This is a genomic window from Mesorhizobium sp. M1182 (genome assembly GCF_040318335.1).
In the GTDB taxonomy this organism is placed as follows: Bacteria; Pseudomonadota; Alphaproteobacteria; order Rhizobiales; family Rhizobiaceae; genus Mesorhizobium.
Window position 1 is genome coordinate 1 of record NZ_JAMYMD010000043.1, and the last position, 46,426, is coordinate 46,426.

Annotated in this window: 44 protein-coding genes and 4 pseudogenes; 37 read left to right on the forward strand and 11 right to left on the reverse strand. The window is 61.1% G+C overall.

Features of this window, described 5'->3' with window-relative positions:
• Positions 1-533 precede the first annotated feature (533 nt).
• Complete coding sequence (locus NKH33_RS29655) at positions 534-662, reverse strand: hypothetical protein (protein WP_352516155.1); 129 nt, start codon at positions 660-662, stop codon at positions 534-536.
• 33 nt (positions 663-695) lie between these two features.
• Positions 696-1,085, reverse strand: a complete 390-nt coding sequence (locus tag NKH33_RS29660) for a hypothetical protein (protein ID WP_352516156.1) — start codon at positions 1,083-1,085, stop codon at positions 696-698.
• A 612-nt stretch (positions 1,086-1,697) separates the two neighbouring features.
• Here NKH33_RS29660 and queC point away from each other — a divergent pair.
• From queC to queE, 3 genes are read left to right on the forward strand one after another with little or no spacing between them, the layout of a single operon-like run.
• Positions 1,698-2,396 (forward strand): 7-cyano-7-deazaguanine synthase QueC, encoded by a 699-nt coding sequence (gene queC, locus NKH33_RS29665; RefSeq protein ID WP_031194962.1) that lies wholly within the window; start codon positions 1,698-1,700, stop codon positions 2,394-2,396.
• Positions 2,396-2,752 (forward strand): 6-carboxytetrahydropterin synthase QueD, encoded by a 357-nt coding sequence (queD, locus tag NKH33_RS29670; protein ID WP_023722053.1) that lies wholly within the window; start codon positions 2,396-2,398, stop codon positions 2,750-2,752. Before queC ends, queD begins: the two co-directional genes overlap by 1 nt.
• Complete coding sequence (gene queE / locus NKH33_RS29675) at positions 2,749-3,483, forward strand: 7-carboxy-7-deazaguanine synthase QueE (RefSeq protein ID WP_352813731.1); 735 nt, start codon at positions 2,749-2,751, stop codon at positions 3,481-3,483. The genes queD and queE overlap by 4 nt, the downstream gene beginning before the upstream one ends.
• Positions 3,484-4,032: 549 nt before the next feature.
• Here the strand turns inward: queE and hemN are convergent.
• On the reverse strand, positions 4,033-5,382 hold the full coding sequence (gene hemN, locus NKH33_RS29680; RefSeq protein ID WP_352922867.1) for an oxygen-independent coproporphyrinogen III oxidase: 1,350 nt from the start codon (positions 5,380-5,382) through the stop codon (positions 4,033-4,035).
• Between the two features lie 154 nt (positions 5,383-5,536).
• On the opposite strand from hemN, the gene NKH33_RS29685 reads away from it, so the two are divergent.
• From NKH33_RS29685 to NKH33_RS29740, 12 genes are all read left to right on the forward strand, one after another.
• Positions 5,537-6,283 (forward strand): Crp/Fnr family transcriptional regulator, encoded by a 747-nt coding sequence (locus NKH33_RS29685; protein ID WP_352922869.1) that lies wholly within the window; start codon positions 5,537-5,539, stop codon positions 6,281-6,283.
• Positions 6,284-6,539: 256 nt separating this feature from the next.
• On the forward strand, positions 6,540-6,842 hold the full coding sequence (locus tag NKH33_RS29690) for a hypothetical protein (protein ID WP_352618969.1): 303 nt from the start codon (positions 6,540-6,542) through the stop codon (positions 6,840-6,842).
• 46 nt (positions 6,843-6,888) lie between these two features.
• Positions 6,889-8,520 carry a cytochrome-c oxidase, cbb3-type subunit I gene (gene ccoN / locus NKH33_RS29695; protein WP_352922872.1) on the forward strand — a complete coding sequence of 544 codons (1,632 nt, stop codon included), beginning with the start codon at positions 6,889-6,891 and terminating at the stop codon, positions 8,518-8,520.
• Positions 8,511-9,242, forward strand: coding sequence for a cytochrome-c oxidase, cbb3-type subunit II (gene ccoO / locus NKH33_RS29700; protein ID WP_352493086.1), 732 nt, complete (start codon positions 8,511-8,513; stop codon positions 9,240-9,242). The genes ccoN and ccoO overlap by 10 nt, the downstream gene beginning before the upstream one ends.
• Positions 9,243-9,253: 11 nt before the next feature.
• A complete protein-coding gene (locus NKH33_RS29705) occupies positions 9,254-9,403 on the forward strand; it encodes a cbb3-type cytochrome c oxidase subunit 3 (protein ID WP_023679629.1) in 150 nt (49 codons plus the stop codon).
• A gap of 2 nt (positions 9,404-9,405) precedes the next feature.
• Entirely contained in the window at positions 9,406-10,269 is an 864-nt protein-coding gene (ccoP, locus tag NKH33_RS29710; protein WP_352516163.1) for a cytochrome-c oxidase, cbb3-type subunit III, read from the forward strand.
• Positions 10,270-10,379: 110 nt separating this feature from the next.
• The gene (gene ccoG / locus NKH33_RS29715; RefSeq protein WP_352922875.1) at positions 10,380-11,939 is read left to right on the forward strand and encodes a cytochrome c oxidase accessory protein CcoG; all 1,560 of its coding nucleotides are present in this window, start codon (positions 10,380-10,382) and stop codon (positions 11,937-11,939) included.
• The gene (locus NKH33_RS29720; RefSeq protein WP_352922877.1) at positions 11,936-12,433 is read left to right on the forward strand and encodes a FixH family protein; all 498 of its coding nucleotides are present in this window, start codon (positions 11,936-11,938) and stop codon (positions 12,431-12,433) included. The genes ccoG and NKH33_RS29720 overlap by 4 nt, the downstream gene beginning before the upstream one ends.
• Complete coding sequence (locus tag NKH33_RS29725) at positions 12,430-14,718, forward strand: cation-translocating P-type ATPase (protein ID WP_352864727.1); 2,289 nt, start codon at positions 12,430-12,432, stop codon at positions 14,716-14,718. The genes NKH33_RS29720 and NKH33_RS29725 overlap by 4 nt, the downstream gene beginning before the upstream one ends.
• Entirely contained in the window at positions 14,715-14,867 is a 153-nt protein-coding gene (ccoS, locus tag NKH33_RS29730; RefSeq protein WP_023679633.1) for a cbb3-type cytochrome oxidase assembly protein CcoS, read from the forward strand. The genes NKH33_RS29725 and ccoS overlap by 4 nt, the downstream gene beginning before the upstream one ends.
• A 423-nt stretch (positions 14,868-15,290) precedes the next feature.
• On the forward strand, positions 15,291-16,472 hold the full coding sequence (gene ubiM / locus NKH33_RS29735; RefSeq protein ID WP_352922915.1) for a 5-demethoxyubiquinol-8 5-hydroxylase UbiM: 1,182 nt from the start codon (positions 15,291-15,293) through the stop codon (positions 16,470-16,472).
• Positions 16,473-16,774: 302 nt separating this feature from the next.
• Entirely contained in the window at positions 16,775-18,682 is a 1,908-nt protein-coding gene (locus NKH33_RS29740; protein ID WP_352922879.1) for a putative bifunctional diguanylate cyclase/phosphodiesterase, read from the forward strand.
• Positions 18,683-18,777: 95 nt separating this feature from the next.
• Here the strand turns inward: NKH33_RS29740 and NKH33_RS29745 are convergent, their stop codons facing one another.
• Entirely contained in the window at positions 18,778-19,047 is a 270-nt protein-coding gene (locus tag NKH33_RS29745; protein WP_352922881.1) for a DNA -binding domain-containing protein, read from the reverse strand.
• Positions 19,048-19,175: 128 nt separating this feature from the next.
• On the opposite strand from NKH33_RS29745, the gene NKH33_RS29750 reads away from it, so the two are divergent.
• The 14 genes from NKH33_RS29750 (at position 19,176) to NKH33_RS29815 (ending at position 30,228) form a co-directional block, all read left to right on the forward strand.
• Entirely contained in the window at positions 19,176-19,409 is a 234-nt protein-coding gene (locus NKH33_RS29750) for a helix-turn-helix domain-containing protein (RefSeq protein ID WP_023679646.1), read from the forward strand.
• Positions 19,410-19,563: 154 nt separating this feature from the next.
• The gene (locus NKH33_RS29755) at positions 19,564-19,791 is read left to right on the forward strand and encodes a hypothetical protein (protein WP_352453620.1); all 228 of its coding nucleotides are present in this window, start codon (positions 19,564-19,566) and stop codon (positions 19,789-19,791) included.
• Positions 19,792-19,849: 58 nt separating this feature from the next.
• Entirely contained in the window at positions 19,850-20,170 is a 321-nt protein-coding gene (locus NKH33_RS29760) for a sunset domain-containing protein (RefSeq protein WP_352922882.1), read from the forward strand.
• Between the two features lie 487 nt (positions 20,171-20,657).
• Positions 20,658-21,620: an ArdC family protein gene (locus NKH33_RS29765; RefSeq protein ID WP_352920105.1), complete on the forward strand. Its 963-nt coding sequence runs from the start codon at positions 20,658-20,660 to the stop codon at positions 21,618-21,620.
• Between the two features lie 51 nt (positions 21,621-21,671).
• Positions 21,672-21,818, forward strand: a complete 147-nt coding sequence (locus tag NKH33_RS29770) for a hypothetical protein (protein ID WP_352922884.1) — start codon at positions 21,672-21,674, stop codon at positions 21,816-21,818.
• 14 nt (positions 21,819-21,832) lie between these two features.
• Positions 21,833-22,252 carry a DUF2958 domain-containing protein gene (locus NKH33_RS29775; protein ID WP_352922886.1) on the forward strand — a complete coding sequence of 140 codons (420 nt, stop codon included), beginning with the start codon at positions 21,833-21,835 and terminating at the stop codon, positions 22,250-22,252.
• A gap of 75 nt (positions 22,253-22,327) precedes the next feature.
• Positions 22,328-24,049, forward strand: coding sequence for a ParB/RepB/Spo0J family partition protein (locus NKH33_RS29780; protein WP_352922888.1), 1,722 nt, complete (start codon positions 22,328-22,330; stop codon positions 24,047-24,049).
• Between the two features lie 546 nt (positions 24,050-24,595).
• Complete coding sequence (locus NKH33_RS29785) at positions 24,596-24,919, forward strand: DUF736 domain-containing protein (protein WP_023672372.1); 324 nt, start codon at positions 24,596-24,598, stop codon at positions 24,917-24,919.
• Positions 24,920-25,070: 151 nt separating this feature from the next.
• Complete coding sequence (locus NKH33_RS29790; protein ID WP_352468501.1) at positions 25,071-25,340, forward strand: helix-turn-helix transcriptional regulator; 270 nt, start codon at positions 25,071-25,073, stop codon at positions 25,338-25,340.
• Positions 25,337-25,885, forward strand: coding sequence for a signal peptidase I (gene lepB, locus NKH33_RS29795; RefSeq protein WP_352922890.1), 549 nt, complete (start codon positions 25,337-25,339; stop codon positions 25,883-25,885). Before NKH33_RS29790 ends, lepB begins: the two co-directional genes overlap by 4 nt.
• The gene (locus NKH33_RS29800) at positions 25,873-26,559 is read left to right on the forward strand and encodes a lytic transglycosylase domain-containing protein (RefSeq protein ID WP_352922892.1); all 687 of its coding nucleotides are present in this window, start codon (positions 25,873-25,875) and stop codon (positions 26,557-26,559) included. Before lepB ends, NKH33_RS29800 begins: the two co-directional genes overlap by 13 nt.
• A gap of 193 nt (positions 26,560-26,752) precedes the next feature.
• A complete protein-coding gene (gene rlxS, locus NKH33_RS29805; protein WP_352922894.1) occupies positions 26,753-28,723 on the forward strand; it encodes a relaxase/mobilization nuclease RlxS in 1,971 nt (656 codons plus the stop codon).
• Positions 28,724-29,704: 981 nt separating this feature from the next.
• The gene (locus NKH33_RS29810; protein WP_352922896.1) at positions 29,705-29,962 is read left to right on the forward strand and encodes a hypothetical protein; all 258 of its coding nucleotides are present in this window, start codon (positions 29,705-29,707) and stop codon (positions 29,960-29,962) included.
• Positions 29,959-30,228, forward strand: a complete 270-nt coding sequence (locus NKH33_RS29815; RefSeq protein ID WP_352922899.1) for a hypothetical protein — start codon at positions 29,959-29,961, stop codon at positions 30,226-30,228. The genes NKH33_RS29810 and NKH33_RS29815 overlap by 4 nt, the downstream gene beginning before the upstream one ends.
• 746 nt (positions 30,229-30,974) lie before the next feature.
• Here NKH33_RS29815 and NKH33_RS29820 read toward each other — a convergent pair.
• Complete coding sequence (locus NKH33_RS29820; RefSeq protein WP_352922902.1) at positions 30,975-32,621, reverse strand: MFS transporter; 1,647 nt, start codon at positions 32,619-32,621, stop codon at positions 30,975-30,977.
• A 515-nt stretch (positions 32,622-33,136) separates the two neighbouring features.
• Between NKH33_RS29820 and NKH33_RS29825 the strand changes: the two are divergent.
• A pseudogene (locus NKH33_RS29825) lies at positions 33,137-33,989 on the forward strand (class I tRNA ligase family protein); the annotation flags it as partial.
• A 56-nt stretch (positions 33,990-34,045) separates the two neighbouring features.
• Positions 34,046-34,354, forward strand: a complete 309-nt coding sequence (locus tag NKH33_RS29830) for a hypothetical protein (protein WP_352881698.1) — start codon at positions 34,046-34,048, stop codon at positions 34,352-34,354.
• Positions 34,355-34,567: 213 nt separating this feature from the next.
• Here the strand turns inward: NKH33_RS29830 and NKH33_RS29835 are convergent, their stop codons facing one another.
• The 3 genes from NKH33_RS29835 to NKH33_RS29845 all read right to left on the reverse strand — a co-directional run bounded on the left by NKH33_RS29835 (position 34,568) and on the right by NKH33_RS29845 (position 37,013).
• Positions 34,568-35,077 carry a GNAT family N-acetyltransferase gene (locus tag NKH33_RS29835; RefSeq protein WP_352922904.1) on the reverse strand — a complete coding sequence of 170 codons (510 nt, stop codon included), beginning with the start codon at positions 35,075-35,077 and terminating at the stop codon, positions 34,568-34,570.
• Entirely contained in the window at positions 35,078-35,362 is a 285-nt protein-coding gene (locus tag NKH33_RS29840) for a type II toxin-antitoxin system TacA family antitoxin (protein WP_352453587.1), read from the reverse strand. It abuts the gene before it with no gap.
• A gap of 466 nt (positions 35,363-35,828) precedes the next feature.
• Positions 35,829-37,013, reverse strand: a complete 1,185-nt coding sequence (locus NKH33_RS29845) for a glycosyltransferase family 9 protein (RefSeq protein ID WP_352493108.1) — start codon at positions 37,011-37,013, stop codon at positions 35,829-35,831.
• Positions 37,014-37,333: 320 nt separating this feature from the next.
• Here NKH33_RS29845 and NKH33_RS29850 point away from each other — a divergent pair, with 320 nt between their 5' ends.
• A complete protein-coding gene (locus NKH33_RS29850) occupies positions 37,334-37,489 on the forward strand; it encodes a hypothetical protein (protein WP_352493109.1) in 156 nt (51 codons plus the stop codon).
• Between the two features lie 107 nt (positions 37,490-37,596).
• Here NKH33_RS29850 and NKH33_RS29855 read toward each other — a convergent pair whose 3' ends face one another.
• The gene (locus NKH33_RS29855) at positions 37,597-39,663 is read right to left on the reverse strand and encodes a carbamoyltransferase family protein (protein ID WP_352922907.1); all 2,067 of its coding nucleotides are present in this window, start codon (positions 39,661-39,663) and stop codon (positions 37,597-37,599) included.
• 1,013 nt (positions 39,664-40,676) lie between these two features.
• Between NKH33_RS29855 and nadE the strand changes: the two are divergent.
• From nadE to NKH33_RS29875, 4 genes and pseudogenes are all read left to right on the forward strand, one after another.
• Positions 40,677-41,008 (forward strand): annotated as a pseudogene (gene nadE, locus NKH33_RS29860) (NAD(+) synthase); the annotation flags it as partial.
• A 402-nt stretch (positions 41,009-41,410) separates the two neighbouring features.
• Positions 41,411-42,493, forward strand: a complete 1,083-nt coding sequence (locus NKH33_RS29865; RefSeq protein WP_352922909.1) for a histidine kinase dimerization/phosphoacceptor domain -containing protein — start codon at positions 41,411-41,413, stop codon at positions 42,491-42,493.
• 501 nt (positions 42,494-42,994) lie between these two features.
• Complete coding sequence (locus tag NKH33_RS29870; protein ID WP_352468513.1) at positions 42,995-43,096, forward strand: hypothetical protein; 102 nt, start codon at positions 42,995-42,997, stop codon at positions 43,094-43,096.
• A gap of 33 nt (positions 43,097-43,129) precedes the next feature.
• Positions 43,130-43,387: a hypothetical protein gene (locus tag NKH33_RS29875; protein ID WP_352922918.1), complete on the forward strand. Its 258-nt coding sequence runs from the start codon at positions 43,130-43,132 to the stop codon at positions 43,385-43,387.
• Positions 43,388-43,389: 2 nt separating this feature from the next.
• Here the strand turns inward: NKH33_RS29875 and NKH33_RS29880 are convergent.
• Positions 43,390-43,699, reverse strand: a pseudogene (locus NKH33_RS29880) (integrase); the annotation flags it as partial.
• A gap of 191 nt (positions 43,700-43,890) precedes the next feature.
• Here NKH33_RS29880 and NKH33_RS29885 point away from each other — a divergent pair.
• On the forward strand, positions 43,891-45,552 hold the full coding sequence (locus tag NKH33_RS29885) for a tannase/feruloyl esterase family alpha/beta hydrolase (RefSeq protein WP_352922912.1): 1,662 nt from the start codon (positions 43,891-43,893) through the stop codon (positions 45,550-45,552).
• Between the two features lie 257 nt (positions 45,553-45,809).
• Here NKH33_RS29885 and NKH33_RS29890 read toward each other — a convergent pair.
• A pseudogene (locus tag NKH33_RS29890) lies at positions 45,810-46,426 on the reverse strand (site-specific integrase); the annotation flags it as partial.

The window sequence follows — 46,426 nt, forward strand, 5'->3', positions numbered from 1 at the left end:
GCGGCAGCGCAAGATCGTTCATGGTGGGTGTGGTCTCCGGGAAATGGTTCGGATCGGCTTAAGCAACCAAATCCTACGTCATTTCCGATCAGATCCCGAGCAGCCAGCCAGTATTCGACCGTCGCTGGCGCCTCCGCCCACTGAGGCCTTGTGCTTCCTCCAGCGAGTCAAGCCGATCACCATGCGTGTCGCCAGTTCTGGTGCTCACCCACGTGCCATTTGCGATCTTGTGTCGGTGAGAGCACCGCAAGCACCTCCCCTGCTAGAGGGCAAGGCGGCTTGCGTCGCCCGTGTTGTTACTATTCTTCGCTGTGATCGGAGTTTTTTTGTGGCTTCGGAATCGGGACATTCGGCTTTGCAAAAAAATAGGCCGTCGTGGTCGATCGTCACGCCCCCGAGTTCGGCGGCACGATGGAACGACAACGGCAGCGCAAGCTCCATTTGCGCGAGGGGCTCGTCCCTTCAACTACTTGATGCATTTGCGCTTTGCGTACCTCCGTGCATGTTGCTCGATGCCAGGCGGAGACCTCTGTCTAAAAGATCGCGCATCGATGCAACGCCCACGCGTAGATCGCCATCATCGCGGCGATCGCTTTGCCGGGATCGCCGCAGCCGTTTTCGAGCACGACAACCATGCCAGCGGTGTCGGCAGCGATGCGCATGCAAAAATTCACAGGTGCATTCTAGCCAAAATGCTAGCTGCCCAGCAAATGTCCGGCATTTCGCAAGGCCCCTAGGAAGAGACTGGCATGGCCGTTGGCATCGATCTTGGCCTGCATCGACAGGGGCATGCTGTGCCAGTTCTCCAAGGGCGCAGTGAAATGTGAGAACGTACCGTTGACGATGCAATGGTGGGTAACAAGGCCCTGTCTGTCCAACGCCAGCACGCCGATCTGGTCGCCCTGATATCGGATGGCTGCGACCCGCTGGACCCCCGCATCACCGTCGACCCGCACGTCGAAAAGCAGGATGCCGCGGCTCCTGGTGGCTACCTCGGCGGCCTTTTCAGCGAAGCTTAAGGAGAGCGAGCGGACGCTTTCGACGGCCAGCCGTAAAACCATCAAATCCAGTTCATCCACTGCCATAAGGTACCTGCGCGTAACACATGGGTGATAGCAATCGACCACACCGCTTGTTCACAGATGTCGGCTCACGACCGATCATTCAGGGTTTGCCGGTCAGTCCATTGACCGAGGGCGTGCTCCGGTTCGAACCGATCCTGATGCGGAATGCGCTGGATCTACGGAACCCGAGGAGCAGGCCAGCCAAAGTTGCCGCGACATTCGATGTCGTGATCATTCCAGACATCTGCATCGGCGTCGCTGAACATCCCACTGGTAAGTCCGTTCTCTTGCGGCAAGCCCATCCTCGGGCCGTCTTGTACCTGAAACCCTCGCGGTGGCGTCCCTCGAAGCTCGGGACCGCCGGGCGCTTGATCGTCGAGAACTTTGTTTACGAAGGTCCGGACCTCCTGCAGAGGTTATTCTGGTGCGCTCGCCTTTGAGCATTCCGCTGAAGCGTGACGTTTCGCTAGTCAGTGTTCCTTGCAGGCTCACCGCGAGGGCGCCTTGCACACAGCTGCACGTCAGCGCATGAAACTCGTCCCCCGTTCACTTCACAAAATGGATTTCCTGAAGTACTGGGAGCGCAGAGAAATCTCCGGTCGCAGCCTACCCGGTTAAAACAAGGACCCAAAAATGAAGACTCTCGTCGTCTGCTCCGGCGGATTGGACTCCGTTACCCTTGCTCACAAGGTGGCAGCGGAGCACGAACTCGCCGGCCTCCTATCTTTCGATTACGGCCAACGGCATAGGAAGGAATTGGGCTTCGCCGCCCTTTGCGCGGAGCGACTGAGCGTCCCGCACCGCATCATCGACATCCACGAGATCGGCGGCGGCCTTTCCGGCTCCGCGCTGACCGATAATGTGGACGTGCCCGACGGGCACTACGCCGAAGACACGATGAAGGTCACGGTGGTGCCGAACCGGAACGCCATCATGTTGGCCATTGCCTTCGGCTTCGCCGCAGCGCACGGCGCTGAGGCGGTGGCGACGGCCGTGCATGGTGGGGATCATTTCATTTATCCCGACTGCCGTCCGGCCTTCATCGACGCTTTCCAGATGATGCAGGACCACGCGCTCGACGGCTACGCGGAGATTCGCATTTATGCACCCTATGTGAATCTCACGAAGGCGGACATTGTTAGGAATGGAGCAGCATACGGCACGCCGTTTGCGCAGACCTGGTCCTGCTACAAGGGCGCCGAGCGTCACTGCGGGAGGTGCGGGACCTGCGTCGAGCGGCGCGAGGCGTTTCATCTCTCTGGGCAGCCGGACCCCACCGACTACGAGGACTCCGACTTCTGGCTCGATGCGCTGCGAAGGAGGACCGCGTAATGTTCCGCATCACCAAGGAATTCCACTTCTCAGCCTCGCATCAGCTCACCTCGTTGCCACCCGATCACCAATGCGCGCGCCTGCACGGGCATAACTACATCGTTGAAGTGGAGCTTTCAGCGAATGGACTGAACGACAACGGCTTCGTGCGCGACTATCACGATTTGGCGCCATTCAAACGCTACATCGACGAGAGCTTCGACCACCGACATCTCAACGACGTGCTGGGACATGAGCAAGTCACGGCGGAATATCTGGCCAGACATTTTTATGAATGGTGCAAGGCACGCCTGCGCGAAACCTCGGCCGTGCGGGTGAGCGAAACGCCGAAAACCTGGGCGGAATACCGGCCATGACCGATACGCATCCCGCAATCCGCGTGAGTGAGATTTTCGGGCCGACGATCCAGGGCGAGGGCGTGCTCATCGGTTTGCCCACGGTCTTCGTCAGAACCGGCGGGTGTGACTATCGCTGTTCCTGGTGCGACAGCCTGCATGCGGTGGACAATCAATTCCGGCATGAATGGGAGATGATGTCCATTGGCGCGGTGTGGCAAAACGTGCTTGCGCTTTCCGGTGGCCGCCCGCTGATGGTATCGCTGTCAGGCGGCAATCCGGCCATCCAGCCGCTCGGCGCGCTCATCGAGCGAGGCCATGGTGAAGGTTACCGTTTTGCGCTGGAAACCCAAGGTTCGGTGGCCAGGGGCTGGTTTGCCGACCTTGACGTGCTAGTCCTCAGCCCAAAGCCGCCGTCAAGCCAAATGACGACCGATTGGGCCGCTTTCGAGGCGTGCCTCCAGGCGGCACAAGGCAGGCCGCAAGTCGTGCTCAAGCTCATTGTTTTCGACGAAAGGGACTACGCCTACGCGAAAGACGCCGCTGCGAGATTTCCGCGACTTCCGATCTATCTGCAACCCGGCAATCACACGCCGCCACGCCCCGCAAATGAAGACGCTCCTGTCGACCTTGACGGAATATTGAAGCGCATGGAGTGGCTGGTTGATGCCGTGACCCGCGACAGGTGGTTCGAAGCCCGTGTGCTGCCGCAGCTGCACGTTATGCTCTGGGGTAACAAGAGAGCCGTCTAGCCTAGGCCCGCTTTTCACTGAAACTGCGCCGGCGGATATTCGGGTGGACGGGTTGTCCCACGCTTGACGGCGCTGCCGGGGTGCTTGCGGACTTCTGCCACCGGCACCAGGAGCGTGGCCAGCCGCTTACGACTCGGATTGTTGCCGAGGCTCGGTTTCGACGGGCGTCCCTAGCGCGAACCAATAAGGTTAGCGCGAGCCACGCGTGGATAGTATGGTGGTGCGATGCGGCGGCGCCCGCTGCAGCTGGCACGGTCCTTGCGGATTCTTGTTGCAAGGCCGAAGGGAGCTGTTGGCCGACAACCATGATCTGGCCAGGACGATTGTCGACTGCTTCCGATACAGAAAACAGGCCGGACGTGGCGCTTTAGGGACTGCGGAATGGAATACGGCGCCGGAAGGCACGACCGGACGATATCGTCGCTATGCCAAGACGCGTCTGGTCCGCTCCGAATCCTGTCTTGACACGACGGTCGGCAGTCAACAGTGAAAAACATAGCGCAATCGGTTCACGATCGACTGAGAACCATGACCGTTCCTCTGCGGTGCTCAGACTGCCGCTGAGTGCCTGGCCGTTCCACTTTCGAAATATTTGTCGAACTTTGCCGCGATGCTCCTGACAAAGGGCCGGCTTTCCGCAGGCACGACGAAGCGGTCACCATCAAGTTCAAGCAACCGCGCAGGATCTTGGAGGGCCGTGGAACTCGCTCGGACGAGAAGTCTTTGGCCGGCTTTGCCAAAGCGCTCCACCAGTACGATCGCCGAGAAGCCGAAGTCACACATCAGCCGCTCGATGATCCAGCCGCGAACACGGTCGTCTTCGGAAAGCGCAATGCCACGGACCGCAGCCAGCCCGCCGTTCTCGACCATGCGCCCATACTCGGCGGTCGAAGGCATGTTCTGTGCATAGCCCTGGCGAAACTGGCTGATGGATGACGGGCCAAGGCCGATCAAGGTCTCGCAGCGATCCTCGGTGTAGCCCTGAAAGTTCCGGCGCAGTGTTCCTGCGCGGGCGGCAAGCGCGAGGGCATCGCCCGGTTTGGCGAAATGATCGAGCCCGATTGCTTCGTATCCCTGGTCCATGATCGCCCGCGCTGCCAATTGCGATTGGGCAAACCGCTCCGCCGGACCCGGCAGCCAGGCCTCGTCGATCATCGTCTGATGTTTCTTGAACCACGGCACATGGGCGTAGCCAAAAAGCGCGATCCGATCCGGTTCCAGGGTCAGTGCCTGTGCAACCGTGAAGGCGACGCTCTCCCTGGTCTGATGCGGCAGGCCGTAGAGCAGATCGAGATTGACCGATTCGACGCCGCGCGAACGAACGCCATCAACAACCGTCTTGGTCTGCAGAAAGCCCTGCTCGCGGTTGATCGCTTTCTGCACCTTCGGGTCGAAATCCTGGACGCCGAGGCTCGCCCTTGTCATGCCGATTTCGGCAAGTGCATCGAGGCGGGCATCGTCCATATCGTTGGGTTCGATCTCAACGCTGATCTTTGCACCGGGGAGAAAGGTGAAGCTGTTGCGCAGGACGGTTCCCAGCGCCACGATATCTTCCGGTTTGAGCATCGTCGGCGAACCGCCGCCGAAATGGACGGCACGCACGCGGCCCTTGCCTGCGACAAGACTGGAGACGGTTGCGATCTCGGCATGCAGTGAGCGCAGATATGTGGTCACTGGTTCGTAGTGGCGTGTCTGCTTGGTGTGGCAAGCGCAGAACCAGCAAAGCTTGTCGCAATACGGGATGTGCAGATAGAGCGAGATCTCATCGCCATCGTTGAGCGCCTGCAGCCAGCCACGACAAATTGCAGCATCAATGCCTGTATGAAAATGCGGCGCTGTCGGATAACTGGTATAGCGCGGGACGTTCTCGCCAAGTCTGGCAGCTAGCTGCAGTCGCATGTCGTGGTCCACCGTGTTTGCGTCGCCGGAACTGTGGATGCTTGGATGAGCCTAAGCCCTGATTTCGATCAACCTTCAGCACGGACAAACTGCCGCAAGGATTTTTCTACCGTCGATTGCTATCCTGCCCGCACTGGACCGGTAGAGCGATCGAATGACATTACGGCAGGACATTCACAGTTCCGGCATTCCCGTTCTTTGCCTGTCTTGCGAGGCACGGCACCGCGGTGTCTGTGGTGCGCTCGAACCAGACCATTTGGCTCAGCTCGCCAAGACGTCGTCGCGGCACAATATCGAGCCGGGGGTCGAACTGATCGGCGACGCCGAGGCGGTCGACTGTTATTCAAACGTGCTTTCAGGCGTGGTGAAGCTGACGAAGAGCCTTTCGGACGGCCGCCAGCAGATCGTCGGTCTCCAGTTCGCGCCGGATTTTCTGGGACGGCCCTTCAAGATGAAAAGTGCGATCAATGCGGAAGCGGCAACAGCTGTCTCGCTATGCTCGTTTCCGAGAGCGGCCATCGAACGGATGATGAAGGAATCACCGGAATTTGTGCATCGCCTGCTCAAGCAGGCGCTGAACGAACTCGACGAGGCACGCGAATGGATGGTGACTCTGGGGCGCAAGACCGCACCGGAGAAGGTGGCGAGCTTTCTCCTCATGATCGCCCGGAACATCGGTTCCAGTGTTGACCCGGCGGCCAGCTCGGCGCGCTTCGAGCTGCCGATGACGCGTGCCGACATCTCTGATTTCCTTGGAATTACAAACGAGACCGTGAGCCGTCAGCTGACCAGCCTGAGAATGGACGGCGTGATTCGGATCGAGAACAACCGCCGTGTCACCGTGGACAGCATGAGCCGGCTGGAACGGCGCTGCGGCGGCCGAGGCGCAACCGCCGTTTGAATGACACCGAAGCTGCATGGCCTACGTCACTTACTTCGTTCGGGGCAGGGCATGCTCGCGTTGGGCTTAGAAGAAGTCGCATAGCGATAGCCCGCTCTCCATCCGATCGGATGAGCCAGGTGCGTTTCGGCCAACTCGTCGGCGAAGCATCCATCCTCGAGGTGCTCGACGTGCAACCGGCTGTTCCAGGCAGGATCGCACTCGGCCGAAGTCAATACGCCTCATACGCAGGGGAAAATCGCCGTTACCCCGAATCATGAATGTCACGAAGGCAGCGCAACGCTGGCGCTGGCTGTCCCAAGGCATTGAAACGATCGAGGTTCGGCAAGGCATCTGCCTACTTTCCAGCGTCACAGAAGGCGCGCTTCCCCACACGCCCGCGATCGCCTCTATACCCGACCCGACCCGGGACGCCGGGCCTGTCCATAAGCGTGGCGGCCGATGCTGCGCTTCCACATTCGATCGCCGCAGTCTGATCGCACCGAACTCGATGCTGCTCGAAGCAAAATCGTGCGGCTCTGACATGGATCAGGGCGAGCAGGCCACGGCTGCGCAATAAGGCACTGCGGTTTGGCGCCCGCCGGAATTGGAAATCGGGGCTTGCGATGAAATTCGGCACAGAGATCGTCCTTCTAAGCCTGTTTGCATTTGCGGCCCTGGTGGCTGCCGGCTTCGGCGTAGATGAACCTTTTCGGCGGCATATGTGGGTTTTGTTCTTCGCCGTGGCTGGCTTCACTGCGATTCTGTTGCGCAACACGGAGTTCAAGCCGGCAGTTCCGATCGACCCCGCCGCTTACATGGATGGGCCAATCCGCTATGGCGCCATCGCCACCGTATTCTGGGGCGTCGTCGGCATGCTGGTCGGCGTGGTCATCGCCCTGCAGCTCGCCTACCCGGATCTCAACCTCCAGCCCTGGTTCAATTTCGGCCGACTGCGGCCGCTGCACACATCCGGTGTTGTGTTCGCTTTCGGCGGCAACGCGCTGCTCTGCACGTCCCTGTATGTCGTCCAGCGCACCTGCCGCGCTCGGCTGTTCGGCGGCGATCTCGCCTGGTTCGTGTTCTGGGGCTATCAGCTGTTCATCGTCATGGCCGCGACCGGCTACCTGCTCGGTATCACCGAGAGCCGGGAATACGCCGAGCCCGAATGGTATGTGGACCTGTGGCTGACCGTTGTCTGGGCCGCCTATCTCATCCTGTTCCTCGGCACGATCCTAAAGCGCAGGGAACCGCACATCTATGTCGCCAACTGGTTCTACCTTGCCTTCATCGTGACCATCGCAATGCTACATGTGATCAACAACCTGTCGATGCCGGTCTCCTTCCTGGGCTCCAAGAGCTATTCAGCCTTCTCCGGCGTACAGGACGCCCTGACGCAATGGTGGTACGGCCACAATGCCGTCGGCTTCTTCCTCACCGCCGGCTTCCTCGGGATGATGTATTATTTCGTGCCCAAGCAAGCCAACCGACCGGTCTATTCCTACCGGCTGTCGATCATCCACTTCTGGGCTTTGATCTTTCTCTACATCTGGGCCGGTCCGCACCACCTCCACTACACCGCCCTGCCGGACTGGGCCCAGACGCTCGGCATGGTGTTCTCGATCATGCTCTGGATGCCCTCGTGGGGCGGCATGATAAACGGCCTGATGACGCTCTCGGGCGCCTGGGACAAGCTGCGCACCGACCCGATCATCCGTATGATGGTGATGGCCATCGCCTTCTACGGGATGTCGACCTTCGAAGGCCCGATGATGTCAATCAAGGCCGTCAACTCGCTCTCTCACTACACCGACTGGACCATCGGTCACGTCCATTCGGGCGCGCTCGGATGGGTTGGCATGATCTCGTTCGGCGCGATTTATTTCATGGTCCCGAAGTTATGGAATCGCGACCGGCTTTATTCGCTGCGGCTCGTCAACTGGCACTTCTGGCTGGCGACGCTTGGGATCGTCGTTTACGCCGCGGTGATGTGGGTCTCCGGCGTCATGCAGGGCCTGATGTGGCGCGAATACAACGAGCAGGGCTTCCTGGTCTACTCCTTCGCCGAAACCGTTGCCGCCATGCATCCCTACTACATCATGCGTGCCATCGGCGGCGCGATGTATCTGTCGGGCGCCCTCATCATGGCCTGGAACATCGCCATGACCATCCTCGGCTACCAGCGCGAGGAGGATCCGATGCCGCGCTCCATCCCCGCCCTCCAGCCTGTGCGATCAGGAGCCAGAAAATGGGCCTGATGGACAGACACGCGGTCATCGAGAAGAACGCCACACTTCTTCTCCTCGGGTCCCTGCTGGTCGTAACAATCGGCGGTATCGTCGAGATCGCGCCGCTCTTCTATCTCGACAACACCATCGAGAAGGTGGAAGGCATGCGGCCCTATTCGCCGCTCGAGCTCGCCGGGCGCAACATCTATGTGCGTGAGGGCTGTTACCTCTGCCACAGCCAGATGATAAGGCCGTTCCGCGACGAGGTCGAGCGCTACGGCCACTATAGCCTGGCGGCCGAGTCGATGTACGACCACCCGTTCCAGTGGGGCTCGAAGCGCACCGGGCCGGATCTCGCCCGGGTCGGCGACCGCTACTCGAACGGATGGCACGTCCAGCATCTCACCGAGCCGCGTTCGGTGGTGCCGGAATCGATCATGCCGAGCTACGCGTTCCTGAAGGACATGCCCATCGAGGTGAAGGATTTCTCGACGCATCTGATCGCCAACAGCCGTGTCGGTGTGCCCTATTCAGACGACATGATCGCTCATGCCAATGCCGATCTCATGGCGCAGGCCGATGCGAATGCCGACACATCCGGCCTGGAGAGACGCTATCCGAAAGCCAAGGTTGGGGACTTCGACGGCGATCCGCAGCAGGTCACCGAAATGGATGCGCTGGTCGCCTATTTGCAGATGCTCGGCACGCTGGTCGATTTCAGGACCTATGACGAAGCCGCCGGTTACCGCTGAGGAGAATGGCGATGACCTACAATTTCATGCGGGAGTTTGCCGACAGCTGGGGCCTGCTTGCCATGGCGCTTTTCTTCCTCGGATGCGTTGCCTTTGCACTTCGTCCCGGCAGCCGCAGGCAAGCCGAGAGAGCCGCTCACATTCCTCTCAAGGACGACTGATCATGGGCAGCGAGCATATCGACGAGGTTTCGGGTATCTCGACGACCGGCCATGAGTGGGACGGCATCAAGGAACTCAACAACCCGCTTCCCCGCTGGTGGGTCATCACCTTCTACATCACCATTGCCTGGGCGATCGGCTACACCGTCGTCTATCCGGCATGGCCGATGCTGACTTCCGCGACCAGGGGTGTGCTGGGGTATTCGAGCCGCAGAGACGTCAAGAATGAACTGGCCGCGGCCGAAGTGGCCAAGGGTAAATTTGTCGCTGCCATTCAGGCGAAGACCGTCTCCGAGATTACTGCCGACGATACGCTACGCGAATTCGCCGTCGCCGCAGGTGGCGCCGCGTTCAAGGTCAATTGCGTGCAGTGCCATGGCTCGGGCGCTCAAGGGTCCAAGGGTTTTCCCAACCTAAACGACGATGATTGGCTGTGGGGTGGCAACGCCGAACAGATCCAGCAGACGATTGCGCACGGCATCCGCTTCGCATCAGACCCGGATACGCGCCTGTCGGAAATGCCTGCTTTTGGCGACATCATCACGACGGATCAGATCAAGCAGGTCGGCGCCTATGTCGCAAGCCTCTCCGATCCTGTTCAGGACACAAGCCTGATCGAACTCGGCGCCAATGTTTTCGCCGAGAATTGTGCGGCCTGTCATGGTGAGAATGCAAAGGGCAACAGGGAGCTCGGCGCACCCGACCTGACCGACGCGATCTGGCTATACGGGTCTGGCGAAACAGCCATCGCCGCGCAGGTCCGCGCGCCGAAGCACGGCGTCATGCCGGCCTGGATCGGGCGTCTCGGCGAGATCAAGGCCAAGGAACTCGCGGTCTATGTCCATTCGCTTGGTGGCGGAGAATAGGTACGCAGCCTATTCTCGTCCTCCCCCCACCGCCAAGCGACGAGGCCCGGCGCGAGCCGGGCCTCGGCATCATCCAGAAACCGATGGGTCGCTGGTGACTGGAGCTTCTCGTGCTCGATAACACGCAAATAGAACGGCTCGAAGCCGATGCGGTCAACTCCGCCAAGACCCGTCAGCCGCTCTATGCCGCACGCAAGAAGATCTTCCCGAACCGGGCCTCTGGCAGTTTCCGCCGCTTCAAGTGGTCGGTGATGGCAATCACGCTGGGGATCTACTACCTGACACCTTGGCTGCGGTGGGATCGCGGGCCATTTGCCCCGGACCAGGCCGTGCTGGTCGATCTTGCCAACCGGCGTTTCTACTTCTTCTTCATCGAGATATGGCCGCAGGAATTCTATTATGTGGCCGGCCTGCTGGTCATGGCCGGTATCGGCCTTTTCCTGATCACATCCACCGTCGGCCGGGCCTGGTGCGGCTATACGTGTCCGCAGACCGTGTGGGTCGATCTGTTTCTGGTCGTCGAGCGAGCCATCGAGGGCGACCGCAACGCGCGCATGAAGCTCGATGCCGGGCCCTGGACTGCGCGCAAACTCGTGCTGCGAACATGGAAACACGCCATTTGGCTGGTCATAGGCGCGGCGAGCGGCGGCGCCTGGATTTTCTATTTCGCCGATGCGCCGACGCTGGTTGGGGAACTCTTCACCGGCACCGCCGCCCCCGTCGCCTACATCACCGTGCCCGTGCTGACGGCGACGACCTATACGTTCGGCGGGCTGATGCGCGAGCAGGTCTGCACCTACATGTGCCCATGGCCGCGCATCCAGGCGGCCATGCTCGACGAGAATTCCCTCACCGTCACCTATAATGACTGGCGCGGCGAACCGCGCTCGCGTCACGCCAAGAGGGTCCTTGCCGCCGGGCAGCCCGTCGGCGACTGCGTCGACTGCAATGCCTGTGTCGCGGTGTGCCCGATGGGGATCGACATTCGTGATGGCCAGCAGCTTGAATGCATCACCTGCGCGCTCTGCATCGATACCTGTGACGGTATCATGGACAAGCTCGGCAGGGAGCGCGGACTGATTTCCTATGCGACGCTGGCCGACTACAACGCCAATATGATGCTGGCGACCCCGGGCGGCTCCGGTTCAGTCAACCCGTCACTGGTCAGGAGCGCTGACGGCCTGTTCTCCGACAAGGTGGCCCGTTTCCATATCCGCAAGATCTTTCGCCCGCGCACCTTCATCTACATGGGCGCCTGGTCGGCGGTCGGTCTCGCGCTGCTCTATTCGCTGCTGACCCGCGAACGGCTCGAATTGAATGTCCTGCACGATCGCAACCCGCAGTTCGTGACGCTGTCCGACGGTTCGATCCGCAACGGCTACACCGTCAAGCTGCTTAACATGATCCCCGAACCAAGAACGATCATTGTCACGATGCAGGGCCTGCATGGAGCCGAAATGAGCGTTGTCGGCATCGACCTGCCGGCGGATCGCTCCTTCGCCATCCCGGTCGAACCCGACCGGCTGAAGATGCTCAAGGTTTTCGTGCGTCAGCCGGCAGATCAGGTTCGGGGTACAGCGCAAAACTTCAAGTTCCGGGTCGAAAACAAGGCAACGTTCGAGTCGGACGAATATACGGCCACTTTCAACGCACCGGAGAGCGCCAGATGAGCGACACCTCGCGACAATCCCGCGAATTCACCGGCAGGCATATGCTGTTCACCATCCTTGGCTTCTTCGGCGTGGTCATAGCGGTCAATCTGACGATGGCGACGCTCGCCAACACAAGCTGGACCGGGCTTGTCGTCGAAAACACCTATGTGGCCAGCCAGCAGTTCAACAGGAAGGCCGAGGAAGGGCGCGCGCAGGCAGCCCTTGGCTGGACTGGCAAACTGACCATCGCAGGCGGTGAGGTCCGCTACAGCCTCACCGATGCTGTCGGCAAGCCGGTTGCCTTGCATGGCGTCAAGGTGCTGTTTCGTCATGCCGCCTACGAGGCCGAGGACAAATCCGTCACTCTTGAGGCTGCCTCCGGTCAGATATTCGCCGCGCACCACATGCCCACGGATGGCGTCTGGATCGTCGAAATCGACGCCGATGCGAGCCTTGCGGAACCCTATCGCGACGTTCGCCGGATCATGATTTCCCACGGGGCGCTGCAATGAGCTGCTGCGCGCCAGGCGCCGAAATGGCATTGGACCTGGAAAAGGTCACACTGGTCCTGCCTTCTGGCCAGGAAATCAGACTGGCGAGCCGCTCGATTGGCGAAAATCTTCGCCAGACCGACCTCTCGGTGCCGGCTGTGCATTGTGCCGCCTGCATCCAGACGATCGAGACGGCGATCGGCAAGCTGGATCGCGTCGAAGGCGCTCGTGTCAATCTTTCAACGAAACGTGTTTCGGTCCGGTGGCGCGGCGACGAGGTTCCGCCATTCGTCGCCACACTTGGACGGCTGGGCTATGGCGCGCACCTGTTCGATCCCGAGGCTGACGGGAAGGACAGGACGCTCTCGGAACTGATCCGCGCCGTCGCGGTCGCCGGCTTTGCGGCGGGCAACATCATGCTGCTATCAGTCTCCGTCTGGTCCGGCGCGCAAGGCGCGACCCGCGACCTGTTCCATTGGGTCTCGGCCTTGATTGCCATTCCTGCGCTCGCTTTCGCCGGCGGCATCTATTTTCGCTCGGCCTGGAATGCGCTGCGCCACAGCCGCATGAACATGGACGTGCCGATCGCGGTCGGGGTATCGCTCGCTTACGCCATGAGCCTCTACGAGACGATCAACCATGGCGACCATGCTTATTTCGACGCGTCGGTGTCGCTGCTGTTCTTTCTGCTGATCGGCCGCACGCTGGATCACGTGATGCGGGAACGGGCACGGACGGCCGTAAACGGACTGGCTCGGCTGGCGGCGCGCGGCGCCATGGTGCTGCGCGAGGATGGTTCGCGCGACTACTTGCCGGTTGGCGAGATCGAACCAGGAATGGAGCTCTTGATTGCGGCTGGCGAGAGGGTGCCCATCGACGGCAGGATCATTGGCGGGGCATCGGATCTCGACTGTTCCCTGGTTTCCGGGGAAAGCACGCCCAGAACGGTGGGCCCGGGGGCGCAGGTCCAGGCCGGTACACTCAATCTCACCGGTCCGCTGACCATCGAGGCGACGGCCGCCGCGAAGGATTCGTTCCTGGCCGAAATCGTTCGGCTGATGGAAGCGGCAGAGGGCGGCCGCGCCCGCCATCGCAGGATCGCCGATCGCGTCTCCGCGCTCTATGCCCCCGTGGTCCACCTCACCGCCTTTGTGACGTTCCTCGGCTGGATGGCGGCGACCGGCGACTGGCACCGGGCAATAACAATCGCGATCGCCGTTTTGATCATTACATGCCCGTGTGCGCTCGGTCTCGCCGTGCCGATCGTGCAGGTGGTCGCTGCGCGGCGGCTGTTTGAAAGCGGCGTCATGGTCAGGGACGGCTCCGCCATGGAGCGCCTGGCGGGGATCGACACGGCATTGTTCGACAAAACCGGCACGCTTACGCTCGGACTGCCCAGGCTGATCAATGCGCCGTCCATCGATCCGACGATGCTCGCCATGGCGGCCGAGATGGCAGCGCATTCCCGCCACCCCTTTTCGAAGGCAATCGCTGGCAATGCAGCCTTTGCCGGCCAGCCGAAACTCGCGTCCGTCAGCGAGCATCCGGGCTTCGGCATCGAAGCCATCGCCGAGGGCAGTACCTGGCGGCTGGGTCGCCGCGGATGGCGTGAGTGGAAAGCTCGGATCGGCGGCGAAGGCAAACAAGGCTATGGCGGAACCGTTCTGACGAAGGACGGGGTCATTGTCGCGACTTTCGATTTCGAGGATGAGCTGCGTGCCGATGCCAAGGCGGCCATCGAGCAACTGAACGGCGCCGGCGTGTCGGTGGAGATGCTGTCGGGCGACACAGAAGCTGCCTGCGGCGAAGTCGCGGAAGCACTGGGCGTCGAGCGCTTCGTTCCCGCGTTGCTTCCCTCCGGGAAGGTCGAACACATCGAAGCATTGACGCGAACTGGCCACAAGGTGCTGATGGTCGGCGATGGGCTCAACGACACGCCTGCATTGGGCGCCGCACACGTTTCGATCGCTCCGGCCACGGCGGCGGATATCGGTCGCAACGCCGCGGATTTCGTGTTCCTGCGTAAAAGTCTTCTGGCGGTCCCACTTGCTTTAGACATTTCGCGGAAGGCCGGACGGCTGATCCGGCAGAACATCGCCATCGCGATCGTTTACAATGGCATCGCCGTGCCGGTCGCCATTCTGGGGCACGTTACGCCACTGATCGCGGCGGTCGCGATGTCCGCCTCGTCCCTCCTGGTCATCGGCAATGCGCTACGTCTGCAAGGTTTCGTGTCAAATGCATCGGTGCAAGATGCCCGACATGACAGGCGCTCGGACATTGGCGCACTGGCACAATCCTCATGACGACGCTCGCCTACCTCATACCTGTGGCCCTGTTCCTCGGAGCGCTTGGGCTGGCGGGGTTCCTGTGGGCCTTGAGGAGCGGCCAATATGAAGATCTCGATGGCGCCGCCGAGCGGATCCTGATCGACCGCGACGAGCCACGCAGTTGACCCAGCCTGCCCTGCGAGGACTCGCTCGAATATTTTCCGCGGTTGCTTCGCGTCATGCCGATTTCGGCGCGCGACGGGTGCGAACGGATCAGCCAGAATACGTTGCCGAACTTTCGGCCAGGAAAGGGCCGCACCGAACGGGAAGCCGGCCATTCCATGATGACCTGACCAGACCATGGTGTGCCGGTCGACCAGTCGACCGTGAACCCGCCGTTGCCGCGTTTATCGAGCCTGGTTGATCCAGATCAGGGTTATCTCTTCATAGGCATGGTTTCATTGAGCATTTTTGAACGGAGAACGGATGTCTAACGGACGGTTAGGTCGCGTGGAGACGCTTGGGGAGATGAGCCGCAAACCGTGGATCGATTGCGATGCGTTCCAGTGCCCTTCGTCGCAGATAGCCGACGCAATGGCGGCACGCTGATGGCCGGCTCTGTCGATAGATTCGACGTTATTGTCGTCGGAGCCGGGCCGGTCGGACTTTCCTTCGCCGCGTCGCTTGCCCAGAGCCGACTCAAGGTGGCAGTGGTTGAACGGCAGTCGCTCGAAAGCCTGGCGAATCCGGCTTTCGACGGTCGCGAGATCGCGCTGACCCACGCATCGGTTGGAATCCTTCGCGAGCTCGGCGCCTGGGATGCCATCCCCGCTTCGGACAAATCACCGCTACAAGGCGCGCGCGTGCTCAACGGATCGAGCCCTTTCGCCCTGAGCTTCGATTCTCCCAGCGGATCTGGGGAACCACTCGGAATTCTGGTCCCAAATTGTCGGATCCGCGACGCCCTGTTCAAGATTGTCCGCTTCCAGGATCATGCCCGGCTGCTGTGCGGCCACTCGGTCCTCAATGCAACAACCAGCCACAAAGAAGCAGTCATAAGGCTCTGTGATGGCAGGCAATTGGCCGCTCGGCTGCTCGTTGCAGCGGATTCGCGTTTGTCCGCGACGCGCGACCTGCTCGGCATTGGCGCCGACATCAATCGGCTTGGCAACTCCATGCTGATTTGCCGGGTGAGGCACGAGCGCGCCCATCACCAGATCGCGGTCGAATGGTTCGATCACCATCAGACGATAGCGATGTTGCCGCTCATGGAAGGCGTATCGTCGCTGCTTCTCACTTTGCGCTCAAGCGAGGCCGACAGACTGCTTGCTCTCGACGACGATTTGTTCCTCATGGAATCGACGAGCCGGTGTCGAGGACGCCTCGGAGAGATGACCTTGGCAAGCACCCGCCATGCCTATCCGCTGGTCACGACCTGGGCGCACAAGTTCTGGGCTCCGAGTGCGGCACTGATCGGCGATGCTGCCCTCGGCATGCACCCGGTGACCGCGCATGGCTTCAACATCGGCCTCAGTGGCCAGAAGCAACTCGCCGATGGAATCCTGGCGGCATGTCGCGAGCGCCGCGACATTGCTGATCCCGACATACTCGGCAGATACGAAAGCCGGCTGCGTCTGTCGGCGGCACCGCTCTATCATGCTACGAATGCACTTGTCGCTCTCTACTCAGGCGAGCACCCGGCGGCACGGCTTGCAAGACATGCAGGGCTTCGCTTTGCCCAATATCTTCCCTTTATCCGCCATGGCATTTCGGCCATGCTCAGGCGGTGAATCGCAGGCAGCGCTGCCGCTCTGGAACGCTATCTCGGCCCGGCTTCCTTTTGTCTCGCCGGGCGTTTTGATGCCGTTCGTAAGGCTGCTTCCATGGTGACGTTGCCGATCCTGGGATGATTCGGATCAAGGCACGCGTGCGGGCGAGACCTTGATGGTCAGACGGCAAGGCCAAGAGCAGACGTGCGCCCCGAAGACATGGTGAGCGCACTGGTTACCCCCGCTGGATAGTTAACCCGTCCTTCAGTGGGCCTGCGTAAGCTTGTCCTCGCGAACAACGATGGGAGCAAGCTGGTCCGTCCATGGCCCCGAAGAAAGTAGACACGCTGGAGGCCAAAATCCGTCAGGATCAGCTTGCTGACCTGAGGACCGGCCTCTTCGTGTCGATGCCGATAAGCGGTATCCTGTCAGGCCTGATTTGGGCGGTGCACGCCCTTTCTGGCAGCGGCTTTGCCGCTGCAATCTGGTTCCTGGTCGTCAATGCGATAAATGCCGCCCGCCTTGCACTCGCGCGTTATCAGCTAAAGGAAACGGGGCGCCATGACAATTTCGTGGGGGTTTTGCCGCGGCTTCGCTGGTTTGGCATCCTTGCTCTTCTGGCAGGGTTTGCCTGGTCCTTCCTGGCCGTCCTGACTGTTGGATACACGACACCTCAAGCACCGCTGCATCTGGTCATTCTGGCGGGCATTTCAGCTGGTGCGGTTACATACGGCAGTTCGTATGCCGCGGCGGCGACCAACTTCATCACACCTCCGCTCCTCATCACGGTGGGTTGCCTTTTGGCGAAAGGCAATTTTGAAGACTACATTCTGGCTTTTACCGTTCTGCTCTTCATGGGCGGCTTGGTTCGAGCTTCGTTTGTTGGACAAGCACGGTTCCGCGAAGCGAGCCGCCTGAGGCATGAGGCCGAGCGGCTTGCGGCGGAGATGAAGGCCAGTTCCAGGCAGGACCACCTGACGGCCCTTCTCAACAGGCGTGGCCTCGAACACGCTATCGGACGGTTCGAGACCGCGGATAGCCCCTTCGTGGCAATGCTGATTGATCTGGACGGGTTCAAATCCGTCAACGATACCTACGGTCACAGGACCGGTGATGAACTGCTTGTCAGGATCGCCCGCCGCATAGAGGAGGAAGCACCGGAAGGCTCAACGCTCGCTCGTATCGGCGGCGATGAATTCGTGCTGTTTTTTCCCTCAACGAGGGTTTCGCTTTCTGCCAGTGATCTCGCCTCCAATATCATAGCCAAAATTGCCCGCCCCTATATCGAGGTCGCGTCCGTCCGGGTCGGGGCATCAATAGGAATATACCTGGCGGAAAGCCCGGGCCTGACCGAAATGTTGTTGCGGGCGGATATCGCCCTTTATACGGCCAAGCGTCGTGGCAGGAACGAATTTTGCCTGTTCGATGCCGAACTCGACAGGGAACTGCAACGCCGCCAGTCCGTCGAACGGGACCTTCATTCGGCGATAAAGACGAGAAGCTTGCAACCTTGGTTCCAGCCGATCGTGAAACTCGACACCGAGGCCGTGGTCGGCTTTGAAGCCTTGCTGAGGTGGTCCCATCCGACTCATGGTGCCATCTCTCCACCCGAAATCATCACAGCTGCACGCGAAACCGGAATGCTTCAGCTGCTGACGCAAACCGTATTCGCCGACTGTTGTGCTTTTATCGACGGCTTGGTGAAAGCTGACTGTCGTGATCTCCGTGTGGCGATGAATGTTTCACCGCGCGAACTGGAAGCCGGCGATATCGACGACATGGTTCTGGATGGTCTGGCGGCAAGAGATCTCCCTGCAACGATGTTCGAGATCGAGATTACCGAAGAATCCCCGGTTGACCCGGACAGAGTGGATGAAAAGCTCGGACGGCTTTCACATGCCGGCATTTCCATCGCGCTCGATGACTTCGGCACCGGCTTTTCTACGTTGGCATCGCTCAAGGACAGTCGGATACGCAAGGTGAAAATAGACCAGGGCTTCATTCGCGGCTTGGCCAAATCCCGAGAGGACCGACTGCTTGTCAAATCGGTCATCGATCTCGGTAACATGCTCGGGATCGAGGTCATGGCCGAGGGCGTCGAAACAGAGGCGGATCGGCAAACCCTGCACAAGCTTGGCTGCCGAACCGCTCAAGGCTTCCTGTTCTCCAAGGCTGTGCCTCTGAGCCAAGCACTAGAAATGGCAGTCAAACAGCACGCGAACCAGTTGTGACCGCTCCCGCCGCGCCGTCTCTCGCAGCCGTGCGCTCATGAATGGCGGGTATCTGAACGTCCTTGTTTGAAGAGCATGACAGTCCGTGCTGTGCGTCAGCCGGCGAACAGTTCCTTGTAGCCAGTCGTCACCATCCAGTTCGCACGGTCGATATGGCTGCGAAGAGCCTTGCGGGCGCGGACCGGTTCAATGGACGGGTCGATGCCGAGAATGAGATCGGCCATCTCCTCTTCGCTGGCGTTGTCGGCGCAGGCATCCAGGATCCGCAGGTAGATCGTGAAATGCTGCCTGTCGTAGCTCGTGAGGTTATCCGACCAGGGGACTTCGTCACACAGAGTTGAGCTTCGAGTCTCATCTGTTCCCATTGATCGATTCATGCCTGTTGCGAGCCTCGGCTGTTGAGCGCTGGATGCAACGCAGCATATCCTAAAATGGGATAATCCGAAACCGGGATTAGTCGCTGATCCGGTCTTTACCCGACCGGTTCGCCTACATGCCCAAGTCTCTTCGATCGCCCCGCCACCAGCGGTTTCTGGCCCAGCTGGTTTCCCTGCGCAAGGCCAAAGGCCTGACTCAGGCGCAGGTGGCCGAGAAGCTTGATCGTCCCCAATCCTTCGTGGCCAAGTACGAGGGTGGAGAGCGTCGTCTCGACGTCATCGAGTTTCTCGACTTAACTGCGGCGCTTGACGCTGATCCGTGCGAGATTCTGTCCAGCCTGCGGTCCTAGCGGGCGCCCGCGCGCCTAACGGCTCGCGCGGGTGCCGTGAACCGAGCGCGCTTTTCTTCGGCAAGCTGCCATTCCGCTGCGGGTGGGTCTTTACCAAGCCATGCCGATATAGGATAATAATCCTAGGTGGGGCAATTCCTCAACGGAGATCGCAATGGCTAGGACCAAACTTTCCAAGCAGCTTTCACAGGCTGAAATCGAGCGCTTTCTCGCGGAGGCGGAACGGCTGCACCAGAGCATCGTCCAGCCGCTTCTATCACCTACCAGCAACCATTACCGGGCTCTCCAACGCACCCATGAAGCGCTGTTGAAGACGGTGAAGGATATCACCGGTAAGGATGCGCCGTTCATTCAATGGTTCGGAACAGGACCGGTGAATTAGACCAGACTTATAGACTCCAGGCTGCAAACGTCGCATTCACTCTTCGGGGAAAAGGGGCGTGGGCAACCATCGCTATCAAGACAATCGGTACAACCGTCGCAGGTATGGCGAGTGCCATCGTTCGAAGGACGCTCCGTTGTGGGCAAAGATCGTTGCTGGTGGAACAATCCTGGCTGGCTTTCTTGCCTTCGAAATCGGCCCTGCCGCTCTCGGCTGCAACATCAAAGCCAATATCAGCTACAACACGGGCGAGCGCATCTATCATGTTCCCGGACAGGAATATTACTGGGAGACGCGCATCAACCTGTTGAAAGGCGAGCGCTGGTTTTGTTCGGAGGAAGCCGCGCGCAAGGCTGGGTGGCGGAAGTCTCGGGTCTGAGCGTCCGTGGTAAATGCTTGCGAAAATGCTGCATTGCACATGTTTTCGGTGCAGCATTCATTTGAAGTATTTATCGCGATCCGTTCGAAAAATCTGTCCAGCCTGCCGTCCTGGCGGGCGCCCGCGCGCCTGACGACGCGCACCAGGTGCTCGTGAACCGAGCCCGCTTTTCTTCGGCAAGCTCAGGCGGTCTCGGCCATTCGGCTTCGCCCCTTGGCGTGGGCAGCCCTTCGGGCTGAGACGGCCGCCGCCCTTGCGGGCGGCGCGGTTTGTCTGTTGGCCTTTCCCGGTGGCGCGGGGTGGGCGGCACTCCCTTCTAGGCCCGCCGCGGCAGCCCGCAACCCTTCGCGTGCCGCTCAGGGTCCTGCTCTTCGTTCCGGTCCTTCGGATGCGGTCCGCCTACCACGGCGGGCCTTTCCGGTCGCGACTCGCCGCCCACCCCGCTTCCGGGGAAAGGCGCGGCGATTGGCGAGCGGAGGATGAGACGATGCATGCAAACAGCAAGCGTTGTGCCAGCACAGAGGCTGGCGCAGGCAAGGGCGGGCGCCCGGGCGCCAGCCTTTATCAGGAGATCACCGACCGCATCATTGCCGAGCTGGAGCGCGGCACCGTGCCATGGGTCAAGCCATGGGGCAGCGCAAAGGCAGGCCTTGGCCTGCCGAGGAATGCATCCTCTGGGCGCACCTATTCCGGAATCAATATCCTCATCCTGTGGGGCGCGGTCATCGAGCGCAGCTATCCCAGCCAGAACTGGCTCACCTTCCGGCAGGCGCTCGTCCTTGGCGGCAATGTCAGGAAGGGCGAGCGCGGCACGACCATCGTGCATGCCGACCGCTTTGTCCCCAAGGACGAGAAGGAGCGCGCACGCCACGAGGGCGATGAACCACAGGCCGTGCCTTTTTTGAAGCGCTTCACCGTCTTCAATGTCGCGCAGTGCGATAATCTTCCGGAAGACCTCTATGCCGCCGCCGAGCCGCTGCCTCAGTGCGAGATCGTGCCGCAGGCCGAGACGCTCATTCGCGCCAGCGGTGCGGATTTCAGGGTCGGCGGCGATCGCGCTTTCTACATGCTGGGCAGCGACCACATTCAGGTGCCGCCGCAGCCGGCGTTCCATCACCAGATCGACTATTACCGGACCTGCTTTCACGAGCTTGGCCACTGGACCGGCCACCCGACGCGGCTTGCTCGCGACCTCTCCGGCTCGTTCGGCTCCAAGGCTTACGCGCGTGAAGAATTGGTCGCCGAAATCACTGCCGCCTTCGTCTGCAGCAATCTCGGTATCGAGCCGACCGTGCGTCATGCCGATTACGTCGGCTCATGGCTGAAGGTGCTGCGCGAGGACAACCGCGCCATCTTCCGTGCCGCCAGTCTTGCCTCCAAGGCCGCCGATTTCCTGCTTGGCCTTCAGGCCGATGCCGAAGGCGAGGCGCAGGAAGGGATTGCGGCATGACGATGCGCGATCCTCAACTGACCGCGACCGAGCCGACGCCGGAAGGCGAGCATGCTCATTCCCGGTGTTCGGCCGATAACCACGCGCGATCGGCTCACCCTTCTGATGGACGCGCCGATGTGTCCGCGCGCGGCGCAAAAGCCGCTCGATTTCGGCCTCTTCGATGAAGCCAGCAGAAATCAACTCGACCTGTTCTGACAAGGAGTCTTTCCATGATCCTGATCACTGATCGACTGCGCGCACGACTGCTCGCCAATGGCGCCGCCGACGCCGACATTGACCATTTTCCCGTTGTGAAACTGTTTAATCCCACAGGTGCCGCCACGTGGCTTTTGACCGAACTCGACGCCGATGGCGACACGCTGTTCGGCCTTTGCGATCTCGGCTTCGGCTTCCCCGAACTCGGCAGCGTCAGTCTGGCCGAGCTTGCATCCGTAAAAGGTCCGCTTGGCCTCGGCATAGAGCGCGACCTGCATTTCCAGGCGCGCTTTCCGCTCTCCGTCTATGCCGAAGCCGCCCGCATTTGCCGCCACATCACCGAGGCCGAGCGACTTCTGCGGCAGGCAGCAGACGCCCTTTCAAAGCCCCATTCCGAGCTTCCGCCCGACACGGCGGAACAGCAGCGCCGATAGGCGCAAAAACCGTCCCGCCGCGCCGGCCTTCGGCCTCTGGCGGGACAACCTCAACCAAAGCGAAAGAGAGTAACCATGCAGCTTGCCCACATCCCCTTGGATCAGCTCAATATTTCCGCGCTCAACATGCGCCATGGAAAACGCGCGCCCGACATATCCGACATCCTGCCGTCAGTGCGTGCGCGCGGCGTGCTGGTGCCTCTCCTTGTGCGGCCCAACGGCCAACCGGAAACCTTCGAGATCGTTGCCGGCAGGCGGCGCTATTTCGCCGCGAAATCGCTTGCCGACGAGCGCGGCGAAGGCGATCCCTTGCCCTGCGCCATCATGGAGGACGGTGATGACGCCGATGCGCTGGAAGCTTCGCTGATCGAAAACCTCGCCCGCCTCGATCCTGACGAAGTATCGCAATGGGAGACGTTTTCGCGGCTCGTCAGGCAAGGCCGCACCGTTCCCGATATCGCTGCGACCTTCGGCATCACTGACCTGAAGGTCAAACGCATTCTGGCACTTGGCGACCTCTTGCCCAAAATCCGCGAAGCCTACCGGCGCGAGGAGATCGATACCGAGACGGTGCGCCATCTCACCATGGCGTCCAAGGCGCAGCAGAAGGACTGGCTGGCACTCTGTGCCGATCCCGATCAATACGCGCCGCGTGGCTTTCAATTGAAGCAATGGCTGTTCGGCGGCCAGTCGATTTCCACCAAGGTGGCGCTGTTTGCCATCGACGAATATCCCGGCCTGATCACCTCGGACCTGTTCGGCGAGGACAGCTATTTCGCCGATGCCGACCTGTTCTGGCAAAAGCAGAACGAAGCGATTGCTGCCAGACGCGACACCTATCTCAACGACGGCTGGAGCGAGGTGGTGCTGCTGGAACCGGGCCAGTATTTCCACCCATGGGACCACGAGAAGACCCCGAAGAAGAAGGGCGGCAAGGTCGTCATCACTGTCTCGCATCGCGGCGAGGTCGAGTGTCACGAGGGCTGGCTGTCACGCAAGGAAGCCCGCCGCGCCCGCGAGGGCGGTGAGCAAGAAGAAACAGCCGCCAAGCCGCCGCGCCCCGAACTCACCGGCCCGATGCAGAACTATGTCGATCTGCATCGCCATGCGGCCGTGCGCGCGGCCATGCTCGACCATCCCGCCGTGGCGCTGCGACTCGTGGTGGCGCACGCCATCACCGGTTCCGGCTTGTGGCTGGTGCGCCGTGAGCCACAGCGCGCGGCCAACGAGACGGTGACTGCCAGCCTTGCCGGCTGCAAGGCTGAAGCTGCATTCGGCAAAAAACGGCGCGAAGTGTTGGCCCTGCTCGGATCACCGGATGAGGATGGCGTGGTCGCCGGCGGCGATGGCGACGCCTTTGCTATCGCCGGCGTGTTCGCGCGCCTCTTGGCGCTCTGCGACGACGATGTCATGCGCGTTCTCACCCTTGTCATGGCCGATACGCTTGCAGCCGGCAGCGCCGTCATCGAGGCGCTCGGCAACCATCTGAATGTCGATATGGGCGCATGGTGGCAACCGGACGACGCCTTCTTCGACCTCTTGCGCGACAAGGAAATCGCCAATTCGATGCTGGCCGAGGTCGGCGGCAAGCTGGTCGCGGATGGCAATGTCGCCGAGAAGGTCAAGACGCAAAAGAAGATCATCCGCGACTTCCTGGCGGGCGAGAATGGCCGCCAGAAGGTCGAGGCCTGGCTGCCGCGCTGGATGGAATTCCCAGCCGAAAGCTACACCAGCCGCGGCGGCTTCCGCACCGCCGATCAGTGGGCACAAATGCAGCCGCTGTTCGTGCGCGAATGAACCGATCAGCCTCAAGCGGCGGTTCTCTCGAGTGCCGCCGCTCAGGTCGCGCGCGCCGCTCCGGGCCGCGTCGGCTGCCGATTGGTCGTCTTGTCGAGCCAGTGCCTTGCGCGAGAAATCCCGACGCCAACTCGCCCCCATTTCGGCAGCCCTGCACCGCGCCGGGTTGCTTGCCGAGGCGCTCCGCGCATGGGTCCAATTGTCCGATCCGGTTGCCGACAGAGCCCGCGCAGCCAGCCCCCTGCATTGCCGCCGGCTCCTTGTGTCACCGATCGCGCCACCTGTCTCCATGTGTCTCAGGGACCATTCCCCTGCGGCTGGCTTGACGACCTATGGGCGGATCCGGCCCGCCCGAAACCCTCGCCAGCAGCTTTTTTCCCCGCCGCCTGCGGCGGCTTCCTCGCGCCGCTTCGCTTCAAAAAAGCTGTCCGCTCGGGTCCTCCGCTATCGCTGCGGCCGTCCCGGTTCCGCGGTCCGGACGCGCCCATCACGGTCTCGCCATCGCAGGGGAATGGTCCCCGGCGAGCACCAAAAAGGAGACTGAAAATGACCGCGATCGGATACGTCACCAAACAGGAAAACGGCGGCTACAAGGGCCAGCTCAAGACGCTCAGCGTCCGCGCCGACATCGACATCGTGCCCAATCAGGCAAAGAGCGCCGACACCCATCCCGACTTCCGGGTGCTGACGCAAGGGGTCGAAGTAGGGGCCGGCTGGATCCGCACCGGCGAGACCTCCGGCAAGGACTATGTGAGCCTGTCGATTGCCGCCCCGGAGTTCGGCCCGCGCAAGCTCTACGCCAATCTCGGCCGCGCCGCCGGCCAGGATGATGACGACACATACGCCATCATCTGGAACCCGGTCGACTGAACCGCCTGCCTCGAGCCTCGCGCCGCAACCGGCGCGGGGCTCTTCTCAAGAAGGGGCGGCGAAAACTCGCCCCCCACTCTTCGCCCGTCCCCAAAACGATCTCGCTCGCCGATCCTCGCCTTCGCTTGTCCGTAACGAAACGAGGACCATCATGGACGACGAAAACGAACGCGCGGCCCGCGCCAAGAAGGGCAGTCCGTTTCTCAACACCGCGCAGGCCGCCTTCTATATCGGGCTGTCCCAGCGCACCCTGGAGAAGATGCGGCTCAAAGGCGGCGGCCCGCAATTCCGCAAGCACGGCCGCTATGTTCGGTATCACATCGACGAGCTCGACGACTGGTCGAAAGGGCGCGCGCAGGAGACCAGGCCCGAGGATGGCGGCCACGATTCCGGCTCGGCCGGTGCGGGAGGCCGCTCATGAGCCGGCGTCCCACTATCCGTCTGATCGGCAGCCATCTGCGGCGCATTCGGGCGCGCAAGACGATCGCCCTGGCCACAATAGGCCTCGGCCTGATCGGCTTCGCCGCTTTCGACAACCCATCGCCCTGGCTGGTCTGGAACGCCTCGGCCAGTGCGCCGGTCGGCCTCTATCGCGTCGCGTCCGGATCACCGGCTCGTGGCGATCTGGTGCTCGTCCGCCCGCCAAAACCGGTCGCCGATCTCGCCGCCGAACGCTTCTATCTGCCCAGCAACGTGCCGCTGGTCAAGCGCCTTGCCGCGCTGCCTGGCGAGCATGTCTGCGCCTTCGGCGACGCCATCATGATCGGCGGCGAGATTGTCGCGCGCCGGCTGGCAACCGACACGCAGCACCGTCCGCTGCCTTGGTGGAATGCCTGCCGCAAGCTCGCCGCCGACGAGGTTTTCCTGCTCGGCAACGATAGAAATCACTCCTTCGACAGCCGCTATTTCGGGCCGGTGCCGGCCGAAAATATTGCCGGGAGGCTCGTGCCGCTATGGACCGAGTAACCCTCCTGATGCTGGGCATGGTCGCGATAGCGCCGTGCGCCTGTTCCGCCGCGACCGACGCTCAGCCGGCCGCCATCTCCCGTGGTCCGCAGCTGGCAAGATGGCAGCCGTTGGTGGCCGAAGCAAGCCGGCGTTTCAGCATTCCACAGCCCTGGATTTATGCCGTCATGGATGCCGAAAGCCGGGGGCAGACAATGCTGGACGGGCGGCCGATCGCCTCACACGCCGGCGCCATTGGCCTCATACAGGTGATGCCCGGCACCTACGAGGAGATGCGCGCAGAGTTTGGCCTGGGGGCCGATCCGCACGACCCTCGCGACAACATTCTGGCAGGCACTGCCTATCTGCACGCCATGTATGACCGCTTCGGCTTTCCCGGCCTGTTTGCCGCCTATAACGCTGGGCCGGACCGCTACGAACAGCATTTGCAGCGTGGGCGACCGCTGCCCAGCGAGACGGTTTCGTATCTGGAAGAGCTCAAGGCGGCGGGGATCTCGGCCGCCGACATGGACGCGTTCACCGGCAAATCCCGTTCCGGAAAAGCGCCGGAAATCCCGTCCGGGCAGTCGCTGTTTTTCCTGCGAAACGGTGTTTCCGCGACCGATCCGAATGGCCAAATCGTGGTGCCGCTCGGATCGGAGCGAGCAAGGTCAGGCCGGCCGGATCGCAGGTGAGGGCAGGGGTACCGTGGGTCGGGCGGGGCAGGGAGGCAGGGAGGCAGGTCCGCGGAAGGCAAGATAAAGGCATCGCCTCCTGGAGGCGGCGAAGTCTTTGTCTGCACATCGTTTTTCACGGAGGCTGCCTTCAGCGTCAGGAGAGCTGCTGCCGGCAAGTCTCTGATTTTGCCTAAGATTACTAGGAGGCTCAATGCAAGATGAAGAGTTCAAGCCGAGCCTGGGCAAAATCGGATCGCGCGGCTCGAAGGCAGGCAAGCGTTTCGCCGGCCAGATCCGCGCCGCGATCAACCGAGCCGGCGGGGGCAGCGGTCGCCGTGGCCGCTTCATCGGAAGCCGGGCGGGGCGCGGCGGGGCTGCTGCCGCCGTTCTCAGAGCGCGCGACCCCCACGCGGCGTTTCGGCAGCGGCGCGCCGTCGTCAAGGCGCGTATCGTCAAGCTGGCCGGCAAGGGTGTTGACGGGGCACGTGCACACCTTCGCTACCTCCAGCGCGACGGCGTGACCCGCGAAGGCGAGCCTGGCGAGCTCTATAGCGCCGACAGCGACCGCGTCGATGGCAAGGCCTTCATCGATCGTGCCGATGGCGACCGGCATCAGTTCCGCTTCATCGTCGCCCCTGAAGACGGCATCGAGTATGATGACCTGAAGCCGCTCACGCGGCGCCTCATGGCGCAGATGGAAGAAGACCTCGGCACTAGGCTCGACTGGGTGGCCGTCGATCATTTCAACACTGGTCATCCGCATGCCCATATTATCGTCCGCGGCAAGGACGAGCGCGGCGAAAACCTCGTCATCGCGCGGGACTACATCTCGTCTGGAATCCGTGAACGGGCGGCCGAGCTGGTCAGCCTCGACCTTGGCCCGAGAACGGACCGCGAGATCGAGCAACGCCTGCGCCAGGAAATGGAGCGGGAACGCTTCACCAGCATCGATCGGCAGCTGCTCCGCCTGCGCGACGATGACGGGCATGTCTCACCGGCCAGCCGAGACACGTTTCGCCAGACGCTGCACCAGGGGCGCCTGCGCAAGCTCGAGCGGATGGGTCTGGCTGAGGAAGTCGGCTCGGGCCGCTGGCGCCTTGATGGCGAGCTTGAAGCGACGCTGCGCCGCATCGGCGAGCGGGGCGACATCATCAAGACCATGCACCGCGAACTGACCGGCAAGGGGCTCGCCCGCAGTGCCGCCGACTATGTTGTCCATGATCGATCTGCAGAGCCGATGCAGCCTGTCGTCGGCCGCATCGTTGCGCGCGGCCTGGCCGACGAAATCACTGACCGCCATTACCTCGTCGTCGACGGCGTGGACGGCAAAAGCCACTATGTCGATATCGGCAAAGGCGAGGCCACCCAACCGACGCCAGAGGGCTGCATAGTGCGGGTCACGCCGAGGGACACCGGGCCAAGGCAAGTCGACCGCACAATTGCCGAGATCGCCACGGCCCATGACGGGCGCTACAGCATCGATATCCATCTCAAGCATGACCCGTCGGCCACCGAACGCTTTGCCGAAACGCACGTGCGGCGACTGGAGGCGATCCGCCGGGCGACCGGTCGTGTCGAGCGCGAGCCGGACGGCACCTGGATCGTCGCACCGGATCATCTCGACCGTGTGTCTGACTACGAGCGTCAGCGGGCCGGGGCCGAGCCTGTCACGGTTGACAAGCTCTCATCAATGCTGCTGGAACAACAAGTCAGCTTCGACGGCGCCACCTGGCTCGATCGAGAGCTGGTTTCCGACACACCGGAGGCCTTGCACAGCTCTGGTTTCGGCCGCGATGTCCGAGAGGCGCAAGGCCGCCGGCGGCAGTGGCTGATTGCGCAAGGTCTTGCTCGGGAAGAGCAGGACCGGATCGTCTATCGCGCCAACATGCTTTCGATCCTGCGTCAACGTGAGCTGAACCGTGTTGCCGGTCAACTGTCTGACGAACTCGGTCTGCCCTATTCTGAAGCCCAGAGTGGAGGTCGAATAGAAGGCACGCTCCGCCGCTCCGTCGAGCTCGCCGGCGGAAAATACGCTGTCATCGAGAAATCGCGCGAGTTCACGCTGGTGCCATGGCGGCCGGTGCTTGATCGGCATATTGGCAAGGAGGTGTCTGGTGTCATGGGTGGGGAGGGGATTTCATGGACCATCGGCCGGCAGAGAAGCGGACCAAGCATTTCGTGACATGGCTATACAACTTCTTTTGCCCGCGTTGAAACGGGTACTCAGTCCGGACGGAGTTCGCCTGCTGGTTGCCCGCGGCATGGAATTGGCGAGGGATAAATGGCTGGTCGTGCAAGACTTATCGTTCGCTCTACAAAAGCGCCGCGATCATCCATCGTGTTCCATGGTTCTGAGCCAAAACCCTCGTGCGCCACCACGGCACTCTTCCCGGTGCCACGGAAGCCGCGCCGACAACGGCGGTGCCGGCCTGGTTGCGCAGGGTTGCCCCCGACCCAAACAGTTGCGGCGCATTGAGGACATTGCAATCACTGCCGGTCCGGCCATCGGCGCGCTCAATGCGATGGTCCGCCAGCTAGAGAGGTGGGCTGGCGCCTGGTGACAGCGCCTAGGTGCTTTCGGCGGCCGCGGTACGGCGAAGCAGGCTCGCGGCGTCGAGGATGAAGCCGCACTTCGCGATGTTCTTCTGCTCACACGACCGGGAGACGAGGTCGGCGCCGCGGGCCGGATGCTATTGGCCGGGCGTGAACTGCCAGCCCATCCCGCTGAGCCCGTGACGACGAGGCGGTCAGCGACCTGGCCGGACGAGCTTCGGCAGCTTTCCGCTGCGGCATGATGACCGGCGCGATCATGACCGCCGAGCGACATCGCTTCGGCCGCACCTTCAGATGCTGGCTCGCCGACGCTTTACTGGCTGGGTTGGGGCCATACGGTGCCGCTACTGGGCACCGAGGCAGCTTTGGGCATGAGACCCGATCAATCGCGGCGGGCCCGACGGTCATTGCGGCATCTGGAGTCGAGGCCGGGTCAGACCGGGCGAAAAACCTGCTCGTCGCGCAGGAGCCCCGCGTTGCGCCGTCGATCTTTCCGCCCAACTCAGCGCCGCGCCGACCAGGGCTTGCCATTCCCCCGAAACTGAGGCCAAGGCGACGGACCCCCCCTGCGTATACCGACGCCATACGCGCGCCCGTCGGCGAGCGAACCGTGGACCTCACACAATCTGAGGTGCTGGTGACGATGTGCATCGCCTACTTCCATCCGCACTCCACCCACGAGCTCACCCGTGCGCCCGCGGTGCTGCGAACCCGCCGACGAATATTTGGCAGAAGCCGGAGTGGGCGCTCAGCCGCGACGATTTTTTTGGCCTTGACCGGGCCGGGCGGCGCGACCCGAGCGTCGGGACAAAAAACCGTAAAGGCGGAGGGCACCGGCCCGGTTGAGGCCGAGGCCATGATGATGTGAGGACGATCTCCGGGCAAAAATTTGCGGAGATCGATGCTGTCCTGGCGCGCTCGTCGAAGATTCTGAGCGGCGCCGACCTGGCTGCTCGAAGGGAGAACACTTCACTGCGTGACCGGCCGGACCTGATTGCGATCTCGATTGGAATAAAGAAGAACGACGGCCGAATGGCAGGATTGATCGCCAAGGTGCGCGATCTGCCGGCTGTCCTGCGCGCATGCGGCAGTCGCCACCATGAGCTTTACGACAAAATTGCCGGCACAGGCTGATTTCAAGAAGGTCTTGCTCTATGCTATCAGGAGGCGATCGCAGGCAGCGCAAGATCGGCCAGTGCGGATGCTGGCCAAGCTGCCCGGCGCGTCGTGAGGCGCGCGCTGAAGCATCGTGAAAAATTCATGGATTATGTCAGCTGATAAAATGACCCGATCCAATTTCAGTCGATCAATCAGCGCCCTTCGTCGGGGCTGTCGGTCCGCATCGCGCCTGGCGACGGCGCTATGCTGGTGCTCCTACGGCCGCCCTGTTGAACCGCTTTCTCCAGCACCGAACTGAATTGGTCCCGCTGGCGGACATTTCGATGCTTCCGCCTTGCGGGCCTTCTTTGTTGCGGCCGGCTCTGGGGCACGGCTGCGCCGACGTGACGTGCTTGGTGGCACGTTTTGTGAGGGAGAGAAAGAGGCGCGCGGCCCTCTCCCTGCAAGTCGCCGCTGGCGGATTCCTCCGTCTGCCTGCTTCGCTCCGTGCAGACCGGGGAGACCCCTCCGCCCGCCCCTCCGCCCCCTTGCTCGCGCTGCTCGCCACGATGCAGGGGGACAGGCGACCTGAACCCGTGCCCAAGCCGATCTGATGGCAGAGGCGGTGGGGCTGGACATGGGCCCGTGGTGGACGTACGTGCCACACAAATCCTCATGCTCGCCAACCGGCCGCAACGTATGGCAATCCGGGCAGTCCCGACTAAAGATGGAGTAGGTCTCGGCCATTCCCGTGTCCGAACCCAGAAAAGTTACTGGTTTCCTTACGGGCGCGATACAAAGGGCACGGGCTGGACTTGGCTGCCGGGGGCGGGGCTTGTCGACCGCTCGATCGAAAGTGAGAGACGAGGAGGAGAATCACCGACCTGCAGAGCGGCAAGGCGCTCGCCTACCTCCCTGTCAGTCACCGTTAGCCGATGGTTTAGACGAAGATAGTCCGTCCATGTCGGCGTGCGGAATGTCTCGGTCCAAAGAGTCGAGTTCTGAAGATCGCGCTGGAGGGTCCAGTCCCGCGCACCGGCACGGCTCTGAACGCGCCGCCTTTCGCGCATGCAGCTCAGAAATTCCTCGATATTCTCCTCGGGTATCGAGTACTCCACCTTGATCACGATCGGGCCGCTCCTGGGCTTCAAATCGAGGGCCAGTTCTGGTGGCCTGAAGTCGAAGGCCCCTTGATCCGATTCCTCCCATAGCCGTACCGGCAATAGCTTTCCCACGGCTGCAACCAGCAACAGCGCCGCTGCAGCACCTTCCAAAGCCCACGTCAGGGAATAGTACTGCGCGACAGCACCCCAGATCCAGCTGCCCGCTGCCATGCCGCCGTAGGTCAGGGCGTAATAGATCGACAGGGTGCGACCAACGACCCACCTTGGGCTTGCCAACTGCACACACACGTCGGTTCCGGTCCAGGTGACAACCCAGCCTGCGCCAGCGATTGCAAGCGCGATCGCTGCTACAGCCACCGATGATGTGAGAGCCAGTAAAAGGCAACACGTTGCGCAAGCAACGGATGCGAGCGTGATCAATCGATTTTGGGACGTGATGCGTCGCAAGTAGCTATTGCCAATGCCCGCGATGAAGGCGCCTGTGCCGAAGCCGGCTAACAGGACGCCGTAAACAATTGGCCCCCCCGCCAGTTGGTCGCGAACCACGAGGGGGAGCAGAGCAAGGATCGAGATGCTTGACAGCCCGAACAGGGTTGCGCGCACGATCGCCACTCTGATCTCCGAGGAGATTGCCGTGAAGCGCATGCCATCATGAATGGCCGTCGTCATCCGCTCGCGCGGAAGAGGCGAAGAGCGAACTTGCCACTTGGAGCGCAGCACAGCGCTCAACGGGACCAGGTCGGTCAGCGCAGCGAAGGCGAAAGCCGTAAGGGGGCCCAGCAAAGCCAAAATTACACCGCCCAGCGCCGGTCCTATGCTCCGAACCACGTTGTACCCCACCGACATCAGCGTCACTGCAGCGGGTATGTCGCGCTTTTCCAGGATGTCGCCGACCGAGGCGTGCCAGGCTGGATCATTCAAGGCAAAGCCGCATCCCGCCAAGAAACTCAGTCCCAAGATCAGCCATGGACTGACAAAGCCGAGTCCAACAGAGAGAGCCAGCGCCGTGGATGCCAGTGCGATCAGGCAATGTCCGGCAAGCATCACGCCGCGGCGGCTGAAGCTGTCTGCAATCGCTCCAGCAAGGATCGACAAGAAGAAGGCGGGCAGTGTCGATGCAGCCTGCACGAGCGCAACCATCAGATCGGAGGCTGAAATCGTTGCCATAAGCCAGCTTACAGCCACGCTCTGCACCAGCCAGCCAAGGCTGGATATCTGCGTGGCTGTCCAGATCGAACGAAAGACCGGATTCTGAAGAGGGATCAGTGTGTTTGCCGCAAAGGGCGGGGAATCTTGACGCCGCATGACTTCTCACCTCCACCACGTAGTTCTTTCACTCACTCACTCGCTGACAGCGGTGCGCTTACGCACAGCGGCGTCACAACCAAGTTCCGATATCGCGCTCGCAACAAAGTAGATGTCGCATCCACGGTGCCGATGCGCGATGAGTGTGCCAGTTGGGCGTCAGCTGGTCTGGGTCGCGCAGCCCGATGGGGTGCGGTCTGCCCTGCGACTCTTGGCCTTGGACGGTGCTACCGCCCCGATGGCCGGGTTGTCAAACTGCCACGGTGCTAGCAGCGCCCATCCCATCCTGACAGGCATGAGCATACGACGCAGTGCATCGCTGGTATCGGAGGCGGGTGCAAGATCAAGGGTGGCATCGTCTTGACAAGTACGAGCTGGTGGGCGCCTTTGCCCGACCTACACATCGGCGATTCATGGGGCCGCCGTTCAACTCGTTGGTCTATGCGCAAAAAAACATAATACGCTTGTAAAAGACGTTTCGTGTCGGCGCAGGCGCCGAGGAGGGCGCGGAAGCCTTGACCATCGTCATCCCGCCACCGAACGTCACCGGCTCGCTGCACATGGCCATGCGCTCAACAACACGCTGCAGGACATTCTGGTGCGCTTCGAGCGCATGCGCGGCAAGAACGTGCTGTGGCAGCCCGGCATGGATCACGCCGGCATCGCCACGCAGATGGTGGTCGAGCGCCAGCTTATGGAGAAGCAGATCCACCGCCGTGACCTGACGCGCGACGAGTTCATTGAGAAAGTCTGGGAGTGGAAAGCCGAATCCGGCGGCGCGATCTTCAACCAGTTGAAGCGGCTGGGGGCCTCGGCCGACTGGAGCCGAGAACGTTTCACCATGGACGAGGGCCTATCCAAGGCGGTGCTCGAAGTGTTCGTCACGCTCTACAAGGAAAGGCCTGATCTACAAGGACAAGCGCTTGTCAACTGGGACCCGAAGCTCTTGATCGCGAGTCCGACCTTGAGGTCGAACAGCAGGAGGTCAACGGCAACCTCTGGCATTTCCGCTACCCCGTTGAGGGCGAGGTTTTGGATCCGGAAAATCCTAAAACCTTCATCACCGTGGCGACGACCCGCCCGGAGACGATGCTGGGCGATATGGCGGTCGGCGGTGCATCCCGACGACGAGCGTTTCCGGCATCTTGTCGGCAAGAACCTCATCCTCTGCCGATCGTCGGCCGCAGGATCGCGGTGGTGGCGGACGAGTATTCTGATCCGGAGAAAGGCAGCGGCGCGGTCAAGATCACGCCGGCGCACGACTTCAACGAATTTGAGGTCGGCAGGCGCCATAAGTTGCCGGCGATCAATATTCTCACCGTAGAGGCGGCGGTCACCCTCACGGACAATGACGACTTTCTCGCCGGGACGACATGGTGCGTAGTCGCCATGCTGCCCCTGGCCAGATCGTAGATGACCTCGGCTTGTTCGCCATGGCGAGCCGAAGCACGTTGACGGCCGTGCCGGGTGATGCGCCGTCCCAGACTATCATCCCAAAATCGGCGCGCGCCATCTCCCGGTCTTTGGCGGCGTACAGCCCAGTCGCCCAGATCATTGCGGGGTTCCTTGGCCGCATGGAAGACCCCGACATGTTTGTAGCCGTAGCCCGCGAGCAGGCCCTGCGCCTCGGCATCGGCTCCAGACGCGTCGCCAATCAGCACGCCGTGCACGGCAACAACGATTGGGCGGATCCGAGCGATGGCAGGTTCCGGCAGCTCAAATATCTCGCGTGAACCCCCTATGAATATCATCGACATCATGACTTTCCCTTCTCTCCAGGGCTCCCTTGCTCTGACCGCCGTCTCCCTCTGGCCCTGCGTGAGGGGTCACCCGAACGCCGAGACGGCGAAGCCGGCTCGGGGAGCGGCGGGACGCCGCAACTAGAGCCCGGTCGGCGGCAGGCCGGCGCGCAGACCTGCCGCTCCGGAGGCGCTACGCGCGCGGAGCTAGTGGCCATTGTCGGCCAGCCAGAGGCTCACGTCCTGGATCGAGCGCATGAGCACCGACGGATTGTCCCGCGCGGGAATGAAGCCCCAGCTCTGCCAGTAGCGCTCTGCCTCGGCGTCGATCGCCCGCACCACCACCGCGCGGCCGCCGACGATGTCGGCGCCGGCGACGCAGCGATACAGCGCGTCCTTGACCAAGCCGCTACCGACGCCTTGTCCGGCATAGCGGTGGTCGACGGCGAGTTGTCCGATCAGCAGGCAGGGGATCGGATCGGGCGGGCGTCCGGTGCGGATGGCGCGCGGTGCGCTATTTGGCTGGATCACGCCCGGCGCGAGGCCGTAATACCCGACGACTGTTCGCTCGTCGTGAACGACCAGGACGCGGGTAAACCCGCGAGCCTGGTTCGTTCGCGCGAAGCCGGCCAGCCAAGCATTGAGCGCTGGCTTGCCGCAATCGAAGCTGTCGAGGCGGTGTGCGTGGTCGAGGAGTTCGATGCCTGAAAGCGCCACCTAGCGGTCCCAGGGCGGGGACCGACGCAGCCGCTCGGCCGCCTTCGCCGGGGGCGCAGCGGCCGGTGCTGAGATCGCCTGCATGAAGGCGTCATAGGCTTCCGGGGACACGCGGATGACGGTTTCGTTGAGGATGGCCGCCTGCGCCTCGTGCAGCGCGGCGCGCCGCATGAACTCCGTGCGCGACAGGCCGAGCAGCTCCGCGCCGCGGTCGATGATGGTGAGATCATCGTCGCGAAACCGCATCGAGACGGGTGCTTCCTTCCTGGTGGGTGTGGTGGCCATGGCGCGCTCCTGTGCTGCGGACGTATATACGTTAGTGTAACGCGGAACGCAATACTACGTTCCCTGGCGACGTCTCGTGGCGGATGGTCTCAGGATTTCTCGCCGCATCGGTTCTTCTCGGCTTCTCGCCCCAGTCGCCATTGCCGCAACCCAGAGCAAGGTGGCTTTGGTCAGCTCCGGCGGATCAATTACGGCTTAGGAAGCGCATTTGTTTTTGGCGGCCGGATGAGCGGGTCCAGAAGCGAAGTCGCTGCCATGACTGTCGCCGGACGAGCCCCGGCTATCCCGAACCTGATAAACATCTGACGCGATGGCGACTTTCGGGCCGTCACGCCACAAAGGAGGAACGGCTATGAAGGCTGGGCGGCGGCACTTTCATTCTCAGGCGCCGCTCTATGCCACCTGTCGGCCAATGTGACATCGCCACTGCGGTCCGGGCAATCGCGGTTGTGGTGACCGCGAGCCACTAAGCTTGTGCCGTACCCTTACAATGATTCATCAAGGCGTTTACCTCGGCAATCACGAGATCCGGCGTGATGTCGAACTTGCATCGGACTTTGACCGGACAATGCCGCACTTGGTCCAGACCACATCCGCGACATTCAATAACACTCATAAGCATGCTGACCAAGGGACCTCGAAACCCCCAAATCTCCGGTAGATGTGACGCCGTGAAAATGCCGATAGTAGGGCGGCCAAGCTGGGCAGCGACATGGCCGGTGCCTGAATTGTTCGAAACGACGAGCGCGGCCGAATTCACGAGACAATTGAATTCCAATTCTGACAAGTCGACAGCCGTCCGAATGTTCGCGGCTCCACGTTCCCTAGCTATCTTCGCAACCTCCTCAAGCGCTTCCAGGCATTCGCCACGGCCAACGAGGACCACCTCACCACGGGTCGAAAGAGCAGCGACAACTTTGCCAAAACTTTCAATCGGCCAATCTCGCAGGCTGGAATTGGAGAACGGAGCCACGACAATCGGGGCATTGCCTGTAGTCGAATTCTGTGGGTGACCCGCTCCGCTTTCGAAATAGGCAGCTGCCTTTGCGACCAGAAAGAGGAGGATTTCTGACACATGCTGGAGACGCACCTGCTTACGGTCAATGAACCAATCAAGCCATCTACGGGGGATTTTGTTAGCAAGCCCTATTTTTTGGACCAGCTTGTAGAAAATGGTTCTGCGCAGTTTCAGATTGAATGGCGCTATCGCAATATCGATCTGATGCATGCTGTACGGATCAACTATCGCCGCACGGTGCCTGGCGGGGACTTCAAGCAAGATGGGCCTTGTTTCTTCCGGAACACGCATATCAATGGCAAGATCAAACTCGCCGGTCAGCAGCGGCCTTATGTCGGCGGCTTCTTTGCGTGTTTTGACTTTTGGGTTGCGAGGAAAAAAGTCAAAAGCAATGTGATCGTCGGCGAGGTCGAACTGTTTTGCAGTAGCGATGTTCCAGCTTCCCACCACCAGCGTAATGTGGGCATGCGCAAAACGCTGACGAAGGTCCTTTAGGGGCCCTAGAGACATCCAAAAGTCGCCGACATGATCAAGCTTGAGGACCAAAATTCTCATCCTTGCGCTTGACTGTTCCGGCTCTTCCCAGCTGCGGTATATAATTTGATTGCCGTCGTGCTTTGTAAAATATGCCATTGCCATTCCGAAGATTATACGGTCAACACTGATAGCCCAGTGACGCGTGTGTAGGGTTGGAGTGCTCCCCACTTGTCCGCGTCTCCGCAAGAATTCTGCCATCAGATCCAAGCCGCGCTCCAGCAGGAGCTGTCGGGCGAAGTCTGCATCTCTAGCGGTGGTAGCGCGCCAAGAAAGCCAGCTATGTCCCGACCCGCAATGTGAAGGGCTTCGTCACGGTCTTGCATGCAGTGAGTTCGAGAAACGCCGAGTAGACGGCGTTCGCCAAGCCGCCGTCCCCAGATCTCGAGCATAACGGCAGTGGCCTCGCTCTTTGGTCGATGCTGATCCTGAATGAGACCGTCGCCGCCGGCGACGACATCGCCGGCCGGATTGACCGTCTCCGGCACGCCCTGTCGCTGTGGTCCCGCATCATGGTGGTTACAAAGGATCCGCCGCAGGCGCTTTTTTCTGCGCGTCCGGGTCGTCCAACATGAAGTGGACGAATCAACCCTGTGATGAAGTCGACCGCCTGCCAGCGGTGAGCAGGCAGGCGCCGTCGATGAACACCTTTATTCGCCGAGCTTGGATAGCGGCATCCCTATCACGCTGAGAGCCTGTTATGCTGGTCCAGCGTTTGATCGCAGTCTTGATCCATGCGAGCAGCTTGTGAGGGATGCAACCGAACGAGGCGCTGCTCCCACAGTCGTCGCAGGCCCTCCATCACAGCGTCACGCTTAGCCTGATCCGGCGCAATTGTATTGAGGAGATCTCCCAACATGGCTTCGCCCTCAATCCGCATCAGCAGATTAAACAAGTCGTGTGAAATTCGTACACTGCCACTGCTGAAGTGGGTCGTGCTGATCTCGCAGTGAGTCTCCCGACGATCTGGCGCTTTGTAAGCGCGGGTTTGATGGAGGGACACATAGGGCGGCAACGAAACCGCAAGCGCAGTCCAATCCTGCAGCGTTGCAGCCCGCTTTTTTACCAGGAAGGGCCCGACCACAAGTCCATCCAGCTCTGTCGTCAGAAAGGTGGCAATCGCGTCTGCAACCGAATCCACGATCGGTTCGGCATTGTTGTTAAAGGACGTATTGAGCAGAATTGGAGTGCCTGTGCGCTTCTTGAACGCATTGATGACCTCCCAGTACGCGGGATTGGCGTTGCGCGATACTGTTTGCAGGCGAGCGGTACCGTCGACGTGCGTGATGGCACCGAGCAAGGCGCGCTTTGAGTCACGCACGCGAACGACGAAATTCATGAATGGAAATTCGTGCCTACCGTCCGGCAGGTCGAAAAATTCGCTCGCATCCTCCTCCAGCACAGATGGCGCGAAGGGCCGATAGCCTTCGCGCTTCTTGACCATCGCATTGATCCGGTCCTTGTTTGCGGCGGGCCGAGGGTCGGCAAGAATGCTGCGGTTGCCCAGCGCACGTGGCCCAAACTCCGAACGACCCTGCACCCAGCCGATCACGGCGCCGTTGGCGATCCAGTCGGCTGCACTGCTTGCCACGTCATCAGAGCGTTCAACCTCGAGATGTCCGGCCCATGCATTCAGTTCCTGTTGCACGGCGCGCTCGCTCCCGAGATCAGGACCCCAATAGACCTCCTGCAGTCGCTCACACGGCGCGGGGCGGCCCATCTCGTTAGAGACTATCAGCGCAGCTCCCAATGCGCAGCCAGCGTCGTGAGACGCGGGTTGCACGAAAATGTCTTCGAAAAGCCCTGAATACAGCAGCTTACCGTTCATCGTGCAGTTGTGGGCCACCCCCCCCGCCAGGCACAACCGCTTCATGCCGGTGGCCTCACGGTGATGCCGGAGAATGTGGAACACGATCCGCTCAAGCGCTTCCTGCAGTGACGCACTCACATCTCGATGCTGCTGGGTGAAGGGCATTCCCTTTCGCCTGACCTCGATATTGCGGAGCAACGCCGGACCGATGCGGTCGAGGTGAACACGGTAGCCACCGCCGTTGGCGGAGAGCTCGTAGAACTGCTCGAAGAGCTCGCGATAGGGAGCGGGGTCGCCGTAGGGCGCGAGTCCCATTACCTTATACTCGTCGAACAAGCCGTAGCCGAGATAGCGGATCGTCTCGAGATAAAACAGCCCAAGAGAATTGTTCTCGGGGAAAGCCTCGAGTTGCGTAATTTCTGTGCCAGACCCTACCGCCAAGAGGCCCGATAGGAAATCACCAGAGCCATCAATCGCTAGAATGAGACTTTGTTCGAAGCCCGACATTGCAAAGGCGCTCACGGCGTGCGCCTGATGATGACTTACGAATGAAATACGCGAACTGTCCAACTTAGTGCCGAACTCACGCGTTAACAGATCCTGCACCAACGTTTTAGCATCCAACGGAATGGAGAGAATGTCCGGGTGGGATGCGGACATACCTTCAAGCATGGCGTTGGCATAGGGCTCGCTGGCGTAGAGCGCGACACGATCAATGTCGTTGAGCTGAACCCCCGCCGCTGACAGACAGTATTGAATCGAACGAATTGGGAGCTTGTTGGAGTGTTTCATCCGATTGAGGCGTTCCTCTTCGACGGCTGCTATCACCCGTCCGTCTCGGACGAGCACCGCGGCGCCATCGTGCATAAAGGCGTTCCGAAGCTCGAACCGGTTTTCATGGACTTGGTCAAGTCCGCCGCTAATTCCTAGACACAGCATTTCTTTCTCCACATAGTGACGGGCAAGCCAAATTGGCCTGCCTCAGACCGTTTCCAACTAAATAGGCCGCGTTGTCGCTTGCAGCTGCAACCGCCTGTCAGGCATCACCGGCATCAAAGAACGCCTCATAAGGGTCCGCCTGAATCAACATGAGATGCTTCGATCGTGGCGCCTGCCGTTCCATGACGCCGAGAGCTTGGCTGGATCATCGAATCTTGAGCGGCTGCTGACTTGCATGCCGGCGATGCCGTTTTCATCTGCAGCACGAACTTGTGACGCGGGCTGCCTATATCCTTGCGAAGGGGCGGCTGTTGACGAATAATGCCGCGCCGTGAACTGGCCCGATTTCATTCCCCGAAAGACCGTCGCACAGGCGACTGACATGTGCTGCACTGTCCGCCTGCTTCCCGGTCGCACATCCGATAACGCCTTCGCTTGTGCAGGAGGCCGCATCGCGTCATTCGTCGGCCAAACATGGCACCGACTGGAAGCCCGGCAATACCGCGTAGATGTAAAGTGCGCTGATGTTGTATGGTAGCGCTGCCGGCCGGGTCTCCAATCCGCTGCCCAAACGAGCGGACTGCCTGCGGCAAAAAGCCCGCCACAAGCAGAATCGCGCTGGGCAGCTGGCTCGCCTGCAAGACTTCGCAGCTCAGGAACATTGGGGACGACTAGCGTCGAACCGCCGACATGATCGGCCAGTTGCAACTCACTTCTCGGCACGACCTCCACTGCACGTCAGGGCGCATGGAAGATTTTCTCCTTTGGATGGGTGACCGGTGCGGACGTGCTTTTGTCCATGCAAGATTTCCGAAGAGTTATGAAATCGTTTGTTTCGATCAAAGTCATCCACGCTATGAATAGCTGCCGGACATGCGCTTCAAAGGGGCTTCAGGCTTCCCGGATGGCTACTCCGATTCGAAGCGCGTGGCATTCCATGCGCTCTATGACAACATTTTTCAGCAAAGGGTATGAGAGCAAACCCACACTTCTTTTTCAGAAGTCGCTTCGAAGCAGCCGAGGCCTTGATGGGCTTCTTCACCAAATTCGGCGATGGTGCCGCAGACATTCTTCCTCTTTCCGGGCTGAACAAGCGCAGAGTTCGCGCCTTGGCAGTGTGTCTGGGCGCTCCGTCTGATCTTGTTGAAAAGATCCCGACCGCCGACCTGGAGAACCTCGTCCCGGTCTCACATACGATGAGATTGACGACTTCCTCGAAGGCCAAGAGATCAACGAAGCGGCGCACAGGCGTATACTTCATGCGCATTCCAGCACAGCCCATAAGCGAGCGCTTCCCGTCACAACGATTGCCATGACGGGTTCGATATTTAGGCATCGGCAATAGCGTCTCAACATACACGATCGATGGGCTTGCCGCAGTTAGGCAGCTAGCGGCCTGAATTACCGCTGGAGCGAAGCGCTGCTCTTTCAGCCCGCATGCGGTCATGAGGTTGACAGTGTCGGCACGTATCGCCGAGGCCGGCACGCGAACTCATTCTCCCTGAATGCCTGCTCTATCGATCTTCCGCAGCGTACCCACTTGACCGGTCGCTTCGATTCCAGGCACCTGGATTGTAGCCGATCCTTGCCGCTCTCCTTCGGCCGGTCGCAATGCTAGACGTGCGGCCGTTACGCTATGCAGAGCTGGTTGTCAGATGCGTGATGCGAAACGTGAGATGCAGCTCCAGTTTTGGCGATGGCGGGCTCGCCGCATTGTTGATATCATCCGCACAGAACAGGCGCGCAAATGACATCGGATTCAGAGAAGGCTGAGGCCGTCGAGCAGTTGCTTGATACACCTGACCTTGCAACCGCACTGGAAAGTGAACAGTTCAAGAAATTCCTTGACCAGGTGCCGATTGCCATTGCCGTTTCGGACCTTGCCGGTGAAGAGCGCGTGGTCTACGCCAATCCGGAATTCGAGAAATTGTCAGGCCTGACGTCCGCAAGGCTCACCCGAGAAAACTGGGCGGCCCTTTTGGGCACAGGCCTCCATCACCAAAAGGACAGGCCGCTAGCCGAGGCCGTGGTCGAAGGAACCGATCTGGTCGGCACCTTCAGGCTGGAACGCGGCGAGGACAAACCCGCGATTGTCGACGTTTATTCGAACGAGATAGAGGACGACAACGGCAAGGTTTGCTTCCGACTGGTGGCCCTGGTCGACGTATCGGCTCACGGCGAGGCGGGAGATCAGCGCTCGGCCGAGGAGCGTGTCAGCGAGAACGACATACTGCTTCGCGAACTGCAGCACAGGGTGAAGAACAACCTGCAGATGATCACCGCACTGATCCGGCTGGAAAGCCGCAACGCTACCGAGGCCGACCGGACACGGTTTGAGCGGCTCGCCGGTCGCGTCGACGCTTTGGCGATCCTCTACCAGACGCTAACGGCCGACCAGCCGAAGGAGGAGGTCGATCTTGGTGTGTATCTCAGCCAGATAGCGTCCGCGGTGATGAGCTCGCATGCAGTCGAGGGGATCCGGCTGGATATGAAGGTGGATACATATCCGGTGTCAATAAACGTCGCCATGCCGGCGGGGCTGGTCGTGAACGAATTGCTGACCAATTCACTAAAGCATGCCTTCCGGGGGCGCGACGGCGGCACGATAATGCTGCACAGCGTCGTCGATGGCGATGGCTGCCGGGTTACGGTGGCGGACGACGGAATCGGCCTGCCGGAAGGCGAGATGTGGCCCAAGCCAGGCAAGCTCGGAGCGCTGATCGCGCGATCGCTGACCGAGAACGCCAAGGCGCAGCTAGCCGTCGAGTCCAGCGCCAACAAAGGGACGAAGGTGACCATCGTTTTCAAGCGGTCGGCGGCAGCAAGCTGAACGGTTGCTGTCGACTAGCAGGCTGGCGGCTGGCTTCATGTCGCGGCTTTGAGCAGGTGGCTGCAAATAGGCTAGGTCGCCCTTCACGGCCTGCTTCACATGGTCGAGGTCTTCCATTATGCTCCAGGCTTGCTGCTTCTGACTTCGGCGGCCAGTCCATCCCCACCTAGCGGAAGGCACTCCCGCCTGATTGCGTTGCGGCTTGAGTCTTGACGGCGGGGGCACCTGACGCCTTCGCGCTCATCACGCGCGGGCCGGCAATTCAGCAGCGAGTCATCGCTTGGCCAATCTTGCCGAGGACGAAGATCTAACCTACAAATAAATTGGTCCGACTGTTCGTGGCCGGAGGTAACCGCGAATTTGCGCTATCGGGACAGGAGAGCAGTGCTGTAGGCAAACCGCGATGCGTGCATTCGTTCGATTGGTTCTACGATTATCCTGACGCCTGGGGTGACCAGTTGCACCAGTATTTCCTACTACGCGCAATCTTTGCAGGGTCATGTGCAGATCATCGCGGCCCGCCAAGACATCGGAAAACTGATCGACGATCCTTCAACCCCTGAGATATTGCGCGCCCGAATGGCATCGGCGGCCGCCATATAATAGTTTGCGGCAAAGACGGCCGCGATCGAACGGCTGAGGACGCGCTCGCCAACAGATTACCGCGGATACGACGCCTGGTTCGATGCTCCGATCAACAACGCGAAGCTCGCCGCGACTTCCGTCTACAGCGATTCGGTTCAAAGGCTTGGCGCGTTGGACAAAGCTCGCCGCGCCGAAGCGCGATGCATAGAAGCCGGGATAGTCGCCCGAACACAAGTCGAACAAGCGGAGTGGTCGACCGTTTCGTCCTCCCCGGTGACGAGCCGGTTGCTCTGGCCTGGGGCGACCTGATGGGTCTTGCGGAGCACCGTCTCCAGCATGGCGATCAGGTCTTCGGGAAGTATGGCCTCATTCTGCACAGACGGTTTTGCGTGGCTGTTACGGATGCCGGCGGGCACGGTGGCGATATGGCGGTCCTTTCGATCGAGCGGCTCGCCACGCTGCGTATAATTCCACGCCAGGGAGGAGAGACGGCGCTCGATCGTCGCCACAGAGTTTGGTTTCTTGTCTCCTGTAACCTTTCTGGATGCACATGTAGAGGCCGACGGTCTGCGGATCAGGCGGCAACACCTCGAGGTGCTGCCGGCGCGCCCAGGCGCAAAAAATCCGCTCTCGACCGAGCGGCGTCAGACCGGTATTCTTATGGATGTTCATCCGGTCCCCCTGGAGTCACTGAAGCTTCGACAATCTCAGCTTTCCCGGTTCGGACCGGATGGACAACCTACTGAAAGCTCACAACTAGCTACCAATGCGATCAGCTTTCGGGCTATCGGGCGCATCCAGGGAGGATGGGTATGTTCTTGGCTAACGGGCTCAAGCTGCGGGACCGCGGGTGCACGCTGGCACTGATGTTGGCGATCATATGTGTATGTGCGCCTGCACTGGCGGCAAACGCGTCGGATCAGGCGTGCCGGTCCATCGCCAAGCTCAAAATTCCAAGCGTGATCTTTACCGAGGCTAGCCTTCAAAAGCCGCAGGAGATCCCCGCAGATCCCTTCACTGCATTCACCGGCGCCTCGCCTCAGGCGGTAAAAGTGGGCGGGCACTGCCTTGTCCGAGGTGTTATCGGGAAACGCCAGGGGGTCGATGGTCAATCATATGGCACCCGGTTTGAGGTGCGTCTTCCGACGACCTGGAACGACATGTTCCTTTTCCAGGGCGGCGGCGCAGTTGATGGCTTCCTGGCGCCGGCCGTCGGGACCATTCCTTGCCGGAACTCGACCGCGGCTCCCGGGCTCTTGCGCGGCTACACTGTTGTAAGCATGGATGGCGGGCACCCAAGCCCCGATCCGGCTTTCGGGGTCGATCAAGCCGCACGCATTGATTTTGCGTACGCCTCCATTGGCAAAGTCACTTCGGTCTCGAAGCAGGTGATTGCCAAGTTCTATGGGGCGGCTCCGAAAAAGTCGGTGTTCATGGGATGCTCGAATGGCGGTCGTGAGGCGTTGATAGCGGCTCAGCGATATCCGCTCGAGTTCGACGGCATTGTTGCAGGTAGCCCGGGTTTTCGTCTCAGTGCCGCCAACATTGCCGAAGCCTGGGATACTCGCCAGTACATGAGCATCGCTCCCAAGGATGAGGCCGGCCATCCCATTCTATCCCGCGCCTTCTCCCAGCAGGATCTGAACATCGTCGCCAAGACGGTTCTCGCTGCCTGTGATGCCCGCGATGGCATTGAGGATGGCGTCATCAACGCCTGGCAGCAGTGCCGGTTCGACCCAAAGGTCCTGTCCTGCCAAGGCGATAAGACGGACAGCTGCCTCACGGCTGGTCAAGTGCAGGCCATGAGCCGCGCGTTCGCGGGTCCGGAAAGCTCCGATGGCGAAAAGCTTTACAGCGATTGGCCATATGATACGGGCGTTGCGGGCGCGGACTGGAGAATGTGGAAGCTGGGCAATTCCCCCACTTCCCAGTCGGATGCAAATAACATCGTTCTGGGAGCCCGCTCGCTTCAATACTACTTCATGACGCCCCCGGCGCCGAATTTTGACCCCCTGAAGTTCGACTTCGACAAGGATCCGACACGCGTTGCGGATACGGCCAAGCTCAATGATGCGACCGGCACGTATCTCGCCAGCTTCGCTGCCCACGGTGGAAAGCTGCTCTTGTTTCAGGGACTTTCCGATCCGGTCTTCTCCGCCAACGATCTGGTGCGCTGGTACAAGCAAGTCGTCGAGGTCACAAGCGGCGGCGATTTGGAAGCGACTCGCCGTTTCGTGCGCATGTTCATAATCCCGGGGATGACCCACTGCGGCGATGGCCAAGCCTTCGACGACTTTGATCCTTTGGCCGCCATCGAGGGCTGGATAAACCAAGACAAGGCTCCGGATTCTCTCGCGGCTGGCAGCAAGGCATTCCCCGGCAAGCACCAGCCGATCTGCGCTTATCCCACTCAAGCTGCCTATGGCGGTAAGGGAAATCCCGATGAGATCGCGAGCTATTCGTGTCGGGGATAAGAGACCTCGTCATTTGTTCGCTTCAATCTGCGCGCATTCCCGGAACAGGTCTCCCGGACCAAGGATCGGTTGGAAAAGCTAAACCCGGAATTTGTGGGCCGTGCCATAACGCAGTTGATGATCATGCCTGACTACGAAGCGTCGGCCGCCGATAGTCTGGACACAGCGCTCGCTGTGCTCGATGAGGTAATTGTTATCGCCTGAGATCTGACCGTCTCATCCCAGCGGACAAAACGGGGGCAGGGGAGGGGGGCTTTTCAGAGCCCGGACGCCTTGGTGAGATTGACGCGGAAACGATCGCGCCGGCGCTGATACTTTCGCGTCATCTCGGCCGAGGCGTGACCGAGCTGCTTTTGCACATAGCGCTCGTCGACCTCGGCCGAGGACGCGAGGCCGGCGCGCAGCGAATGGCCAGCAAACTTTTGACCGCGTTCGCCCTCCGACAGATCGCCACGCACGCCGGCGGCGAGCGCCGTGCGCTTGACCAGGCGTGCGACCTCCTGGTCGTTCAAGCGATCGGCACCGACGGCTCTGCCTTGACCAGCAACGCGCCGAAACAGCGGTCCGTGCGCAATGCGCGCCAGTCTTAGCCAGGTCTGCAGAGCGACCACAGGGCAGGTGGCGTCGGAGGAGCCGCGGCCGATTTCGACCTCGCGCCAGCCGGTTTTGCCGCGCAATGTGACAAGCAGACCCTTATCGGCAAAAATCTCGACCCAGCCGCGCCCGTCCTCGGTCTGATCCCTGCCGACGTCGAGGCCGACGATTTCGGATCGGCGAAGGCCGCCGGCGAAACCCAAAAGCAGCATGGCGCGGTCGCGCAGCCCGCGCAGCGTGCCGCGGTCGAGGGTCTCGAACATGCGATCAGATCCTCGGG

What these genes read in the sequence shown, in the direction of transcription:
- NKH33_RS29655 (WP_352516155.1), bottom strand. Translation starts at nt 662, where the DNA reads ATGCGCATCGCTGCCGACACCGCTGGCATGGTTGTCGTGCTCGAAAAC.
- NKH33_RS29660 (WP_352516156.1), bottom strand. Translation starts at nt 1,085, where the DNA reads ATGGCAGTGGATGAACTGGATTTGATGGTTTTACGGCTGGCCGTCGAA.
- queC (WP_031194962.1), top strand. Translation starts at nt 1,698, where the DNA reads ATGAAGACTCTCGTCGTCTGCTCCGGCGGATTGGACTCCGTTACCCTT.
- queD (WP_023722053.1), top strand. Translation starts at nt 2,396, where the DNA reads ATGTTCCGCATCACCAAGGAATTCCACTTCTCAGCCTCGCATCAGCTC.
- queE (WP_352813731.1), top strand. Translation starts at nt 2,749, where the DNA reads ATGACCGATACGCATCCCGCAATCCGCGTGAGTGAGATTTTCGGGCCG.
- hemN (WP_352922867.1), bottom strand. Translation starts at nt 5,382, where the DNA reads ATGCGACTGCAGCTAGCTGCCAGACTTGGCGAGAACGTCCCGCGCTAT.
- NKH33_RS29685 (WP_352922869.1), top strand. Translation starts at nt 5,537, where the DNA reads ATGACATTACGGCAGGACATTCACAGTTCCGGCATTCCCGTTCTTTGC.
- NKH33_RS29690 (WP_352618969.1), top strand. Translation starts at nt 6,540, where the DNA reads ATGAATGTCACGAAGGCAGCGCAACGCTGGCGCTGGCTGTCCCAAGGC.
- ccoN (WP_352922872.1), top strand. Translation starts at nt 6,889, where the DNA reads ATGAAATTCGGCACAGAGATCGTCCTTCTAAGCCTGTTTGCATTTGCG.
- ccoO (WP_352493086.1), top strand. Translation starts at nt 8,511, where the DNA reads ATGGGCCTGATGGACAGACACGCGGTCATCGAGAAGAACGCCACACTT.
- NKH33_RS29705 (WP_023679629.1), top strand. Translation starts at nt 9,254, where the DNA reads ATGACCTACAATTTCATGCGGGAGTTTGCCGACAGCTGGGGCCTGCTT.
- ccoP (WP_352516163.1), top strand. Translation starts at nt 9,406, where the DNA reads ATGGGCAGCGAGCATATCGACGAGGTTTCGGGTATCTCGACGACCGGC.
- NKH33_RS29720 (WP_352922877.1), top strand. Translation starts at nt 11,936, where the DNA reads ATGAGCGACACCTCGCGACAATCCCGCGAATTCACCGGCAGGCATATG.
- NKH33_RS29725 (WP_352864727.1), top strand. Translation starts at nt 12,430, where the DNA reads ATGAGCTGCTGCGCGCCAGGCGCCGAAATGGCATTGGACCTGGAAAAG.
- ccoS (WP_023679633.1), top strand. Translation starts at nt 14,715, where the DNA reads ATGACGACGCTCGCCTACCTCATACCTGTGGCCCTGTTCCTCGGAGCG.
- ubiM (WP_352922915.1), top strand. Translation starts at nt 15,291, where the DNA reads ATGGCCGGCTCTGTCGATAGATTCGACGTTATTGTCGTCGGAGCCGGG.
- NKH33_RS29740 (WP_352922879.1), top strand. Translation starts at nt 16,775, where the DNA reads ATGGCCCCGAAGAAAGTAGACACGCTGGAGGCCAAAATCCGTCAGGAT.
- NKH33_RS29745 (WP_352922881.1), bottom strand. Translation starts at nt 19,047, where the DNA reads ATGGGAACAGATGAGACTCGAAGCTCAACTCTGTGTGACGAAGTCCCC.
- NKH33_RS29750 (WP_023679646.1), top strand. Translation starts at nt 19,176, where the DNA reads ATGCCCAAGTCTCTTCGATCGCCCCGCCACCAGCGGTTTCTGGCCCAG.
- NKH33_RS29755 (WP_352453620.1), top strand. Translation starts at nt 19,564, where the DNA reads ATGGCTAGGACCAAACTTTCCAAGCAGCTTTCACAGGCTGAAATCGAG.
- NKH33_RS29765 (WP_352920105.1), top strand. Translation starts at nt 20,658, where the DNA reads ATGCATGCAAACAGCAAGCGTTGTGCCAGCACAGAGGCTGGCGCAGGC.
- NKH33_RS29770 (WP_352922884.1), top strand. Translation starts at nt 21,672, where the DNA reads ATGCTCATTCCCGGTGTTCGGCCGATAACCACGCGCGATCGGCTCACC.
- NKH33_RS29775 (WP_352922886.1), top strand. Translation starts at nt 21,833, where the DNA reads ATGATCCTGATCACTGATCGACTGCGCGCACGACTGCTCGCCAATGGC.
- NKH33_RS29780 (WP_352922888.1), top strand. Translation starts at nt 22,328, where the DNA reads ATGCAGCTTGCCCACATCCCCTTGGATCAGCTCAATATTTCCGCGCTC.
- NKH33_RS29785 (WP_023672372.1), top strand. Translation starts at nt 24,596, where the DNA reads ATGACCGCGATCGGATACGTCACCAAACAGGAAAACGGCGGCTACAAG.
- NKH33_RS29790 (WP_352468501.1), top strand. Translation starts at nt 25,071, where the DNA reads ATGGACGACGAAAACGAACGCGCGGCCCGCGCCAAGAAGGGCAGTCCG.
- lepB (WP_352922890.1), top strand. Translation starts at nt 25,337, where the DNA reads ATGAGCCGGCGTCCCACTATCCGTCTGATCGGCAGCCATCTGCGGCGC.
- NKH33_RS29800 (WP_352922892.1), top strand. Translation starts at nt 25,873, where the DNA reads ATGGACCGAGTAACCCTCCTGATGCTGGGCATGGTCGCGATAGCGCCG.
- rlxS (WP_352922894.1), top strand. Translation starts at nt 26,753, where the DNA reads ATGCAAGATGAAGAGTTCAAGCCGAGCCTGGGCAAAATCGGATCGCGC.
- NKH33_RS29820 (WP_352922902.1), bottom strand. Translation starts at nt 32,621, where the DNA reads ATGCGGCGTCAAGATTCCCCGCCCTTTGCGGCAAACACACTGATCCCT.
- NKH33_RS29840 (WP_352453587.1), bottom strand. Translation starts at nt 35,362, where the DNA reads ATGGCCACCACACCCACCAGGAAGGAAGCACCCGTCTCGATGCGGTTT.
- NKH33_RS29845 (WP_352493108.1), bottom strand. Translation starts at nt 37,013, where the DNA reads ATGGCATATTTTACAAAGCACGACGGCAATCAAATTATATACCGCAGC.
- NKH33_RS29850 (WP_352493109.1), top strand. Translation starts at nt 37,334, where the DNA reads ATGCTGATCCTGAATGAGACCGTCGCCGCCGGCGACGACATCGCCGGC.
- NKH33_RS29855 (WP_352922907.1), bottom strand. Translation starts at nt 39,663, where the DNA reads ATGCTGTGTCTAGGAATTAGCGGCGGACTTGACCAAGTCCATGAAAAC.
- NKH33_RS29865 (WP_352922909.1), top strand. Translation starts at nt 41,411, where the DNA reads ATGACATCGGATTCAGAGAAGGCTGAGGCCGTCGAGCAGTTGCTTGAT.
- NKH33_RS29885 (WP_352922912.1), top strand. Translation starts at nt 43,891, where the DNA reads ATGTTCTTGGCTAACGGGCTCAAGCTGCGGGACCGCGGGTGCACGCTG.